The organism is Desulfitobacterium elongatum (assembly GCF_055378975.1).
On record NZ_AP038772.1, the window covers coordinates 4,555,245 to 4,612,915 of the forward strand.

At 41.3% G+C, this 57,671-nt stretch carries 46 protein-coding genes and 2 pseudogenes (2 of these 48 cut by a window edge); 22 read left to right on the plus strand and 26 right to left on the minus strand.

Annotated elements, in window-relative coordinates:
• Positions 1–370, minus strand: the 5' portion of a protein-coding gene (locus tag ACZ42W_RS21480) for a CarD family transcriptional regulator (protein WP_464167297.1). It extends 107 nt beyond the left edge of the window; only the first 370 of its 477 coding nucleotides appear in the window; its start codon is at positions 368–370; the stop codon falls past the left edge of the window.
• A 184-nt stretch (positions 371–554) separates the two neighbouring features.
• Between ACZ42W_RS21480 and ACZ42W_RS21485 the strand changes: the two genes are divergently transcribed.
• Entirely contained in the window at positions 555–947 is a 393-nt protein-coding gene (locus ACZ42W_RS21485; RefSeq protein WP_464167298.1) for a DUF1573 domain-containing protein, read from the plus strand.
• Positions 948–1,097: 150 nt separating this feature from the next.
• On the opposite strand, the gene radA is transcribed toward ACZ42W_RS21485, so the two are convergent.
• The 7 genes from radA to ACZ42W_RS21520 all read right to left on the minus strand — a co-directional run bounded on the left by radA (position 1,098) and on the right by ACZ42W_RS21520 (position 8,590).
• Positions 1,098–2,477, minus strand: coding sequence for a DNA repair protein RadA (gene radA, locus ACZ42W_RS21490; RefSeq protein ID WP_464171129.1), 1,380 nt, complete (start codon positions 2,475–2,477; stop codon positions 1,098–1,100).
• 339 nt (positions 2,478–2,816) lie between these two features.
• Complete coding sequence (locus ACZ42W_RS21495) at positions 2,817–5,261, minus strand: ATP-dependent Clp protease ATP-binding subunit (RefSeq protein WP_464171130.1); 2,445 nt, start codon at positions 5,259–5,261, stop codon at positions 2,817–2,819.
• 86 nt (positions 5,262–5,347) lie between these two features.
• Positions 5,348–6,400, minus strand: a complete 1,053-nt coding sequence (locus ACZ42W_RS21500) for a protein arginine kinase (RefSeq protein ID WP_464167299.1) — start codon at positions 6,398–6,400, stop codon at positions 5,348–5,350.
• Between the two features lie 4 nt (positions 6,401–6,404).
• Positions 6,405–6,902 (minus strand): UvrB/UvrC motif-containing protein, encoded by a 498-nt coding sequence (locus ACZ42W_RS21505; RefSeq protein WP_464167300.1) that lies wholly within the window; start codon positions 6,900–6,902, stop codon positions 6,405–6,407.
• A 21-nt stretch (positions 6,903–6,923) separates the two neighbouring features.
• Positions 6,924–7,394 (minus strand): CtsR family transcriptional regulator, encoded by a 471-nt coding sequence (locus ACZ42W_RS21510; RefSeq protein WP_464167301.1) that lies wholly within the window; start codon positions 7,392–7,394, stop codon positions 6,924–6,926.
• Between the two features lie 260 nt (positions 7,395–7,654).
• Positions 7,655–8,041, minus strand: a complete 387-nt coding sequence (locus ACZ42W_RS21515; protein ID WP_464167302.1) for a hypothetical protein — start codon at positions 8,039–8,041, stop codon at positions 7,655–7,657.
• Positions 8,042–8,161: 120 nt separating this feature from the next.
• On the minus strand, positions 8,162–8,590 hold the full coding sequence (locus ACZ42W_RS21520) for a universal stress protein (protein WP_464167303.1): 429 nt from the start codon (positions 8,588–8,590) through the stop codon (positions 8,162–8,164).
• Positions 8,591–8,683: 93 nt separating this feature from the next.
• Between ACZ42W_RS21520 and ACZ42W_RS21525 the strand changes: the two genes are divergently transcribed.
• Positions 8,684–9,925, plus strand: a complete 1,242-nt coding sequence (locus ACZ42W_RS21525) for an MFS transporter (protein WP_464167304.1) — start codon at positions 8,684–8,686, stop codon at positions 9,923–9,925.
• A gap of 107 nt (positions 9,926–10,032) precedes the next feature.
• Here ACZ42W_RS21525 and rbr read toward each other — a convergent pair whose 3' ends face one another.
• A complete protein-coding gene (gene rbr / locus ACZ42W_RS21530) occupies positions 10,033–10,620 on the minus strand; it encodes a rubrerythrin (RefSeq protein WP_464167305.1) in 588 nt (195 codons plus the stop codon).
• A gap of 202 nt (positions 10,621–10,822) precedes the next feature.
• On the opposite strand from rbr, the gene ACZ42W_RS21535 reads away from it, so the two are divergent.
• From ACZ42W_RS21535 to ACZ42W_RS21580, 10 genes and pseudogenes are all read left to right on the plus strand, one after another.
• Positions 10,823–12,052: an MDR family MFS transporter gene (locus ACZ42W_RS21535; RefSeq protein ID WP_464167306.1), complete on the plus strand. Its 1,230-nt coding sequence runs from the start codon at positions 10,823–10,825 to the stop codon at positions 12,050–12,052.
• Between the two features lie 73 nt (positions 12,053–12,125).
• Positions 12,126–12,707: an NUDIX hydrolase gene (locus ACZ42W_RS21540; RefSeq protein ID WP_464167307.1), complete on the plus strand. Its 582-nt coding sequence runs from the start codon at positions 12,126–12,128 to the stop codon at positions 12,705–12,707.
• A 127-nt stretch (positions 12,708–12,834) separates the two neighbouring features.
• Complete coding sequence (locus ACZ42W_RS21545) at positions 12,835–15,009, plus strand: transglycosylase domain-containing protein (protein ID WP_464167308.1); 2,175 nt, start codon at positions 12,835–12,837, stop codon at positions 15,007–15,009.
• A 621-nt stretch (positions 15,010–15,630) separates the two neighbouring features.
• Entirely contained in the window at positions 15,631–16,278 is a 648-nt protein-coding gene (locus tag ACZ42W_RS21550) for a hypothetical protein (protein ID WP_464167309.1), read from the plus strand.
• A 167-nt stretch (positions 16,279–16,445) separates the two neighbouring features.
• Entirely contained in the window at positions 16,446–18,026 is a 1,581-nt protein-coding gene (locus ACZ42W_RS21555; RefSeq protein WP_015261909.1) for an IS1634-like element ISDha15 family transposase, read from the plus strand.
• Positions 18,027–18,370: 344 nt separating this feature from the next.
• Complete coding sequence (locus ACZ42W_RS21560) at positions 18,371–20,035, plus strand: prenyltransferase/squalene oxidase repeat-containing protein (RefSeq protein ID WP_464167310.1); 1,665 nt, start codon at positions 18,371–18,373, stop codon at positions 20,033–20,035.
• Positions 20,036–20,178: 143 nt separating this feature from the next.
• Entirely contained in the window at positions 20,179–22,317 is a 2,139-nt protein-coding gene (locus tag ACZ42W_RS21565; protein WP_464167311.1) for a S8 family serine peptidase, read from the plus strand.
• Positions 22,318–22,450: 133 nt separating this feature from the next.
• Positions 22,451–23,029: a hypothetical protein gene (locus ACZ42W_RS21570; RefSeq protein WP_464167312.1), complete on the plus strand. Its 579-nt coding sequence runs from the start codon at positions 22,451–22,453 to the stop codon at positions 23,027–23,029.
• A gap of 270 nt (positions 23,030–23,299) precedes the next feature.
• Positions 23,300–24,493 carry an IS256-like element ISDha1 family transposase gene (locus ACZ42W_RS21575; RefSeq protein WP_011459365.1) on the plus strand — a complete coding sequence of 398 codons (1,194 nt, stop codon included), beginning with the start codon at positions 23,300–23,302 and terminating at the stop codon, positions 24,491–24,493.
• Between the two features lie 274 nt (positions 24,494–24,767).
• A pseudogene (locus ACZ42W_RS21580) lies at positions 24,768–26,347 on the plus strand (IS1182 family transposase).
• Positions 26,348–26,545: 198 nt separating this feature from the next.
• On the opposite strand, the pseudogene ACZ42W_RS21585 reads toward ACZ42W_RS21580, so the two are convergent.
• The 4 genes and pseudogenes from ACZ42W_RS21585 to ACZ42W_RS21600 form a co-directional block, all read right to left on the minus strand.
• Positions 26,546–26,661: pseudogene (locus ACZ42W_RS21585) on the minus strand (YdcF family protein); the annotation flags it as partial.
• Positions 26,643–27,494 carry an alpha/beta hydrolase gene (locus ACZ42W_RS21590; RefSeq protein ID WP_464167313.1) on the minus strand — a complete coding sequence of 284 codons (852 nt, stop codon included), beginning with the start codon at positions 27,492–27,494 and terminating at the stop codon, positions 26,643–26,645. The pseudogene ACZ42W_RS21585 and the gene ACZ42W_RS21590, both read right to left, overlap by 19 nt.
• 47 nt (positions 27,495–27,541) lie before the next feature.
• On the minus strand, positions 27,542–28,273 hold the full coding sequence (locus ACZ42W_RS21595) for a M48 family metallopeptidase (RefSeq protein WP_464167314.1): 732 nt from the start codon (positions 28,271–28,273) through the stop codon (positions 27,542–27,544).
• Positions 28,274–28,284: 11 nt separating this feature from the next.
• Complete coding sequence (locus ACZ42W_RS21600) at positions 28,285–28,818, minus strand: nitroreductase family protein (RefSeq protein WP_464167315.1); 534 nt, start codon at positions 28,816–28,818, stop codon at positions 28,285–28,287.
• A gap of 279 nt (positions 28,819–29,097) precedes the next feature.
• Here ACZ42W_RS21600 and tlp point away from each other — a divergent pair, with 279 nt between their 5' ends.
• Positions 29,098–29,313, plus strand: a complete 216-nt coding sequence (gene tlp, locus ACZ42W_RS21605) for a small acid-soluble spore protein Tlp (protein WP_464167316.1) — start codon at positions 29,098–29,100, stop codon at positions 29,311–29,313.
• Positions 29,314–29,489: 176 nt separating this feature from the next.
• Here tlp and ACZ42W_RS21610 read toward each other — a convergent pair whose 3' ends face one another.
• The 5 genes from ACZ42W_RS21610 to ACZ42W_RS21630 form a co-directional block, all read right to left on the minus strand.
• Positions 29,490–30,527, minus strand: coding sequence for an acetylxylan esterase (locus tag ACZ42W_RS21610; protein WP_464167317.1), 1,038 nt, complete (start codon positions 30,525–30,527; stop codon positions 29,490–29,492).
• 186 nt (positions 30,528–30,713) lie between these two features.
• Entirely contained in the window at positions 30,714–31,484 is a 771-nt protein-coding gene (locus ACZ42W_RS21615; protein ID WP_464167318.1) for a hypothetical protein, read from the minus strand.
• A complete protein-coding gene (locus ACZ42W_RS21620) occupies positions 31,481–32,230 on the minus strand; it encodes a hypothetical protein (RefSeq protein ID WP_464167319.1) in 750 nt (249 codons plus the stop codon). The genes ACZ42W_RS21615 and ACZ42W_RS21620 overlap by 4 nt, the downstream gene beginning before the upstream one ends.
• Positions 32,208–33,122: an ATP-binding cassette domain-containing protein gene (locus ACZ42W_RS21625; protein ID WP_464167320.1), complete on the minus strand. Its 915-nt coding sequence runs from the start codon at positions 33,120–33,122 to the stop codon at positions 32,208–32,210. The genes ACZ42W_RS21620 and ACZ42W_RS21625 overlap by 23 nt, the downstream gene beginning before the upstream one ends.
• Entirely contained in the window at positions 33,119–33,514 is a 396-nt protein-coding gene (locus ACZ42W_RS21630; RefSeq protein ID WP_464167321.1) for a GntR family transcriptional regulator, read from the minus strand. Before ACZ42W_RS21630 ends, ACZ42W_RS21625 begins: the two co-directional genes overlap by 4 nt.
• Positions 33,515–33,760: 246 nt before the next feature.
• Between ACZ42W_RS21630 and ACZ42W_RS21635 the strand changes: the two genes are divergently transcribed.
• Together ACZ42W_RS21635 and ACZ42W_RS21640 are read left to right on the plus strand one after the other, a co-directional pair.
• Positions 33,761–34,453 (plus strand): response regulator transcription factor, encoded by a 693-nt coding sequence (locus ACZ42W_RS21635; RefSeq protein ID WP_464167322.1) that lies wholly within the window; start codon positions 33,761–33,763, stop codon positions 34,451–34,453.
• Positions 34,431–36,662, plus strand: a complete 2,232-nt coding sequence (locus ACZ42W_RS21640) for a sensor histidine kinase (RefSeq protein WP_464167323.1) — start codon at positions 34,431–34,433, stop codon at positions 36,660–36,662. The genes ACZ42W_RS21635 and ACZ42W_RS21640 overlap by 23 nt, the downstream gene beginning before the upstream one ends.
• 85 nt (positions 36,663–36,747) lie before the next feature.
• Here the strand turns inward: ACZ42W_RS21640 and ACZ42W_RS21645 are convergent, their stop codons facing one another.
• Positions 36,748–37,593 carry a methyl-accepting chemotaxis protein gene (locus ACZ42W_RS21645; RefSeq protein ID WP_464167324.1) on the minus strand — a complete coding sequence of 282 codons (846 nt, stop codon included), beginning with the start codon at positions 37,591–37,593 and terminating at the stop codon, positions 36,748–36,750.
• 402 nt (positions 37,594–37,995) lie between these two features.
• Here ACZ42W_RS21645 and ACZ42W_RS21650 point away from each other — a divergent pair, with 402 nt between their 5' ends.
• Entirely contained in the window at positions 37,996–38,796 is an 801-nt protein-coding gene (locus tag ACZ42W_RS21650; RefSeq protein WP_464167325.1) for a methyltetrahydrofolate cobalamin methyltransferase, read from the plus strand.
• Positions 38,797–38,881: 85 nt separating this feature from the next.
• The gene (locus ACZ42W_RS21655; RefSeq protein ID WP_464167326.1) at positions 38,882–40,501 is read left to right on the plus strand and encodes an ASKHA domain-containing protein; all 1,620 of its coding nucleotides are present in this window, start codon (positions 38,882–38,884) and stop codon (positions 40,499–40,501) included.
• Between the two features lie 88 nt (positions 40,502–40,589).
• Here ACZ42W_RS21655 and ACZ42W_RS21660 read toward each other — a convergent pair whose 3' ends face one another.
• Entirely contained in the window at positions 40,590–41,510 is a 921-nt protein-coding gene (locus ACZ42W_RS21660) for a CobW family GTP-binding protein (protein WP_464167327.1), read from the minus strand.
• Positions 41,511–41,961: 451 nt separating this feature from the next.
• Between ACZ42W_RS21660 and ACZ42W_RS21665 the strand changes: the two genes are divergently transcribed.
• From ACZ42W_RS21665 to ACZ42W_RS21680, 4 genes are all read left to right on the plus strand, one after another.
• Positions 41,962–42,594 (plus strand): corrinoid protein, encoded by a 633-nt coding sequence (locus ACZ42W_RS21665; RefSeq protein WP_464167328.1) that lies wholly within the window; start codon positions 41,962–41,964, stop codon positions 42,592–42,594.
• Between the two features lie 58 nt (positions 42,595–42,652).
• Entirely contained in the window at positions 42,653–44,032 is a 1,380-nt protein-coding gene (locus ACZ42W_RS21670; protein WP_464167329.1) for a methyltransferase MtaB domain-containing protein, read from the plus strand.
• A gap of 232 nt (positions 44,033–44,264) precedes the next feature.
• Entirely contained in the window at positions 44,265–45,593 is a 1,329-nt protein-coding gene (locus tag ACZ42W_RS21675) for a PocR ligand-binding domain-containing protein (RefSeq protein WP_464167330.1), read from the plus strand.
• A gap of 29 nt (positions 45,594–45,622) precedes the next feature.
• Complete coding sequence (locus ACZ42W_RS21680) at positions 45,623–46,264, plus strand: cobalamin B12-binding domain-containing protein (protein ID WP_464171132.1); 642 nt, start codon at positions 45,623–45,625, stop codon at positions 46,262–46,264.
• Positions 46,265–46,338: 74 nt separating this feature from the next.
• On the opposite strand, the gene ACZ42W_RS21685 is transcribed toward ACZ42W_RS21680, so the two are convergent.
• Positions 46,339–46,995: a DUF1847 domain-containing protein gene (locus tag ACZ42W_RS21685; protein ID WP_464167331.1), complete on the minus strand. Its 657-nt coding sequence runs from the start codon at positions 46,993–46,995 to the stop codon at positions 46,339–46,341.
• Positions 46,996–47,778: 783 nt separating this feature from the next.
• On the opposite strand from ACZ42W_RS21685, the gene ACZ42W_RS21690 reads away from it, so the two are divergent.
• Positions 47,779–48,732, plus strand: coding sequence for a hypothetical protein (locus ACZ42W_RS21690; protein ID WP_464167332.1), 954 nt, complete (start codon positions 47,779–47,781; stop codon positions 48,730–48,732).
• A gap of 44 nt (positions 48,733–48,776) precedes the next feature.
• Here ACZ42W_RS21690 and ACZ42W_RS21695 read toward each other — a convergent pair whose 3' ends face one another.
• The 5 genes from ACZ42W_RS21695 to ACZ42W_RS21715 all read right to left on the minus strand — a co-directional run.
• A complete protein-coding gene (locus ACZ42W_RS21695) occupies positions 48,777–49,427 on the minus strand; it encodes a DUF4145 domain-containing protein (protein ID WP_464167333.1) in 651 nt (216 codons plus the stop codon).
• A 349-nt stretch (positions 49,428–49,776) separates the two neighbouring features.
• Positions 49,777–50,142: a hypothetical protein gene (locus tag ACZ42W_RS21700; protein WP_464167334.1), complete on the minus strand. Its 366-nt coding sequence runs from the start codon at positions 50,140–50,142 to the stop codon at positions 49,777–49,779.
• A gap of 102 nt (positions 50,143–50,244) precedes the next feature.
• The gene (locus ACZ42W_RS21705) at positions 50,245–56,613 is read right to left on the minus strand and encodes a hypothetical protein (RefSeq protein WP_464167335.1); all 6,369 of its coding nucleotides are present in this window, start codon (positions 56,611–56,613) and stop codon (positions 50,245–50,247) included.
• Between the two features lie 420 nt (positions 56,614–57,033).
• On the minus strand, positions 57,034–57,159 hold the full coding sequence (locus tag ACZ42W_RS21710) for a hypothetical protein (RefSeq protein WP_464167336.1): 126 nt from the start codon (positions 57,157–57,159) through the stop codon (positions 57,034–57,036).
• Positions 57,160–57,439: 280 nt separating this feature from the next.
• Positions 57,440–57,671: the 3' portion of an ATP-dependent nuclease gene (locus ACZ42W_RS21715; RefSeq protein WP_464167337.1), read on the minus strand. It continues 1,538 nt past the right edge of the window; 232 of the gene's 1,770 nt are visible here — the last part of the coding sequence; its start codon lies off the right edge, out of view; its stop codon occupies positions 57,440–57,442.

A 57,671-nucleotide genomic window follows, 5' to 3' on the forward strand; every position in this document is an offset into this window, starting at 1 on the left:
TCTCTCCGGTGGATAGCCCTTTTTCTCGCTCCCTCTGTGAAAGACTTCGAACAACTTCTGCGACAGAGAAAATACTACCGCTCTTTATCCGGTCCATATTCGCTCTGTATCTTCTGTTCCACGCCAGAACAGGGAGTTTGCTTTCATTTTCAAGGATCTTCATAACTTCTGGTACTTCAGAACGAGAGATGACTTGTCGTATTCCTAAATGATCGACATTATCTAGCGGTATAAAGACTTTCATGTTACCCACGGGAATATGCATGACATAGTATTGACGGACTTCCCCTAAAACTTCTCGTTCCTCAATAGCCTCAATTACACCTGCACCATGCATAGGATAAACCACCTTATCCCCGATTCCAAACATTGAGTCACCCCCCTGTGTGTATATTATAACAAGGTTTTCCTAGGGGGTCAAAAATTTTTAAATTATATCACAGACATGCTTTTGTGTCAATTTCTTGTTTTCCTTGTCAAGAATGTAGAAAATTGACAACTCTACTACCCTCTCGCTATAATAAAAGTGTCAGAAAGGAGTGAGGAAACAGCTTATGGAAGATCTCACTGTTCGCTACCAAAACATCGTTAAATCTCTCTTAATCCGTCATCAAAGTGTATTAGATATTCTAAGCAAAGGACAGGAGGCATCTGCCCGGGTTAATCGCGCTGTTGTCAAATCCGTGACTAATTGTGGCTGTTTGGCTATTGATGCCCACAAGAAAGCTTTGTCTGAGGATACAAGTCTAAGCGATCTGAAAGCGCTGTTAGATAGCCAACTTGAAGGCAATCTCTGTGACAATTGCAAAGATATCATCGAAACTGAGATTGGCAAGCAGCTCTTTTACATAGCCGCCTTGGCAAATACCTTAGATCTTTCCCTTAAAGAAGTGATTGAAAAGGAAGAAAAGAAGCTCTCAACACTGACTATTTTTAACCTGACCTAACGTTTTGTCTTTTTACCCTATCAATCGTTCTCAAATTTAGCTACTCATCCTATAAATGGACTTTCGAGCCGTACATTTTAAGTATGGCTTTTTTATTTGCCAGTTCCTCCTATGATAGATTGTTTAATTCTACCATAGAAGGCTATTCTTTCAAAATATATCCTGGATGACTTCATGCAAGCTATCTAATTCTACGATCTGGACATTCTTATAACTTCGCTTATCCTTGATAACGTTTTTAGCGACGTAAACTTTTTTGAAGCCCATCCTGTCAATTTCTTTAATCCTTATGTCAAGCGAAGGGACTTTCTTTAGCTCCCCCGTAAGTCCGACATCGGCTATAAAAACTGTTCCATTGGGAATCGCTTTATCTTTAACGGACGAGACTATGCTCATTATTATCGCTAAATTCACGGATTGCTCTTTGAGTTGGAGCCCTCCCGTGGTTTTTATCACTATATTTTTATCGTATAAATCAACCTTACCTCTTTGCTCCAGAATAGATATTAAGGTATTGAGCTGGTCCCTTTTTAGACATTCTCCTATTCTAGAAGGGTAGGGGGTAAAGGATTTTGAAACTAAACTTTCTACTTCCACGACAATGGGCCTAGAGCCCTCTTTTATGACCGTTATTGCACTGCCCGGAAAGTCTTGTCCCAAGGTTCTCTGTGTCATAAAAAATTCCGAAGGATTATCAATAGACCTCATCCCAGATTCAGTCATCGCAAAGAAGCCCATCTCCCCTGTACTCCCAAATCTATTTTTTGAACACCATGCCCCCCTTAATTCCTCTCCATTTTCTTCTTCGATAATGAGGACAGTATCCACGAGATGTTCCAAGGCCCTCAACCCAGCGATCTCTTCATTCTTATTCATCTGGCCAATCAACAAAATTGTCCTTGGCCTTGTGCTATCCTTAGCGATTCTAAGAAGCTCATTCGCACATTCCATCGTTTGAGTTGGCGAGCCTGCTCTCGAGGGGAGTTGCTCCTCCAAAGTAAAGGTTTGAATACTATCAACAATCACTAAATCCGCATCCACTTCTCGAATTGCCGACAATACGTTGTCCATACTTGTATCGGATAAGACCCATATATCGTGATGCAGGTTTCCTAGAATTCTTGCCGCCCTGCTCTTGATCTGACTTTCACTTTCTTCTCCTGAGGCATAAAGCACTTTAAGGCCCTTTTCGGCAACATCTTCAGCGACCTGTAACAATAAGGTTGATTTACCTGCACCTGGTTTTGCAGAAATAATGGTGATTGAATCTCTAACAATTCCACCACCCATTACTCGGTTAAACTCTCCGATGTCAGTTACAATTCTATCGCTCTTACTAGTTTCGACTTCACTCAATCTTTGCAGAGGCTTTTTATTTGCTTTAGAACTACGAGCGTTTAATCCTATTTTCTTGGCTTCTACAATAGTTTCTTCAAACGTATTCCATTCACTACAATTAGGACATTGCCCTGCCCATTTAGAGACTTCAAACCCACAGGTCTTACATTTATACACTACTTTACTCTTTATTCGTGAACGCCTCTCCTTCACTCTAATTCTTTAGAAGATAACCTTTAAGTTTGCTTCCTCAAAGGGGAATTCCTGCTTTAAGTATACTAGAAAAACGCTTTGCAACAAAACGTGAAAATATTCACTCATTATTTTAAAATGTCATTCGCGTATTTCTATTTACCATATTAGAATTCTTGTAGGAAAGGGAACGGTCTTGACCGTTCCCAATAAATCCAAAGAACTGTCTGACCTCGCTTTCCAGGCATGGTCAGACAGTTCTATCAAAACTTGATTGTGGATTTAGGGCTTAAACGTGAATCTAGGGCTTGAGTAAGAGTTTATCGGTTAAAATTCGACTTAAAGCTTGGAGAATTTCATCTTATCCTCTTCCACTTCCACCTTAATCTGATCTCCTGCTTTGAACTCCCCAAGGAGGATCTTCTCAGACAGACTATCTTCGATCAGACGCTGGATTGCGCGACGAAGCGGGCGGGCGCCAAAGGTCGGGTCATTTCCTTCTTTGGCGATAAGTTCTAGCGCGCTTTTTTCAACCTGAAGAGTAAACCCTTGATCCTTAAGACGCTTGTTCACTTGATTCATCAGGATTTCAGCAATTTGCGTTAGGGCTTCTGATTGGAGGGAATGGAAGACCACGAGTTCATCCACACGATTCAAAAACTCAGGGCGGAAGGTCTTCTTCAAATCTTCCATCACATTGGCCCGCATATTTTTGTATTCCGTTTCTTCATTACGACGAGCTGCAAAGCCAAGGGCTTCCTTGTGTAAGAAAGAGGCTCCAACATTGGAAGTCATAATGATCACCGCATTCCGGAAATCAACGGTCCGTCCCTTTGTATCCGTTAGTCGTCCATCTTCTAGGACTTGCAGGAGGATATTGAAGACCTCCGGATGAGCTTTTTCAATCTCATCGAGTAAAATGACACTATAGGGTTTACGGCGGACAGCTTCTGTCAGTTGACCCCCTTCATCATGCCCGATATATCCAGGAGGAGCTCCGACCAGTCTAGAAACAGCATGCTTCTCCATGTACTCAGACATATCAATCCGAACAAGAGCGTCTTCTTCGCCAAACAAGGCCTCAGCCAAGGCTCTCGCTAGCTCTGTTTTACCTACCCCTGTCGGTCCAAGGAAGATGAAGGAACCGATAGGCCGCTTAGGATCCTTAAGCCCCGCTCTGGCTCGACGGACTGCACGAGAGACTGCTTTCACGGCATCCTCTTGTCCGATGACACGTTGATGAAGAATCTCCTCCAGATGGAGTAGACGTTCGCTTTCTTCCTCGGCGAGCTTTTTCACTGGAATTCCCGTCCAACTTGCGACGATTTGAGCGATATCCTCGGCAGTAACCATCGTCTTATCGACATCGCGTTTGCTCTCCCAATCATTACGCTGCTGGGCAAGTTCTTCCCGTAATTTATGCTCTTCATCCCGTATTTGAGCTGCCTTTTCAAAGTCCTGACTTAAAACGGCGGCTTCCTTTTCTTTCTTCAAGGCATCAATCTTTTCTTCTAAAGACTTTAAATCTGGGGGAGCAGTAAACGACGTCAAGCGGACACGTGAGGCTGCTTCATCCATAAGGTCGATCGCTTTATCAGGAAGGAATCGGTCCGAAATGTAACGATCAGAGAGTCGAACCGCGGCCTCAATCGCCTCATCTGAGATCTTCGTCCGATGGTGTGCCTCATAACGATCGCGTAACCCGTAAAGGATCTTAATCGCCTGTTCGAGAGTAGGTTCACCCACTGTAATCGGTTGGAAGCGCCTTTCTAGGGCAGGATCCTTCTCGATATACTTACGGTATTCATCAAGAGTCGTTGCCCCTATGCATTGGAGTTCACCCCGGGCAAGCGCTGGCTTTAAGATATTGGCTGCATCGATTGCCCCTTCTGCTGCTCCAGCCCCAATTAAGGTGTGCAACTCATCGATGAAAACTATGATATTCCCATCGACACGAATTTCTTCCATGACCTTTTTCAAGCGTTCTTCAAATTCCCCGCGATACTTACTTCCTGCAACCACAGACGAGAGATCTAGAGTGACGACACGCTTACCTGCCAAGATTTCCGGGACCTTATTGTCGATGATCTGTTGGGCCAGGCCTTCGGCAATCGCCGTTTTCCCTACCCCTGGTTCCCCGATCAAAACTGGATTATTCTTTGTGCGACGACTCAATATCTGAATGACCCGCTCGATCTCTGACTCACGACCTACTACGGGGTCAAGCTTCCCTTCAGCAGCTTGTTGCGTAAGATCTCGTCCAAACTCGTTAAGTGCTGGAGTGTTAGAGGGACCTCCATTCTTCGAGGTTGCATTCGCCGAAGGATTCGCTGGCATCGGAACGTCTTCCGGTTCTCCTCCCAAAAGACGAATGACTTGCTTCCAGATCTTCTCTGGGTTTACCGACATGTTCATAAGAATGCGTGCAGCAACTCCTTCTCCTTCCATCAAGAGTCCGAGTAAGAGATGCTCTGTTCCGATATAGGTGACCCCTTGGCGACGAGCTTCTTCATTGGCAAGCTCCAATATACGTTTTACACGCGGAGTTAAGCCGACTTCTCCTTCATAAGGTTCCCCCGTACCAATGAGATTTTCGATTTGTTCACGGACTTTGTCCGGCTGAACTCCAACACCCAAAAGCGCTTTAGCTGCAATCCCATCCCCTTCCCCCACTAAACCAAGAAGCAGATGTTCAGTCCCTAGTACATTGGACCCCATGCTTCTAGCTTCTTCTTTAGCGAGCTGAAGGACCTTCACCGCTTTTTCTGTAAATCTTCCATTCATCATGATTTCACCTTCCCTACTTTGTATCATGTTATTTTTTCTTTAGACAGGTCTTGTCTCTATTACTCCTGCTCATTGTGGAGATATTATGAGCTTATACTTATAGCTTGCCTTACGTACTTCGCCCGTTGCTCATCTCGCTGTCCTGAATCGAGTTCTTGATCGAGAACATACTGGAGAGACGCTGGTGAGGTCTCGACAAGCAGTGTGCTAAAGCTTTGTTGGTGCTGTGGAAGTATCCCTAGGTCGACTCCCAAACGATCTAGGGAGAGACACTGCAAGGCATCTTCAGAGGTTAAGAGCCGAGCATTTTCCAAGGTACCTCTTGCCCTCCAGACCTTATCCTCTAGAGCGAGTCGTGCATCCCGCAATAAGCCTTCACGGGCCTGCACTTCCTGCTCGACAATCTGCTTAGTTACAGCTTCGAGATGGGTGATGGTATCTTCCTCGCTCTTTCCCAAGGTAATCTGATTTGACACTTGAAAAAGATGTCCGAAAGCTTGAGAGCCCTCGCCATACAGTCCTCTTACAGCTAAGCCAAGATGGGTCAAGGCTCCGAGAAGATTTTGGACTCGATGGGTCATAACCAAGGCAGGCATATGAACCATGACGGATGCCCGCATTCCGGTTCCCACATTGGTTGGGCAAGCCGTTAGATAACCCTGGGCTTCCCGAAAAGCAAAATCAAGCTGCTTCTCAAGCTCATCATCACAATCATTCGCAAGTTGAAACGCTTTCCTAAGTTGATCACCCGGGAGGAGGGCCTGAATTCTCAGGTGATCCTCTTCGTTCACCATGACGGAAATTTGATGGTTCTGGCTTAAGGCGACTCCACGAGCCCCCCGAGAGCTTGCAAGCGCCGGGCTGATTAAATGCTTTTCAATCAGAACGTACTGTTCAATCGACGTCAGATCCGTCAGAGAGTAATACTCGAGTTTTTCCCCTGCGACATCAACGGTTCGCAGGGTTTCAGAGACTTTCTTCTCGAGCTCCGTTGAGGCCTCTAAGGATAGGATCTGGGGAAATGGGGTGTTCTCCAAATTACGTGCTAGACGGATTCGGCTACTTAAGACGACGGGAGCCTGAGGATTTTCCTGCATCCAGTTACTTTGCCGAAGTAACAGTTCTTTTCGCTTCATCTTCTCACCCCTCCAGATTCTGTTCGAGTTGACGAATCTGATCTCGAACGGTTGCCGCCGCCTCGAACTCTTCCTTCTGAACGAGCTGCTGAAGCTTTTCTTTGAGTCTCTGAATCTCTACTTTCTCCCGGATTGCGGTTCCTTGGCGCATTGGAATTTTCCCGACATGCCGTCCGCCTCCATGAATCTTCCGCAGAAGTGGTTCAAGCTGAGACTCGAATTTTTGATAGCAAGCGCTACAACCTAGCTTACCAGCCTGTGTAATCTCAGAAAGCGTGCTCCCGCACTGGGGACAGGATTCTTCTTTTGGACTTTGTGGCGTCGATGTAAAGTCAAAGAGTGCTTGCAAAAATTCTGGTATGATTCCAGGATGAAAGACTAAGTTCACTTCTTGAGCCTTTTGAGCGCATTGGTCACAAAGGTAAAGCTTCGTCATATCTCCATTTACTGTTTTCGTAATCTGCACATTGGCTTCTCTCTGCTGGCAATTTTGACAAAGCATGTGATCCCCTCCTTTAACCCTCTATTGTAAATCCTCACGGCTTAATGTCGTTAAAATCCTTTTCATGATATGCGCCCGTAGCACCTCAACATTCAGACTTTCCTGACCTAAACTATCTCGATGTAAAACGATTCGAATAATAGCTGCTTCACGCGGAGTAATTACTTCTTCTTCGAGTAGTCGTTGAAGTAGTCCAAAGGCTCGATTCTGGGTCAATTGGGTTCCAATCAGTTGCCGCATGACATTCTGGAACTGCCCTTCTTGGTTTAAGCCGAGCCGAACAATTCGCAGGTAGCCTCCACCACCCCGGCGGCTTTCGACTAAGTATCCCCGCTCGACCGAGAACCGCGTCTCCAGAACATAATTGATTTGCGAAGGTGCACATGAGAATTCCTCAGCCAGAACACCCCGTTGCAGGATAATAAACCCCTCATCAGCCTGTTCCAATATCCGCTTCAAGTAAACCTCGATGCGGTCTGCAAGATTTCCCATCACACGACACTCCCTTTATGACATTCTTTGACTTTATGACCTTCTTTGACCTTCCTCTTTATTGTAACCAATATTTCCGAATTTGCAAATATATAAGGGCGAAAAATTTGAGGGAAATTAATGTCGAAGTTCTTATCGAGCTTGAAAATATTTAGAAATATAACTATTCTTAAAAGGAATCCCCTATTCTTAGGAGAAGTATACTTGTTGCTAACAAAAATAGAAAAATAGAGGCATAAAGCAAAAAACTTCGTTTCCACCTATCCGGCAAAAACGAAGTAAACCCATATTCCCAAGGTGAGGAAACTCACCCCTGATAATGCCCAATACACTATATTTCCCTCTAAAAAGGGTTTTATAGGACCCTCCTCTTGAGATAGTGACGAGTTGGCTAACTCAGCCCCTGAGTCTTTTGGCCTGTGATCTAGCATGGAATCTTCTGTAGAGGGTTCGTCAGCTCTTATTCTTTCCTGTGGCCTTTTTTCATATTTTGGTTCGATTGGTTTTCCTAATGGGACTTCAACTCGAGGTTCAATAGGTTTTCTCAGTGGGACCTCAACTCGAGGTTCGATATCGTCCCAATGAATCGAGCCCTTTAATAAATAATCAATCTCTTCTACACTTAAACGAACTTGTTTTTCTTTCATCGTGGGTCTTCTCTCCTGTTAAAGGTTTACACTTTTTGGTATTCGCGAAAAAACAAAAAAACCCTGCCTCTATGAGCAGGGCTAAAGACCTATTTTTAGTACTATCTTCTTAATCCCTAGCTACTTGACGAGAAGCACCGGACAAGTTGCCTTCTGGAGGACACGCTGACTGACACTCCCAAGGACTGATCCCGTAATCGGACCATACCCGTGGCTTCCTATGACAACGAGGTCAATATTGTCCTTCTTAATCTGTTCGAGAATTTTACTGACTGGGTGACCTATTTCAAGAACTGTGGTAATTTTTACTCCTTCGGTCGAAACCCCCATTAAGGCAGCCTCAAGGGCCATCTCTCCATTACGGGTTAGATCCTCCTGGGTTACGGAAATTCCGTAAGATATGGTATATCCCCAATAGGCCTGAGGCGTAAACGTCACATGCATAAGGATAATTTCAGCTTGAAAATGATGAGCTAACTCTATTGCTTTAATAAGCGCCCGTTTCGAGTACTCTGAGGCATCTGTGGGCACAAGAATTTTTTTGTACATTTAATATTCCTCCTTTTACTAAAAAGCATATCCTTATTACTAATTTCTCATGCACTTATAGTATTAGCATATTCGCAGAAAGAAGTGGAAGTTTTGCCTGAGCATTTAAAAAGGTTTCGATATGGCTGGAGTAGCTGGTCTATCCTAGTCATTGCTTTTATCACGGTCTTTTTCCACCGACTTTCCGTCGGTTCAGTCGCGGATCAAATCACCCGTGAAATCCCCATGAATGCATTAGCTCTTGGAAATCTGACGGCCATGAATTATTACGCCTATGCCCTTATGCAAATTCCTGTCGGAATTTTAGTGGATCGAGTAGGAGTTCGGAAAATCAACGTATTCGGGCTTCTGATAACCGCTTCAGGGAGTGTCCTCTTCGGACTTGCTCATAGCCTTGAGATCGCCTATTTATCCCGTTTCATGGTAGGAATCGGCACCTCAGTAATCATCGTCTCGATCTTTAAGGTCCAAGCGACCTGGTTTCCCTTATCAAGGTTTTCGGCACTTTCCAGTTTGACGTCCTTCTTCGGAAATTTTGGTTCGTTACTCGCGCTCTATCCTCTGACCTTCCTCTCCATGATTCTCGACTGGCGGTATGTCTTCAATATTATGGCTGGGGTTTCACTTCTTCTCGCTTTACTTGTGCTCTGGGGCGTACGAGATGCCGAAAGTGAGTCAGTGGATAGGCTAAACCTACAAGCCCCCTCTCAGGAAGAAACGTCTTCCTTTACAACCTTCTTAAAGGAAAGCTTATCTAGTGTCTTGAAGAATCCAAAGACCTGGCCCAATGTCCTCATCCTTTTCGCTTTCACAGGCTCTAGTACGACCTTGCTTGGTCTATGGGGAATCCCCCTCATCACTCAAATCTACGACTTGGATAAAGCAACGGCTGCCGGCTATCTGACGTTCGCGACCTTTGGGTTTATCTTAGGGGCGCCCCTGGTCTCACTCTGGGTTCGCTGGTTAAAGGGAATTCGCCGCCCCCTTTTGATGGGAACCGGGATCAACCTCGTGCTCTGGACCTACATTACAGTCTTCGCTAAGGGTCAACCACCTGCCTATCTCTGGCCGGCCTTCTTCTTTCTCTTTGGGATTCTCATCATGAATCACATTCTCGCTTTCTCCAATGTCACAGCCGTAAACTCTTTGCGCTACAGTGGGATTGCTAGTGCTGTAACGAATATGGGGGAATTCATCGGAAGCTCTCTTGCAAGTCTTACCATTGGATTTATGCTCGATCAGACCGGGAAGGCCACTGAGGCCTGGTGGGTTATCCTTATTATGGCGGCTTTAGGCTTCCTTGGGGCCTTGTTGATGAAAGAAGAAAAACTTTAGACGACAAATTGTAAACAAAAACCCTCTGTGCCCTTAACTGCTCCATTTACAAGGTTCAGCTCAAACTAACAGAGGGTTTCTTGAATTAATGACGAATCTTAAACGAATTAATACTCTTGCGGTAGCTCTTCAAAGTATCCTTTCGGATGCTGACAAGCAGGGCAAAGCTCTGGAGCCTCAGGCCCTTCGTGTACATAGCCACAGTTCGTGCACTTCCAAGTCGTCGGCTTGTCTTTCTTATATAATGTCCCGTTCTCTACTTGCTCAGCTAATGTCTGATAACGCGTCATATGATGCTTTTCCACTTCGGCAATCTTACGGAAGATCTCTGCGATATCTTTATAGCCTTCTTGATCTGCGATGTCTGCAAAACCAGAGTAAGCAACTTCCCATTCTTCGCGTTCCCCTTCTGCTGCTGCTTTCAGGTTTGCCAAAGTGTCCTTATAGACGAGAGGGTAGTCTGCATCTACATGAATGACCTCGGTGGCACCCTTAGAATGAGCCACTAATAATTTATAAAATACTTTAGCATGTTCCTTCTCATTATCTGCGGTAGATTGAAAAACTTGTTGAATGTATTGATGGCCTTCATTTTTTGCTACACTTGCAAAAAAGGTATACCGGTTCCGTGCTTGGGACTCACCTGCGAAAGCATTTGTTAGATTCTTAAAGGTCTGCGTGTCCTTGAATTCCATGATCGAAAACCTCCTTGCTTATTACATTGACTTAGTATACTTAATTTAGATTTTGTTATTCTAATTTACTTTCTTCTTTACTTTCTTCGTCAATATTTTAGAATCCTTCTCGTATATTCAACTTTTTTTAAAAAAATATTTCTTATATACAAAGAATATGTTAAGTTAGAACTTGGACTTAATAACTTTGAGGATGTTTTTTATGAACTTATCGCGTTTTAAATTAAGTAAACTAGATATTCCCCGTCCCATCCTTGTTATCATTCTGGGGGGATTCATTCAGTCGGTCGGAAACTCCTTAATGTGGCCTCTTAACAGTCTTTTTATGCATAACGTCCTTGGACGCTCTTTAACAGAGGCTGGGATGCTTATGGCCGCTCAAGCCTTAGTTACACTTATTGGTCAATTCATAAGTGGTTTTTTGGCCGATCGATTCGGGGCCCGTCGTATCATGCTCTTCGGGTTAATTTGTGCTGTCCTATCTGTTGGCATGATTGGAATTTTTCCAATCTGGGAAGTCTATGCCCCAGGACTTCTATTTTTTGGTCTAGCTATAGCCTTCGTCTTCGTTCCACTCAACGCCCTCATCAATACCCTATGGCCCGAAGGAGGGCGCAGAGGCTTTAACCTTCTTTATGTCTTTAATAACGCAGGCGTTGCGGTGGGGACAGCTTTGGGCGGGCTTGTTGCCACGTTGTCTTTTCGCTTAGTGTTCTTACTCAACTCCTTTTCCTTTTTAGTTTATCTTCTGATCGTTCTCTTTATGATCCCCGCCCAAAGCAACAGGGAAAAGTCCTCAACACCGAAGACCCTACCCCAGCCCCTTCTTCATGACCGTGGTTTCCCTGTCCTTCTAGCCCTCTGCGGAGGAATTTTCCTCGTCTGGGCAGCCTATATTCAACTTTCGACGGTTCTCCCTGTTACAATGACTCAACTGGGTTTTTCCCTACCGCAATATAGCATCCTTTGGACACTCAATGGGATTTTTATCGTTACTCTCCAACCCATGGTTAACTGGATCATCCGCCACTGGGCTCATACCCTCTCTCGCCAATTCTATCTTGCTTGTTTACTTATCGCGTCTGCCTTCCTCATTTTATTCTTCCGCCTTCCTTACTACTCCTATATCCTTATGATGCTGGTCCTAACTATAGGAGAAATGCTGATACTCCCAGCTGTACCAACTGCTGCAGCTCAGATTGCACCTGAAGGGAAAATTGGAACGTATCAAGGTATTACCGCTGGAGCCTCTTCAGGCGGCCGGGTTCTCGGTCCGCTTCTCGGAGGGATGGTCTTTGACTACTCAGGAGGACAGATGACTTATGCACTCGCCATAGGTTTTATGGGGATATCCTTTCTGGCGTTCTTTTTCTATCAACGTGCTGAGAAAACATTTGTATGCGCTAGGGAAAACCAGTGTCAAGACTTCTAATATCTCAAGATTTGACTTCAATGAATATTCTTCATAATAACCCATAAGAAATATGAAAGAGATGAAATTCGAAATGCCTATTATACTTACGCATTATAATTACTGCCCGCAATGTGGCAAGCCTCTCCAGCAAACGGAATTTTCAGGCCAACTTCGGCCCCATTGCCCTGATTGCTCCTTTGCTTATTGGGGAAATTTCTCCTTGGGTGTCGGTGGAGTAGTATGGCACGAAGGAAAAGTTCTTCTTGTCCAGCGGGCCAATAATCCTGGCAAAGGAAATTGGACAATTCCAGGTGGCTATGTCGATCAAAACGAAAAGATTTCCGAGGCAGTCGCGCGTGAAATCAAAGAGGAAACTGGACTTATCGCACGACCGGTTTCACTCCTTGCCCTACGCGACCGTCCTGGGGATAAACATGACACTTATATCGTCTTTCTGCTTGAATATCAAGGAGGGGTTCTTCAGGCCGATCCCACCGAAGTCAGCGACATTGGCTTTTTTACCCTCGAAGAGTGCCAAGAGCTCCCTATCGCAGAACTCAGTCTCAGCGTAATCAAGGCTTCTTGTTCTACAGCCCTCAAGGGGTTCGTCCCCAAGACAGGGATTAAAATCATTGGAGCGCAGTCCGTCTTGTATCAAAGCCCCGAAGACTAATTTTCACAGACCCCCACAAATCGTAAATTTTTCACGTATTATAATATATAGGTGCACTGTAAGATAAAGCCATCCGTCTCAGAGACTGGTGGTCTTTTTGCTTTCAACCCTAAGGAGGCCAAGAAAAATGAAGAAACTCCCCGAATTCAAGGGGCTATGGCAATCCCTACGCCAAAAAATATCTCTGCAGATTAAGTTCATAAAAGAATCTCGCTTCTGGAAAAAGCCGAAATTCTGGCGCGGCTTAGGCATTCTTTTTACTATGATTATCCTCATCACCCTAGGAGGTACCGCCTTTTGGATATCTTCTCTCGATGTTAGTAAACTCCAAAGCCCACTCGCCCAACCTACTTTCATCTATGACCGAACGGGAAGCAAAATTTCCGAACTATCCTCCTCGAGGATTGAGCCCATCACACTTGATAAGGTCCCGAAAGATATGCAAGAGGCCATCATCGCGATCGAGGATAAGCGCTTCTATGAGCACCAGGGGGTTGATGTTTGGGCGATTCTCCGAGCACTTGCCCGCGATCTCAAAACTCGTGACTTCTCCGAAGGGGGAAGCACCATTACACAACAGCTTGCTAAGAATCTTTTCTTACCTTCCGATAAGACCGTTAGCCGAAAATTAAAGGAAGCCGGCTATGCTCTTAAGATCGAACTTACCCTTAGCAAGGAACAAATCCTTGAGGCTTATCTCAACCAGATCTACTATGGTGAAGGGCGCTGGGGAGTTCAAGAAGCTGCTCGTTACTACTTTGGTAAGAGTGCAGACAAATTAAACCTCGAAGAATCTGCCATGCTTGCTGGAGTCATTAACGCCCCAAGTATCTATTCTCCTGTAAGTAAGAAAGAGAAGGCCTTAGAACGCCGCAACTTGGTCCTCTCTTTGATGAAGGAGCAAGCGTTCATCTCAGCTGCTGAATATGAACGCGCTCGTTCTGCTCCCATCGCATTACGAAAAGATGCACTTAACGACCTTTCAGGAAAGTATGCCCCTTATGTGGATTATGTCATTGAAGAGGCCATCGCCCGTTACGGCTTTACCCAAGACCAGATCCTTACAGGTGGGTTACAGATCTACACTCAGATGGATCTCAACGTACAGAAAGCAGCCGAAGAAGTTTATAAGGATGACCATTTCTTTCCTGCAGGAAAATCGGATCAGATCGTCCAAAGTGGAATTGCCATCATCGATCAGCATACCGGCGGAATTCGCGGACTGGTTGGGTATCGTGGGGAAAGTGCCTTTAGGCAGTTTAACCACGCTTCCCAACTCAAACGCCAACCCGGCTCAGTCTTTAAACCCCTTATCGTCTATGGCCCCGCTCTAGAAAAAGGCTATCGGCCCAATACCCTTCTTTATGATGGTCCCCTTAACTTGAACGGATATTCGCCAAAGGATTGGGATTACCAAAACCGAGGGTGGGTAACAATGCAAGAAGCCATCAATAACTCCTGGAACATCCCCGCGGTGTGGCTCTTCAATGAGATTGGTATTGATACCGGAAAAGCCTTTGCTCAAAAAGCGGGAATCCCGCTGAGTGATAAGGATAAAAATCTAAGCTTAGCTCTCGGCGGACTCTCAGAGGGAGTATCCCCCCTGGAAATGGCCCAGGCTTACAGTGCCTTTGCCAATCAAGGAGTAATGAATGAAGCTTATGCCATAACAAAGATTACCTCTTCAGACGGATATATATTCTCCCAAGCCAAACCTAAGTCTACCCAAGTGACGGATTCAAATAGCGCCTATACCATGACCCTCCTCCTCCAAAATGTCGTGACTAGCGGGACAGCCAAAAATGCAGCCTTCGGAAATCGGCCAGTCGCAGGTAAGACGGGTTCTGTAGAGCTTCCTCCGACTTCTGAGTTTTCAGGAATCTCCAAGGGACAGAAAGATGTTTGGTTTGTCGGCTACACCCCTGAACTTACAGCCGCAGTTTGGATGGGGTATGACAAAACAGACCGGACCCATTACCTAACTAGCTCTGGCGGCTCCAACCCAGCTATTGTCTTCCGTGAGGTTCTCTCCCGCTCCTTGAAGAATGCTCCAGTTAAAGCCTTCGACATGCCTGCAGGATATCGAATGGATTGGAAAGAGGATAAATTTTCATCCGACGATATGATCGATCAAAAAGACGACAATAAAGACAATAATAAAGATAATGGTAAAAAGAAAAATGGTTCTGCGGGTTTCTTCAATGACCTATTAGACCGCTTTGGGATCGGTTCCTCTTCAGGAGGCACCATAGAAGCCCCAGCCGAAAAACCTGGCAAAGGAAAAGATAAGAAGAACAATTAACCTTCTGCATGACGCTTATAAGGGGGTGTTGCAAAACGGACAGAATAGTTCGTGAGCAACGCCCCCATTTTATTTCATAAAAAATAAAGCTACAGGTCCACAATAACCAACACGGGGTAAAAACAGCGTAAAAACCGAATTCATTCTGCTGTGTTTTGGCTATAACGTGAATAAACTTCATGCGAAAATACAGAAAGAACGAATGGGGAAACCTCTTCATCCGTTAAAAACGGCCTAACAAGATTATAATAAGGAGCCTAAAACGAGAGGCTTATTTTGCTATACCCAAAATTAAGTAGAGCAGAAAAGTTAGAATTATTATCGGATATGATAGTCTAAATTCCTACGGTATATAGGAGAAGGGGGCATCGCTAACTACTTTAAAATGTAGTTTTGCGACGCCCCCTTTTAATTGACTAACAACTTTATATTAGTAAAACGATGATTTAGTCAAGTAAAACGAAAGTACAACCAGGTTAACTAGGAATGTTGCTCTGGCTATAGAACATTTTTGATATAGCCCGGATTTTATCGATAGGGGTGATCTAAATGAATTGGCCTTAGCTAAGAAAATTGTTCTTTGTAATGTAACCTCGGATTAAAAAATAGGGGGATAAGCAAATGAGAAAAAAACTTATGGCCATAGTTCTTTCAAGTTTTGTATTTGTTTTACCAAATTCAAGTTTTGTGATGGCTTCAACTTCAGATTCAATTAGTGTAAATCAAGTGAAAAGCTTTAAGGATACACAGAGATTTACAGATAAAGCGGGTAATGAATTTTTTACATTTACTGAACCCGGAACGGGACGTCAAACTACCATAAGTGGAGATATTAAAGATCGTGAGGCTTTAAAGGAAACTATAAAAAATAATTTTAAATCAGATAACGGAAAAATCAAGTTAAGTGCCTATGATCAATCTTCTTATGATGATGGGTACGATGGGGCAGCACATGGACATTCGTACCTTCACAGTATATCTTGGTCTGATTTAACTCAGGCTCATGCGACGTTAAATGGATCTCAATATGGTGAATGGACCGATCCCGGGGTTCCTAACTCTTTAAGGCTAACCGAAGATATTAGTGTTTCTGGATTAAATGTATCATTTGCTTTGCCAACATCAGGAGGGTTTTCGAAAACAAGTGATAGTTCAGCTCATTATGAGTCACCGACATATACTGGGACTGACTTTGTAAGCAGTAGCTATTCTAACTTAAAGGCTACAAGTTATTTTGGATTATTTGGAGCTACTCAAACTCGAGTTTGACAGCAACAACGAAAATTTTGTTGCTGTTAATTTTTAATTATGGCTTTTCATGCGGATTCAAAGCTAAAAATCCTTCCAAAAAACCGCTGAAACTTTAGAATGTAGTGCCGCACGTTGGCAAATAATTACTGTTATCACCTCGATTTAAGTGGTATAATGGTGTTGCTATGTTTGCACGTATTAAAACAGCCTACAATCGGGACGGCTCGGAACGCCGTTACCTTCAAATCTGTGAGAGCCGTCGTGAAGAGGGTAAGGTTCGTCAAAAAGTCCTTTGTAACTTGGGGAGAGTGGAGGATCTCCAAAATGGGAAACTTGACGACCTGATTCGCTCTCTTGCGAAGTTCTCCGATAAACTTGCTGTGGTGGATGCCGCTGAAGATCTCTTTGCAGACTGGAGTAAAGAGTATGGACCCTCTTTGGTCTTTCGTCGACTCTGGGAAAACCTTGGACTTCATGAAATACTGGCTCAACTCTTTTGCGAGAGAGAATTAAGTGTGGATGTACAAGAAGCCATCTTCTGTATGGTTTTAAATCGCTTAACGGAGCCCACCAGTAAACTGGGAGTCAGCGATTGGAAAGATTCCGTCCATCGCCCAGAGTTAGAGAGTTTGAAGCTTCATCATTTCTATCGAGCGATCGACTTCTTGGATGAAAACAAGGAAATGATTGAAGAGAAACTTTTCTACCATCATACCGACCTATTTACCCGTCAACTGGATCTCGTTTTCTTTGACACGACCTCCACGTATGTGGAAGGAGACGCAGGGGCTTTCGACCTTCTCGAATATGGCCATTCCAAGGACCATCGGCCGGATCGTCTCCAAGTTATGATTGGAATGCTGATGTCGAGGGATGGAATTCCCATTGCTCATCATGTCTTCCCTGGGAATACCCCGGATACAGATGCATTTATTGAAGCGGTCAGTGATTTGAAAAAACGATTTAATATCCAACGTGTTATTGTTGTTGGGGATCGGGGCATGATGGGCAAGCGGACCTTAGAGCTTCTCGAGAAATTGAACCTTCAATACATCCTGGGAGTTCGGATGCGAAATGTTAAAGTTGGCCCTGAAATCGTAGCTTCCCCTGAACCGTATACTCTTGTTAAGGATAACCTCAAGGTAAAAGAAGTTACCCTCGGAGGAGATCGATATATTGTTTGTTTAAACGAAGAAGAGGCTAAACGAGATCAAGCCGTTCGAGAAAAGATTGAGATTAAACTTCGTAGCAAGCTTGAACACGGGAATATTAAGGATTTAATCGGGAACAGCGAATACAAAAAGTACATCAACGTCACACAGGATGCGGCAACGATTAATAAGGAAAAACTAAAACAAGCAGCTCTTTTTGATGGTCTATACATATTGCAAACGAATACTCAGCTTCCTACAGAGGAAGTCGCGACCGCTTATCGAGACTTATGGCAAATTGAACGTGCGTTTCGAAATCTCAAGAGTACGCTCGATTTACGTCCGGTCTACCACTGGACGGAACGGCGGATCTGCGGACACATTATGCTTTGCTTTCTCGCACTCGTAATGCAGATCAAGTTTCAAAAGCTTCTTATGAATTGCGAAAGTGAATACGGCTATACCGAAGTAATTCGTGCGCTAAGGAAAGTCCATGCCGTTAAAATTAAAGTTAAAGATCAGGAACACTTAGTACGAACCGAGGTTCATGGCGCTGCAGCGATCGCATTTAAAGCAGTCGGGGCAAGGATTCCAGAAAGAGTTCAAAAGGTATAGATGAATTCCCACAAACAGGGAATTGTAGTGGTATGCGCAAATCTAAAGTTTGGAAGCCCTTGAAATTCAATAGTTACAGCTTTCGAGGTGTCAAACTCGAGTCAAACAGACCAAGCAATTGCTAATTATAACTATCATGATTATAGAGCATATTCAACTGGAGACATTCTATTTCCTATTTAAAGAATAATAATTAATCAAAAATATTCTGTCCTACCTCAAAACTAAAGCTATAGTTATGGTATCTAGGTTGTTTTCAACTAAATACCGTAACTATAGTATTTATATTTTAGCACAAATTGAGATATGATCTTCTTATATGATATCAGTTTGGAGGTATTTAATTGATAAAGAAATCTATGATTTTCATAATATTAATATCTATCTTTTTAAGTGGATTTATCATTAAAAATAGAAGCACTTATGACAATTTAACTAATACAGATTGGGAAATAAAAACGATTAAGTTAATTGATAATACAAGTATAGAGACAGGCGGTTTTAATAATATTCTAAATGAAGCATCAAGAAAACCTGATTTGTACAGTACTTATTGGTCTCTAATGGTATTAAAAGAATTATCTCCAACAACAATAAACAATTTTACTATAGGTGATTATATTGAAGAAATCTTAAATAGGATTCTTTCAGAAAGACCCAGAGAAGAATCAATAAGTGAAATATTTTATGGTTTAAATATCTTAGAAATGATTAATTATGATACTAATTTAAAAGAAGAGATTTCGAGCTATTTACAGGAATTAAATAGTGAGGATTTCTTAATTAAGTACTTTCGGATTTTATCTCTTGATAAAATTGGGATGATAACTCAAATGGAAAAAGAAAATACCATTAATTCAATTATCGAAGATCTAAGAAAACAAGATTTTAGTAATTTAAATTATAATCAATTAGGCAAAATCGAAAAGCAATTAACAATTGTTAATAAATTTGGATTTAATTTGGATTTTGTTAATAATGATTCTTTTAAGGTAGAATTCTCAAAATTAAAAAAGAATGTGCCGAATTTATTAAGTTATGAAAATATAGACAACTTGAATAAACTATTAAATCTACCAGAAGTTTCTTATGAAACCCTAATCATTTTGATTAATAATCAAAATATGGATGGCGGATTTTCGGCAGTAAATTCATCATCCACTGACATTCAGGGAACATATATCGCAACCAAAATCTTAAAAAAAATAGGTTATGAATCTAAAAAACGTGACCAAATTATTAATTTAGTTATGAAATCTTACATAGAAAACAAAGGTTTCCATCCTTTATATAAGAATTATCCTAGTGTTGCTCAAACTTATTATGCATTAAACATTATGAATTTCCTAAATCACCCAATGAATACAATTCACGAAAAATACTTATCAGAATTACTAGGAATTTGGATCAAGAGTAATGAAAATCCAGATATCCAAAGTGTTTATTATACAATCGAATCATTAGAATTATTAGGATATAAACTTACAGATAAAGAGAAAGGTTTTCTAGATAACTATTTAGAAAATGAATTGAATAATAGTTACGAATTGAAAAATAAAATGAATCTAGTAAAACTTAATATGTTACTCGATATCTCAAGCGAATTAGATAATAATACTCAAAAAATTAATAAGGAAGTTATTATTAAACAACTTGATTCAATTCCACAATTAGATATCGTTTCTACAGCGTATTTAATTGAATTAGCTCACAAGCTTAATATTACGTTACCCCAACAGGATAGCCTTGAAGATTGGCTAAAAAAACAACAAAATATAGATGGAGGTTTCGGTGAAGAAGGGAAATCATATATTTATACCACATACAAAGCAACACTAGCTTTAAGTTTACTAAATAGCGAGCCGGTTAATAAAAAGAACTTAAAAAACTGGTTAGATTCCTCAAAGGAAACTCAAAGAGGTGGCTTTAAAATGGGAGCAGAAAGCAGTGGTTCAGACTTAATATCTACTTATTCAGGATTGCAATTACAAGCATTACTCGAAGAGTAATAAACTTAATTATACTGAAATTCATTAAAACAGTTGGTAGTATACACTATTTGTACGTACCCTATATATTATTAATTAAAATAATAGTTCAATTTATGAAATCGGAATGACTTATAATTATCTTGGAGGGTGCTAATAAAAAAATGAAAAGGGAGTTGTTGAGCATAATTTCGAAGTATTATAGATATTTTCTTATAAGTTTGTTAATTGTTATATTTGTTTTTCCGTTAAACAATACCTTTGCATCACAATTGCCTATACCTAATGAAGAAATCACCTCCTTAGAGTGGGGGTTATATTCGATTGAAGCTCCAAAAGCATGGTCATTAGGTGTTAGTGGTAAAGGTATTACTGTAGCAGTTATTGATACAGGTGTGGATATGAATGTCGGTGATCTTAAGGAAAATTTAATACCTGGTTATAACGCCCTTACCGAAGGAACAAGCTTCGCTGAAACCATAGATAGCCATGGACATGGAACACAAATAGCAAGTCTTATTGCAGGAAATGGGAAGGGACTTGGGCTTATGGGTGTTGCACCGGAGGCAAAGATCTTACCAGTTAAAGTATTCGGAAATTCAGGCGGTGATGATTTTGTAAGTGTTGGAAAAGGAGTTAAATGGGCAGCAGATCATGGAGCACAAATTATTAATTTAAGTTTCGGTAGTTTTTCAATGGATGCTTCGCTGAAAGAAGCTATAAAATATGCCCAATCTAAAGGCAGTTTAATAGTTGCAGCGGTGGGCAATCATTCAAATGAAGAAGATACGAATATACTATTTCCAGCATCGATGCCTGAAGTTGTAGCAGTTGGCGCACTGACTAAAGATAATAGTGTAGCATCTTTTTCTAATACTGGAAATGGTTTAGACTTCGTAGCTCCAGGAACCAAAATATTAAGTGATAGTATAGGAATTTCAGGTGAAAACGAGCTTATTTTCACCTATGGTACATCTTTAGCCACGCCATTCGTATCTGGAGTGGCAGCCCTGCTCTGGAGTGCCCACCCAGAATTAACTTCTCGGCAAGTTATATCAATTATTAAACTGTCTGCTAAAAGGCTCGATGAATCTGTACGTTCTTCCATATCAGGCTATGGTCTTCCAAATGCTTATAGAGCTATAAAAATCGCAGATCAACAAACGCTAGTATCACCCGCAATAATCGATTATACGGGTGGTACTATAAAGGATATCTCGAACGAAGCATCGTTATCAATTTCACCTTTAACATGGAACAGTTCCGGTACAATAAACTTACAACCTATAGATGCACCCGCCCCTTTTCCATCTAGTATTATTCCTGGATCTAAAGCTATTCAAGTTTCTTGGAGTAATTCTGAAATGCCTAAAAAAATTCTCTATCTATCTATCCCTGTAGTAAAACAATCTAATCTTCTGAACTATCTCTTTCGTTGGGATGAATCCCGTTGGATACGTATAGCCGGTGGAGTAAATGAAAGAGTGCTTACAGTAGGAATTTATGAACCTGGAATTTACCGTATCGGACAGATGCCTTCGCCGAATAATTTACAATTATCCAATTCGGATAGTGTTGCATCGACAATACAAGTTGCAGAGGCTTCATATCCAACTGGATCGGATGCTGTAATCCTAACAAATATTGATGATTTTTCAAATGTACTGGCAGTAGTTCCTCTCGCTTATAAACTCTCTGCACCAATCTTATTAACCTATTCTGGTTATCTAGATCCGAGAGTTACGTCAGAGATCCAAAAACTTGCCCCAAAATCGATTTATTTAATTGGTGGATCAGAATATATTTCTAACGAGGTTGAAATGTATTTATCAAAAAGTTTTACAGTTAATCGATTATCTGGAGCAAACCGATATGCTACAGCTGCGCTAATAGCACAGAATTTAGGAACAACGGGTAACGCAGTTATAGTTAGTGGGGAAAATTTCCCAGATGCTTTTTCCATCGCCTCTATTGCAGCCACACGAGGCGAACCAATTTTGTTAGCAAATAAAAGTAACTCGCTTCCTGTAGAAACAATAAATGCATTAAATAAATTATGGGTTACTGATACACTTGTGGTTGGAGGATACGGAGTGATTTCAGATACAGCTATGGAAGAATTACCTGGGCCATCGCGAATAGGAGGAGAGGATCGCTTTTTAACAAACACCATGGTAAATAATGTCTTTTTCCCTTCGGTTCGAGCTTCAGATATTAGTGCTTCAGGTGATAATTTTTCAGTTCTCCTTATAAGTGCTTTTTTTTCGGCGGTAAATAATTTAAGGCTTACTTTGTTACCATAGAAAATTTTTTGAATTCCTAATTATTTTGATAACAATAGTGTCTTCAATAAAGGCAGTTCTTTTTTTCTATAGAAGATTATTGTCATGATAAATTCTATAAAGAGAGAAGTACACTTGAGGGAGGGGTTAGGAAATGAAGAAAAAATATATCAGGATTTCGCAAGGCTTTGCTATTTTTCTTGTAATATGCTCGGTTCTCTATTTAAGTGGGTATAGATTTACATCGTTAGATGCGGCCAGGGCACATTTAGATGTTGGGAAAAACTCAGTGCCTTTCGAAGATGTTGATTTCGGTTGGGGTAAAATATACCTTTTTAAGACACCAAAAGGACCTCAAACAACTATAGCAATTAAGAATAAGTTTCTATGGAAGGCATCTACTAGCGTATATGATGATCAACCATCACCGGATATGATTAATACAGTGGGTTGGATGAGTTATCACGATAAACGAGGTCAGGCTACTATCTTTGCAGTAGAAACTCTAGATCCAAATATTGCATACGTCGAAGTTGGACCATCCAATGAACGATTCAAGAAAGAGATAACTGTTAATATTCCGATAATTTATTCATGGAATAAGGCATTCCAATTAACTGAACTTAGGCCCTTAGCGTTTTCAAAAGATGGTACCCTATTATATGAATATAGATATCCAGAGAATATTAGAGGTGAGGGGCTTAAGTGGTACTCAGTAAGTGGGAATACATAATACGAGACTACGATGGGGGTGTTGCAAAACGAACAGAATAGTTCGTGAGCAACGCCCCCATTTTATTTCGAAAAAAAAAAGCTGCGGGTCCCTAAGAACCCGCAGTTAGCGTATAATTTAATTATGCAACAAACCAAATCATACAGGTAAGAATTATACCGAATTAAAGGCGATAGAGTACAATTAAGTTCGCAAAAGTAAAAAAGGAAAAGCCATCGGTAACTCCGAAAAGGTAAGTGCTGAAGCAAACCAAAAAGGAGTTGTTAACCGATGGCTTACCCAAATTCTACCGTACCTTTTGAAAAAATGCTAATGAAATTTGTAACCGAAGAAGATCCCATGCAGGCTATGTTAAAATGGCTCTGCGAAAGGCTGATGGAAGCAGAAGTGGATGCAAAGCTAGGTGCTGAAAAATCAGAACGGTCTACTGAACGTCAAGGGTATCGATCAGGCTATCGCGTTCGCCGTTTCGATACCCGGATGGGGACACTGTATTTAATGGTACCCAAACTGCGAAATGGCGGCTATATCCCTTTCTTTGTGGAAGGTAAGAAACGTTCTGAATTGGCCTTGATGAATGTGATTCAAGAAGCCTATGTTAATGGCGTATCCACCCGTAAAATAGAGAAACTCACTAAGTCCTTAGGCATTGACTCCATGTCACGAAGTCAGGTATCAAGCATCGCTAAAGAACTGAACGAACAGGTTGAAGCCTTTCGTAATCGAAGTCTCGATAAAGTCTATCCCGTACTCTGGGTGGATGCTCTCTATGAGAAAATCCGAGATGATCGAAGGGTCAAAAATATGGCAGTGCTGATTGTAACGGGTATTGATCTAGAAGGCAAACGAGATATTCTGGCCGTAGAGCCCATGCCAGAAGAGTCCACAGCAACCTACACCAGTCTCTTCGAAAAGTTAAAGTCACGAGGACTAGAGAAAGTCTGGCTGGTTGTCTCAGATGCCCATAAAGGGTTAGTTAAAGCTGTTCAAGAGTCCTTTATCGGGTGTTCCTGGCAACGCTGTAAAGTGCATTTTATGCGGAACATCCTCGCTCATATATCCGGTCGAGATAAGCAAGCGTTTGCTAATAAACTAAAGCAAATCTGGCTTCAACCAGACTATAGCAGTGCAAAGAAATACGCTAATTCTCTGATGGATGAGTTTGAGGCCAAATATCCTGAAGCCATTAAAACTCTGGAAGAAGGGTTGGAAGACTCACTACAGTTTTTCAGCTTTGCAGAGATTGATTCAAGAAAGATCGCGTCAACCAACCTGCTGGAAAGACTCAACCGAGAAGTACGTAGAAGAACCCGGGTGGTTGGGATATTCCCAAGTATGGATTCCTATATTCGGCTAGTAACCAGCTACCTTATTGAGTATAGCGAAGACTGGTGCAGTGGCCGATCCTATATCAATCCAAAAATCATCACTTCGATTGAGCAGGAACGTTCAAAAGCTGCGTAAGCCTTAATCATTAATTCAGAAAAGCATGACGCTCGGCGCTAGCCAAGCAAACTCTCTTTGATTTAGGGTTACTCTTTGGGGTGAAAGAGACTTTGCCGTCTTCAAGCGTTTTGGTAGGGTGCACGTGTCAATGGGATGATGCCGAGCATATCCTCGGCCTGACGGCCTCCGGTATCCCTCGCATCACCCTTGACACTCTTCCCAACTTACGCTTTTACATAAAACATTTAGCCTTAAGGGGTTCTGATGGTTTTTGCGAACATTTCTTGACACTATCTTAAAGGCTCGCTATCAATTAGTTCTGCCATTTAATTTGGAGGTGTTAATACCCGAGGATAACTCCGTTCGACTGCTAAGCCACATATTGGTGGGATTAAATTACGAGGCACTATACAGGGCATACTCTTCCACCGGAAGAAAACCTGCAGTTGAACCCAAAATCCTGTTCAAAGTATTAACCTATGCCTACATGAACAATATTTACTCAAGTCGAAAGATTGAAAGCGCATGTAAACGAGATATTAACTTCATGTGGCTTTTGGAAGGCAGCAAGATACCAGACCACAGTACCATTGCCAGATTCCGAAAGGACTATCTGGAAGCTGCCGTAGAAGACCTTTTCTATCAAATGGTGCATCATCTCCATCATATCGGAGAGGTGATGTTTAAAAATCTCTTTGTCGATGGAACAAAAATAGAAGCGAATGCGAACCGGTATACGTTTGTCTGGAAAAAGGTCGTCAATAAAAATGAAGCAAATATGCTTTTGAAAATTCAGTCCTCCATAGACGCAATCAACCAGACCTATGGGACTGACCTTAAAATCACCCAAGAAACCGTTTTGGCTGACCTAAGCGTCGCGATGACCTACCTCGAAGAAAAACGACAAGAAGAGCAGATCAAGTTCGTTAAGGGTATTGGAAAACGGAAGTCAAATCTGCAGAAGTTCACCGAATCCTTACAGGAGTTCTATACCCGCCAGGAAAAGTATGATGCCCATAACCAACTCTTTGACGGAAGAAACAGTTATTCCAAGACCGATTCTGATGCAACCTTCATGCATATGAAAGATGATCATATGCGCAATGCCCAATTGAAGCCTGCTTACAATGTACAGATTGGCGTGGAAAGTGAGTATGTAACAGGGGTGGGGATTTTTCAAGATCGAAACGACATTGCAAGCTTATTCCATTCTTAAATAATTTGGAGTCCAAGATTAAAGCCCGATATCAGAACATCATCGCTGACTCAGGGTACGAGAGTGAAGAAAACTATCTTTATCTAGAGGGACAAAAACAGAATTACTACATAAAGCCACAAACCTATGAACAATGGAAAAAGAAAAGTTTTAAAAAGGACATCAGTAAACGAGAAAATATGTTTTACAATGAGGAGACTGACGAATATACCTGCCATAATGAAAAGCAGCTCAAACCTGTAGGAATCACCCATCGAACATCGAAAACGGGTTATCGCTCTGAAATAACAGTCTATGAATGTGAAGACTGTGGTGACTGTCCCTATAAACCTAGTTGTACAAAAGCAAAAGGAAATCGGAGACTGCAAGTATCCAAAAGGTTCGTGGAAAAACGTCAAGTCTCCTATGATAACATCACAACAGAAGAAGGAATTTTACTAAGAGTTAATCGTTCAATCCAGGTAGAAGGAGCCTTTGGCGTTCTTAAAAACGACTACAACTTCAACCGATTTTTAACACGGGGTAAAAACAGCGTAATAACTGAATTCATTCTGCTGTATTTTGGCTATAACGTGAATAAACTTCATGCGAAAATACAGAAAGAACGAATGGGGAAAGCCTCTTCATCCGTTAAAAACGGCCTAACAAGATTATAAAAATGAGCCTAAAACGAGAGGCTTATTTTGCTATACTCAAAATTAAGTAGAGCAGAGAAGTTAGAATTATTATCGGGTATGATAGTCTAAATTCCTACTACATAAAGGAGAAGGGGGCATCGCTAACTACTCTAAAAAGCAGTTTTGCGACGCCCCCTTATTGTTAATCGTGATAATTATTTTTTTAATGTACACTTCTCGATCAAAGACCAAGGACTTTACTACAGCAAAATACTCCCGCAAGTAAGCATTCGGCCGCAAATACCAGGGTGTCGGAGAAGGAATTCCCACTGATTTAACCCATTGCGCCTGGCTGACCTACTCGCTGATCAAGCCAGGTCAAGATATCCTTCATAACTTCTTCTCGTTCCGGCTCCTGCACGAGCTCATGATATAATCCTCTATAGAGCTTAAGTTCCTTATCTTCTGAAGCAATCTTCTTGAATATTCCTGTTGAAGACCGATATGGAACAATTAGATCATCTGTCCCATGGAGAAATAAGCAGGGCACATGAAAGTCGGATGCATTCTTCTGGGCAAATTGAACCCCACGACCAATAAACTCGCAGAAAAAACCTGCGGTTGCATAGCTCAAAACCAAGGGATCCCCACCAGAATACTTTCTAATTTCCATATTCCGAGTCCCACGTCTACTCAATACTGGATAGATCTTATATCGATTTAAGAACGACTTGGCCAACTTTAGAATCCAGTTATGGATCCACCTTGTCCCTGCTGGACGCCCCACTGCAGCACCGCTGAAAACTTGACCCTGAAGTTTCTCTGGATGAAGAATCCCATAAGCAAACGAGATAAGTCCACCCATACTGTGTCCAAAGTGGTAGAGCGGAAGTCCCTCATGTTTATTCAGTATAAAGTCGACAAAAGCATCCATATCCTCGAGGAAAAACTCAAATCTCTCTATATGCCCCCGTTCCTCTTCAGAACGCCCATGTCCGCGATGGTCCAAAGCATAAACACCGTATCCGTTAGAGGCCAAAAACTCCATAAGCGAGATATAGAAGCCAGAATGCTCAGCGTATCCGTGACTAACAATAACAATTGCTTTCAGATCGGTCGGCATGTTCTGCCGATAAAAAACCTTAATCCCCTGAGCCGAGGTTATGAATTGATACTCTTCGCTCATGGTGTTTTCTCTCCTTTATGAAAGCCCTGCAACCATAGGCCGCAGGGCTATAAGACTAGTGTATGTCCATTTTCGCGCAACCATTTTCTGCAGCCCGTATGCTCTGGACAGTATTGGGCTACAAAATTCCAGAAATCTTGAGAATGATTCAAGTACCTAAGATGGGTAAGCTCATGAATCACTAAATAATCGATGATTGACTCGGTTGCCATGATGGCACGCCAGTTTAAGTTAATATTCCCTAGGCTAGAGCAGCTTCCCCAGCGAGTCTTCTGCTCCTTGAGTCGGAACTGATTATAAGTTACCCCCATAGCTTGGCTCCAAGTATCCAGCTTCTGCAGGAAAATGTTGCGTGCTTTCTGCTTAAACCACTTCTCCAGAATTTCGCGAACAGCTTCTTGCCTTTGCTCCTGTTCGATACCTAGAGGTACAGTAATATTTAGAATATCCGTTTTGCTTTCAAAGCGAGCACTGATCATTTTTTGCTCAACTTCTGAAATCCGAATTTCTATATTCCTCCCCAGATAAAGAACTTTAACCCCCGTCTCGTAAAGTCGCAACGAGGGCTTAATGATCGTCTCCTGGAGTTTCACCCAATTCTCTAAGATCCATTCACTGTTTTTCTCGATAAAGGCTTGGATTTCGCGTTTTGAAGATCGAGCTGGCGCAGATACCCTTACTTTATCTGGAGTGACACGAATCGAAATTCGTTTGATGCGTGCGCTTTTTCTTTCTTCGTAGGGAATGACCGTCTTCCCAAGCTTCAACGATGATGGCATTTCCCTTGCTCCTAAAAATTTTCTCCCCAAGTCCCCTTGAATACTATCTCCTGCAGTTCTTTCCTCGGACGAGGGCGTCTCGTCTCAGCTGGATACCCCAGAGGAGTCATTGCCAAGACTCGGACATTTTCCGGAATATTTAAAGTGTTTCGCACTTCCTCTTCAGAGAACAAACCTTGCCAACACGTCCCTAATCCTTGTTCCGTAGCTGCAAGGATCAAGTGTTCCATCGCTAACCCAGCATCTAGCATCATAAAGTCTTTGCCTTCCCAAACTTCAGACTCCGCTGGAAGGGCACATAGTACAATAATAAGCGGTGCCTGTGCGAGTGCCTTCCGACCAGGATTTGTTTCCGCAAAAGCATTCGTAAGGGCCAGTCTCTCTTCCGTATTCTCCACCACGATAAAGCGCCAGCACTGTAGGTTCTTCCATGAAGGAGCTAGCCTAGCACACTCCAAGATATACTCAAGTTTCTCCTGCTCGACGGGTGTGGGTAGATAGGTCCGCAAGCTTCGTCTTGTTTGGGCGATCTCAAGAAAGTTCATACTCATTCCTCCTATAATTTGAAACGTATTCTCCTCTTATATCCCTAGCATTCCCTCATGAACTCGTAAACATTAAAATATCCCGGAGATTTGAATTCTTGAATTATCTGATTCGAGCAAAGCACTACAAAGTCCTGCTTCTCGTGTTAACTTTATCAACCCTTATCCTTTCAGTTTGCGAGTATTCGCTAGTAGATGAAGGCTTTTTTCTCTTTTATCTGCATAGCATCCTGCGATTTTGGTCAACATAAAGTCATGATTAAATAGGAGGGGATTAATTTGGCTAAACCAGATAATCGGGCGGATAATGAAATTCATTTGCAAGAACATATCAACCATACTCTAGCTAATTTGCATGAAGCAGAGGATTACCTCAATAATCATGCAGATGAGATTACAGCTGACGAGAAGCAAGCCATTGAAGCTAAAAATGATCGACGCGAAGAGAGTATTAAAAGCTTCGTAGCTGAAAAAAAAGACGAATCTCAACAATAAAAGCATCACCCTAATATCTGCGTTTCAAGAACGCATGCTTTCCCTTCCAATTTAGGATGAAACTAATCTTACACCAGCCTTTTCAGTGAAAAGTGAAACGCTCAAGAAGAAGCCGCCTAGCCGATAAGAATCAGCTGAGCGGCTTCTTTCCATTGAGATAGCTGGACTGCCTAAAACTACCGACCATTCTCATGGGGCAATAATTCCTTCGCAAAAAATTCTATCAGCCTATCTACAAACTCATCGGGCGATTCATGCCCATACTCCGGATAGACGAGAAGCTTCTTTTCTCCGCTCAATGCTTTATAGAGTCTATAGATCGTTGGCGGCGGGCATGCAGTATCTTTTAATCCCATAGAAACTAAGCAGGCCGTCTTATTCCCAATCCATGGGGCAAAGTGAACAGCATCAAAATATTCCAGGACCTCGAATATCTCTTCCTCGCGTTGATGTTCAGTATCGTTAAGGCGGAAATACCAGGAAAGCTCAGCAAGAGGTCCATCACTATGTAGCCTAAACCCACTACGGAAATCCGCAAGAAAAGGAATGGCTGCACTCACTGCCTTAACTTGTGCTTGGAGTCCTACTTCTCTTCTTAGCGCATTTATCAGTCCTGCGGCAACGACCGCAAGCCCTCCTCCTTGGCTTTTCCCAAACACGCCAATTCGCTTCTCATCCACTTCGGGCTGATGACCTAGTGCTACTACTGCACGTACTGCATCAAGATATACTTGCCTATAGTAGTGATTATGAGGGGAATCCAACCCCAAGGTCATCCACCCTGAGAAGGCTCCTGAAGAATAGACCCGTTCATCTGGAGTCTCTCCACATTGGCCACGGACATCGAGTCCAAGGATCGCATACCCTTGTAAGGCCCAGAAAAGCAGCTCGGAGATTTGTCCTCGGTTGCCCGAGTATCCATGAAAACGTACGAGCCCGGGGATGGGCGGAGCCTCTCGAACTGGTCGAGGGCCTTTATCTAAGGCTGGCCGAAGATAATATCCTTTCAGATTAACCCCATCACCCGCACGAACAGAAGCACTAAATACTTCTACCTTAGGGATGGGATAGGGGATCGCCTGGAGCTGCAACCGTGCGATTGCTGGATGATCTTCACTAAGGCCTTTTTGCCAGAAGACCTCAAAATCCTCCGGGCAAGTCCCTACGGGATTATAGCTTTCTAATTCTCGTAATTTATCTTCAATTAGTGTCATTTTCTTATACACCTCATATCTCTTTGGTCTACTGAATCATTCTGGATTAGTATTCTCGATTCTTGTTCAAAGACCTCCTACTAGCCATGGAATCGATGCAAAAGTCCCCGAACTCACTCAACTTAACTGAGTTAGGGGACGATTTTTAGATTCTACTCTATTGTTTAAACTGATTCATACTCTCATTTAACTTTTCTGCGATCTTCCTATCATCTTAATTGGGTTATTTACCCAATTAATCTGTCCCTGAAATCCTTCATTCTGGATGACCTCCAAATTCTTGGGGATTCGAATATAGACTGCGTTCCCACCAAACATTGAGACATTCCCCTCTCGAGTGTTTTGATCCTTCTGCTTGAATTGATTCACGGTAAAACTATCACTCAAGTTCTTAAACGCTAAATTCTGTTGGCTTGGGGCTTCAATCGTTATGGTACCCTTCTCGAAGGAAATCCTCGGGGGCGAAACCATTCGAGTGAAATCGATGGAGTCGGCATAATGAGGTGCGACATAGCTACTGACTTCAATTTCTCCATCATTGCTCTCTTTTCTCTCCATGAAAATCAGATTATATCCTGTATTTTCAGAGCTTACTAGCGCTAATTGACTCGTATCCGCTTGAAATGTTTGACTGCTGTTCTTATATAATCCTGATTGTTCATCGAAATGTCCATCCAGTGGAATATGATACTTCTGTGAATCCACTGACCAGTCGCGAGGAGCTTGAGTGATTAAGAGTTCCTTGTCCCCGACTTTACTCGACCGAACGAAGTCATCCTTCGGAAGCAAGGCGGATAGAGGAACGAGGAGGAGGAGGAGTACGAAATAGATCCCTGCTGAAATCAAATTGTTCTTCCAGGTTAATCTTCGAGTTATCCTCGGCCACAGCCCCTTTGCCAGAAAGTAAAAGAGGGCGATCACGATAACGAGGAGAAAAAGTGACATTATTGAATTCATCGTTTAACCTCCATTCGATTGGAAGTAAAAATACTTAGCCCGAAAAGAACGAGGACCGTGAACAGTACCTTCAAGACAAAGATCCCTAGGGAACTTTCAGAAGCATAAAACCGAATGAACTTCTCAACATTTAATGCGAAAATTCTCACGGTTCCAATCACGAAGGCAACAAGTATTATCGTAAGGAGAATCCCAAAAGACTTATTGAGTTCGATAATCACTCGAATGAGGTAAGCGCCTGCCGCTAAAAGGAGCATATAAAGACTTGAGATGAAAATTCCAAGGAATAAATCGGCCGGGGCTATTCGAAGACCGTCAAAAATGAACTCCGAGGGCCTAAGAGTGAACACCATGATGATTCGCTGAAGCACACTCATGAGAGTTGCCGTCATTCCAGCGAAAACAGAGCATGTCACTAAGAGCAAGATGTTGGATAGATGGCTTGAGACTCGATTCGTAACGAGGGAAAATTCCATACTCCGATAGGCTTTAGAGCCAAGCAAGGAGGCTATCACGATCATCCAGACGAAGGAAAATATCTGAATGGTATCTGCAGAATACGTCCTGACAGAGACGCTTAAAAAGTCACTTCCTGAGGATGATCCGGCCCTTGGACCCATGGAGAGGAGCAAGCCAATCAGTTGGGTAAACATAAGTGAATAGACTAATCCAGAATGTCCTTTGAGCTTATACACATACTGTTTCAACACGATGGATGAAAGACTACTCTCTTTTAAAGACATCATCAATCCCCCCCTTTGTCTTTGCTGTGAGATGAATACACAGATCATCAATGGAAACGGGAAGGATTTCGACCCCGTTTTGTCTTATCCTCTCATACCCCTCTTGAAGTCGTTCCGTCTTAACCACGACGTAAACACTCCCTTTGGCAAACTCCTCTTGATAGAGGATATCTTCATCACAAAGGTCACGTAGAACACCATCCAGAACAGCTTGGGTATTCCCCCTAAAGCCTATTGCATACTCCTTCATTTCTAGGACTGGAAGATGCCTCCGCATTGTTCCTTGGTCTAGCAGCAGAATATCTTCGAGGATTTCTTCCAGTTCGCCTAACAAATGACTGGATAAGATCACGGTTCTGGGGTGCTCGATATAATCTTTGAGCAAGGCCCGATAAAAGTCCTTTCGCACGGCTGAATCCATTCCGGTCGTGGGTTCATCCATTAGGGTGAGGGGACACCGTGAGGCGATTCCAAGAATAGCATTAAAGATACTTTTACTTCCCTTGGACAAATTGCTATGACGCTGATTCGGATGAAGCCTAAAATAATCAAACAAGCCCTTGGCCAGCTGACTATCCCAATTCGGATAAAAAGGTGCCACTTCTCTGAGGATATCCTCGAGCGTAAACGAATCAGGAAAAGCCATACTATCGTCCACAAAAATCATTTTCCCAGAAACATCTAGATCATTGAAGGGATTTCGTGAATAAACCGTTATTTCACCCTGGGTTGGTCTTAAATGTCCAGCCATCATCCTGAGTAGCGTTGTCTTCCCGGCACCATTCCTACCGATAAGTCCTGTGATTTTGTTTTCTTCTATAACGAACGATACGTCATTGATGGCCTGGATTTTACCGTAGGACTTTTTAAGGTCACGGCCTTCGATCACACTCATCTTCCTTCCTCCCCTTCCCCATGAGATTCTTTCCTTGCCAGCTCGATCATCTGGAACAGTTCACGTTCCCCCACACGAAGACGCTCAGCCTCAGTGACGAGATCCTTGATCATCTGACCGAGGATCTGTTTTTTACGTTTTGTCAAAATGTATTGTTTCGCATGAGGGGATACAAACATCCCCAGCCCTCTCTTCTTATAGACAATTTCTTCGTCTGCCAGAAGATTAAGGCCTTTCGCTGCCGTAGCAGGGTTGATCGTAAACATATCGGCAAGCTGATACTGGGAATAGATTCGTTCATCTTCCGTGAGGTTTCCGCTCAATATCTCTGCCTCAAGCCACTCAGCGATTTGATGATAAATGGGCTTAATACTATCGGGGTTAAAGATCACAGGCTTCACCTCCTGAATCAATGCAGATTAGCGATTAGTTGCATCAGTACATTAGTCATGTAATGTACTATGGTTACATTCTATGGGAAAAAGCTCCTTTTGTAAACAGAGGAACCTGTCAAATTAATAATTTAAGATACTCTTAAGGATTATCCCAACCCCATCTTAAGATTTTCAGTGTATTCTATAGATAGTCCCATGGGAACAACGAGAAATTGACGTGTGTCGATATAGGGAGAGTGAAGCATGGAGAAGACCTTCGTCCTAGTCGTTGATGATGATAAAGACATTCGCGATGCCATTGAAATCTATCTAAAAAATGAAGGAATTACGGTGATTAAGGCACAAGATGGACTTGAAGCGATTGAAAAGCTGAATGAACAGACCGTTCATCTAATTGTTCTGGATGTAATGATGCCTCGTCTCGATGGAATCGCCACCACCTTTAAGATTCGTGAAAAGCTGAACATCCCCATAATCATTCTCAGTGCAAAAAGTGAGGATACAGATAAGATTCTTGGACTTCAAGTAGGTGCAGACGACTACGTGACGAAGCCTTTTAATCCCATGGAACTCGTAGCGCGAGTGAAATCTCAACTTCGCAGGTACGTCACGTTCGGTGCTTATGAAGATAAGCATCGAGTCATTGGTCTGAACGGCCTAACCTTAGATCCATCCACCAAAGAGGTCACCGTAAACGGAGAGCCCGTTAAGCTCACCGCAACAGAATATAAGATCGTCGAACTCCTCATGACCCATGCAGGACGAGTGTTTTCGATCGATGAGATCTATGAGCGGGTCTGGAAAGAACCTGGCTTTAATGCAGAGAATACCGTGGCAGTACACATTCGTAAAATCCGAGAAAAGATTGAGATTGACCCAAAGAATCCGAGATATTTGAAGGTGGTGTGGGGAATTGGATACAAGATGGAAAAATAGATTAACGTTTTTGGCCCTTATTTTATTGTTTGTTTTTGGTTCAAAAGGAGTATTATCTGGACTTACGAACGGGGGAGACCACCTCAAAAGGGACTACTTCCAGACCCAGCAATTTCAAAGTCAGTCGGACGAATTTATGAGTTACTTAAGTGCCTTCGAATTGAATTACCTATCCAGCGAAGAGATGAAAAAAGAAATCACCGTCTCTACCGATGAAATTAATGAACATCGCTATCGCTATGGCGACTTAGGTCAGCAAGTTCAAGACATCCAAAATCAATACGAACAGAAAATTAACGAAGCCGATTTACTTAAGAATAAGGAGCTTACAGAGGCTTACATAAAAGAAAGAGATACTAAAATCGAGGACATAAAGAACAATTTCTTAACGGATGATTACGTTCGGACTAAAGTCATAAAAGAAAAAGAACAGAACATCGACGATTTCCACAAGGATCTTGAACGTTCTCGTGCACAGTTTGGGAATCTTAAGACAGAGTTTAGCTATTACCTCAGAGATACAACATCAGGAAAAGTGTACACCAATCTCACTCTACCGAGCGATACCGATCTCAGCCAAGTCATGAATGATCAAACGATGCTTACTATAAAGACGAATCCTTTGATCAATAATGACCATAGACCCATGATGTATCGATCCCATAGCTTTCCCTATAACAATACCGTCGAACAAATTCTCTCAGCCAAGGAACATCGCTTTGAAGGCCATGTCGGAGTGCCCAAAGCATCTCCCTCAACAAGTACCGTCCTCATCAATTATCAAGGGTACCAAACAGAGAAGAACGCCTTCCTGCTGTATACTTTAGTAGCCATCCTAGCTTTGACACTCAGTATCACGCTCTTTCGTAGAACAACCCTGATGGATCACCTTCCCTGGGAAAAAATTCGCACCCTCTATCACCGTATTCCGCTTGATGTCCGTGGGTTGGGAATGGTTTTCTCGACGTTCCTCACCTTGATTCTTTTAACCCAGCAGCCTCACTTTTATCTCCTGAACGCTCCTTATCAATTTTTCGAAGAGACTCTCTTTGATGTAATGGTTGCCTCAGCCTTTGTCGTCTTAACGGCGATTCAGGGGAAATTCTGGTTTGAGAGAGTTCAAGCCAAAGATTGGGCAAGTCTCAAAGCGGAATGGCATCAAAGTCTCCTCCATAAAGCCTACGATTCGATTCAAACCGTCTTCCTGAATCGGGGTATGGGAACCCAAGCCCTGCTTCTCTTAGCTGTGGTCTTCGTCTTCGGCGCTGGAGCTGTGGCTGTAATTCTCGAGCCAGTAGTCCTCGTGGTTTATATTCCTGCGTTTATCCTCCTCGGAATCCCCACATTGATAATCATCCTAAAGCGCACGGGGTATTTTAATCGGATCGTGATACATACAACTGACCTCACGCAAGGGAATACCCAAGTACCTGACTTACCCATCAAGGGGAAATCTTCTCTAGCGACTCTCGCGGCGAACGTGAACCAGCTCAAAAGTGGCGTAAAAAGCTCACAAAAGGAACGAGCAAAAAGTGAACGCTTAAAAACTGAACTCATCACCAATGTGAGTCATGACCTAAGAACTCCATTAACCTCGATTATCACTTATACTGAATTGTTAAAAACTCCGGAGTTGACAGAGGAAGACCGTGAAGCGTATGTCCAGATTATTGATCGAAAGGCAAAGCGCTTAAAGGTTCTTATCGATGATTTATTCGAAGTATCAAAAATGGTAAGCGGTAGTGTTGAACTCGTTAAGGAAAAAGTCGATTTGGTTCAGCTCTTGCAGCAAGCCCTCGGCGAGCATAACGAAGCGATCCATGAATCCACCCTGACCTTTCGGGTGACGACTCCGGAAAAACCGCTCTATGCCACCGTCGACGGACAAAAATTGTGGCGTGTTTTTGACAACTTGATCGGTAATATTCTTAAGTACTCACTGGAGAACACGCGGGTCTATCTCTCCGTCAAACTCCTAGAAGAAAAAGTAGAAATTGTCTTTAAAAATGTTACCAAATACGAACTGGGTGAAAACGTCAATGAACTCTACGAGCGCTTCAAACGAGGGGATACCTCCCGTCATACTGACGGATCAGGACTAGGGCTTGCTATCGCTAAGTCCATCGTTGACCTACACGAGGGAGATTTAACGATTGAGATCGATGGTGATTTGTTCAAGGTAACCATCCTACTGGATTCAGCACGATGACACCCCTTGAAAGTGCCTGAAGCTATTTCTCCGCGCATAGCAAAAGAGCCCAACGGCTCTTTTGCTATGCTATCCTTCTATTCTATTAGCCTTCATTCTTACTTAACTCATTCGCAAGCGTATCTAATTCGATGGCAACAGCATTTGCCTGTTGAGCTGCTGCAGCAATCGTCCCGATGGCTTCTGACACCTGGCCGATGGCTGATTCGATCTGTACCATCTGGGTCGCTGTCTCATTACTCGAAAATTGGATCGCCTTTAAAATCGCATCAATCTTTTTAATAGAATCTGAGCTTTCGTTAGCTAGCTTGCGGATCTCATCTGCCACGACTCCAAATCCACGACCTTGCTCCCCGACACGGGCCGCCTCGATCGCTGCATTCAGCCCCAATAAGTTCGTCTGATTTGCTATCCTTCGGATCAGAGCTAAGACTTCGTCCGTTTCTCCTACACGGCCTACCGATTCCTTAACAAATTCCAAGGTCGAAGTACTGACAGCAGAAATTTCTTCACTCTGGGCCGAAATTTCTTGAACCGTTGCAGATAAGCTAGCCATACTATCCGCTAAAGCCGTGGCCATCTGTTTGAGGTTATCTTGTCGGTCTATAGTTTCATTAACTACAACCGCCCCGATGATCTCTCTTTGACTATTATAGATGGGGTTAGCAACCGCGATAAAAGGTACTCCCCATAACGACTTATCCATTTTAGCTACAATACGACGTTGTTCATGAATGGCCCGATACATTCCAGATCCGGGCTTAAGTGGCGCGTCTTTGGGGATTTTTAGATCAAGCGTCTTACTCGGAACATATACTATTTGCTTTTCGAGGTCAGACAAACCTACACTACAATCACTCGTTAGCATGCTATTAAGATACGGTAAGACATACGCAAAATGTCCTAAAATAATTTGATCCTCATCTTGCATTTTCATTTCCTCCTTATAGACATAATTTACTTTTACATGGGCTTAAATGAAAACCACTTTTTTCATCAGGTCCCTGTCATTTATTAAATACCTTTCTCAATCTTCAGATTCCGTTACATTAGTCTTGTAATTCGACAGTCGACTGTATAAACCCTTCTTTCGACTTCTTATTTTGTTCATTAATTCACACCAGTAAGCAGGCTTTAAAATGAATCACTTTTCTTTTAATTCTGAAAAACAGGTAAAGATTCGCCGAGAGATAACAAGATAATCCATGGGAAAAGAACGGCTTTAGAATTAAAATCAATACATCCATAGTACATAGAGAGAAAATGGAATCGGGGAAGTGGATCAGGGTAGAGGTTCAACTTTTAAAAAGGAGTTTATTTAGGGGGGAAAGAGATGTTAATTGTAGGAGAACTTATTAATGCGAGCCGGAAGGCAATTGGTGAAGCCATTAGGGTTCAAGATGCAGATGCCGTCAGAAAGGTTGCCATCGACCAACGCGAAGCGAGTGCAGACTTCATTGATGTCAACGCGGGTATCTTCGTAGGTAAAGAAGCAGATTATCTTCAATGGCTCGTGAAAACCGTTCAAGAGGCTACCAACGACGCGCCCTGTTGTATTGATAGCCCAGATCCAAAGGCAATTCATGCGGCACTGTCCGTACACAAAGGTATCGCAATGATTAACTCCATTTCCTTAGAGAAAAGTCGCTATGATACGCTAGTTCCTGTCGTGGCCGGAACCGATCTCAAAGTCATTGCACTTTGCATGAGCGACGACGGAATGCCTGAGACAACCGAGCAACGACTTAAAATCGCTGACCGTCTCATCAATGGATTAGTGCAAAATAATGTCCCCATCGATAACATTTATGTCGATCCCCTGGTTCAGCCTGTGGCTACTAACAAAGATTTCGGAATTGAATTCTTGAATGCGGTGGAGACTATTTCCAAAGAATTCAAAGGGGTTCACACCATGTGTGGGTTATCGAACATCTCCTATGGTTTACCCAACCGTAAATTCATCAATCAAGCCTTTGCCATCATGGCCGTTGCCAAAGGCTTAGATGGTCTAATCATCAATCCCCTCGATAAACGAATGATGGCAAGCCTAGTCACTGCCGAAACCTTGGCTGGACGAGATAATTACTGCAGCAACTATCTTAACGCCTATCGCTCACAGATGTTTGACTTCTAGAATCAGCTTGTAAAAGGACATCCTCCTTCCCCTTCTCTAAATGAGTGGGGGAATTTTTCTTAAGTGAGAAGAAAGGAGCTTCATTATGGAAAAGTCTCTTTGTACCATAACCTTCCTCCCGCAAGGGCTAGCCGTAAAGGTCCCTCAGAATACAACGATCCTCACTGCGGCAGTTCTCCATAACCTTCATGTAGAAAGTACCTGTAACGGGAAGGGAACTTGCGGTAAGTGTCTCGTCAAGGTATCTGGTAGAGTCAGTGAACCCTCTTCTCAGGAAACGAAACGACTCGGCGCCAAGCAAGATGAAGGTTGGAGGTTCGCCTGTCAGACTCGAATCTTAGGAGAAACCACGATAACCTTATCTGAAAAGGATACCTTTCATACCGTCCAAGGGGGTCAAGCCCGCGAATACCCCTTTGAGCCGATCATCCGAGAAATTCATCCCTCCTCTGACGAATTATATGGATTAGCAATCGATATAGGCACGACAAGCATCGTCGCCTCCCTAATGGATTTGAATACCGATGAACAGGAGCTTCTAACCACTTCCTGTTTAAATCCTCAGACCCAATTCGGTGGGGATGTCATTACTCGTATAACCTTTGCCCATCAAAGCGTAGAAGATACCCAAAAATTAAGAGAAGCCGTTTTAAGCGGAATCAATCAACTGATCAAAGAAATGTATACCCAGCTAAACATTCAACCCCAGCACATCTCCCATGCCACAATTGCGGCCAATACCACAATGCTTCACTTACTTGTAGGTCTCGATCCCATTTCTCTCGCTTTAGCGCCATACACCCCCATCTTTACCGATTATCAGGAGCATACCGCTGAAGAACTTGGATTCGATATTGCACCTAACGCTCTCGTAAGCTTGATACCCTCCCTTTCCGCCTTTATCGGTGCCGATATCTTAGCCGGATTGATCGCTATCGACTTTCAAAGGTTAATGGTTCCTTCTCTTTTTATTGATATCGGTACGAATGGAGAAATCGTGGCCAACGTAAACGGGCAGTTAGTGGCTACCTCTTCTGCGGCTGGACCCGCTCTGGAAGGCATGAATATTCACTGTGGCTGCCGGGCAGAGGACGGCGCAATCTCCAGTGTCCAACTTAGCGAAAGTGGCGTAATCACGTTGGAATCGATTGGCACTGCGAAGATTAAAGGATTATGCGGCAGTGGACTTGTGGAATTAGTGGCTGAGCTGGTAAACGCTCAGATCATCACCCCAAGTGGTAAATTTGCTGAGCCAGCTGAACTCCCCGAATTCTTCGCCCAACATCTCATCGAATATAATGAACAGTACGCCTTTGTCATTCACCCTGAATCCATGATCCTTCTTACTCAGAAAGACGTCCGTCAAGTCCAGCTTGCTAAAGCCGCAATAGCTGCAGCCATAGAAATTCTCTTTAAGCGTCTTGACGTTGAGCTCGCCTCTGTAGAACACATCTTTATCGCCGGTGCTTTTGGTTATCATCTCAAACCGGAAGCGTTAAAGACCATTGGGCTGTTACCGAAAGGGCTAGATGCCCCCATTCACTTCGTCGGAAATACCGCGAAAGAAGGCGCCCGACTTTGCCTCTGCAGTAAGCAAGCCTTAGAGGAAACAAAAGCTCTCCAAAAGGCGTTAATCCCCTTGGAGCTTTCCTATGCACCTGAATTCATGACTCACTATGTAGACCAAATGGGTTTCCCAGTATAGACAAAACCACCAAAGGAAGCGTCATAACGGTTCCTTTGGTGGTTTCTTTGTTTCCTCTCCATAATGGAGACTTACTTCAGGTGGAGTTTTAACCCCATCTGAAGTTTAGTCTTCGGGTAAAAATTCTCTTCAGCTCCTCTGTCTGAAGGGACGTACCGATAAAACTAACTGCTTCTATTGTACTCTCTCTTAATTTTTCAATCTCATAATGACCATCAACATAATTAAATTCAAGAAAGCCCTCGCCCTCGCTCGCGTGAACAATTCCCTTCCCTCGAATTACCTCACCATATTGTCCATTTTTGAGGGTATCAAGGAGTTGCTCTAAGTCCTTAACTTCGAACGTTCTTGAGGTCTGTAGCCCCAAGGATTCAAAGTCATGATCTGTTTGAAAGGGTTCCTTTTTCAAGCTTCGGTCTGGTTTTCTATCCAACAGGTGAGCCAAATCATTGGCTGATATGTCCTCCCAATCCATGTCAACAATCAACGCCGTCCCATTCATTCGCCTTAACTCTGCATTGATTCTCTTCAGCTCTTCTTTGTCGACGAACTGGGTCTTACTAACCACTAAAGAAGAGGCCAACTCAATCTGGTTTGCGAAAAATCCGGAGTAGCTATTGGCATGTTTGAAGAAATTCAGAGCATCAACCACTGTAATCACAGAGTTAAGAGTACACCTCGAGGAAATCTGCAAGTCTTTAAACAGCTCGAAAATCTCACTTAACACGAAGATCCCAGAGGGTTCGAAAATGATCCGATCCACTTCTTGATTCAGGATCTCTCGAAGAGTTAGCCTGAAATCTTCCTTCAGTGTGCAGCAAACACATCCATTGGTTAGTTCATAGATTTTAAATCCCGCTACGCTTAAAACTTCCTTATCAATCTGGGTTTCCCCATATTCATTTTCGATAATGACGACCTTTTCCTTGCCCGAGGACTTAAGAATCTGACGTATCAGAGTCGTTTTTCCCGCTCCCAGAAATCCAGAGACGATATCAAATTTGACCATTACCCTCCCCCTCGCTCTTACTCTCAATCTTCTCCTCTGTATTCTTTTTCTCATATTATCTGTTTTCCCGCTAGGACTTTGTCTCTCGTCGCTTCACCCTTTTCTCCATATCCTTGGTGTTAGCTTACTTTGTATCCGTATTGTTTGCTATGGATTATTCTGTACTTCTTAGGATTATAGTGTATTTTTGTCCTAGCATGAGCGTTTTTCTTCACATCCCTATCCGAAAATGAAGTAAAGATTAATCAAGATAAGACAAGAAAATCCATACGATGAAAGCTCCCCAAGGACTAGAATAAAGTAAGCGATAATTTTGACTTAATATTCACACAAGTTTGATAAATAAAGGAGTGAGGCCTCAACCGAACCGCCCTGGAAAATCCTTTGACTTTCTGTCTGTAAAAATGCAGGACAGAATGGATTAGAATCGAAGATATGAGGAGGTAAAAAAATGAGTAACTTTGAAGAGCTAAGTAAAGCCGTCATCGCAGGACAAGAATATAAAGTGACAGAACTAACAAAATTTGCAATCCAAGAAGGGGTAGAACCGCTTTCCATTATCAATGACGGTTTAATTGCTGGAATGAACGTCGTTGGGCAACGCTTTAAAGTCGGAGATATGTTTGTTCCTGAAGTACTAATGTCCGCTCGTGCGATGGGTGCCGGCGTTGAACTGGTTAAGCCCCTACTATTAGATGGTGAAGTTCCGAGTAAGGGGACGATTGTTCTTGGTACTGTAAAAGGTGATTTGCATGACATCGGAAAAAACCTCGTCGGTATGATGCTTGAAAGCTCTGGCTACAAAGTCATTGATATGGGAGTAGATACCTCACCTGAGGAATTCGTCGCTGCGATCAAAGAACATAAGGCTCAAATCCTTGGCCTTTCCGCTTTGCTGACGACCACAATGCTTTCGATGAAGGAAACGATCGAAGTTCTAAGAGAAGAGGGCATTCGAAACGACGTTAGAGTTCTCATCGGTGGAGCCCCGATCTCACAAACCTTTGCTGATGAAATCGGCGCCGATGGCTTTGCCTCTGATGCAGCTTCTGCTACTGAACTTGTCGGAAGACTTTTAGCTTAAATTTTTCCGAGCAAGTTTATCACTAAGGCCATAGTGAGATTTATTAGGAGGGGATAATGTGGATAATCTCGTATTTAAGAATCTATCTTACACGAGCTTAGACGATTTCGTCTACGGGTATGCTAAGAAACCTATCCAGAGTAGTAATGGTATGGTCATTGGTGGAGGCACGGTTTATCCTGAGCTTAACTTTACGCTTCCCCCGATGTTAATATCTGAAGCGACTATGCCAAAGGTTAAAGCGCAATACGAAGAGATGATTCACGGTGCATGCTCTAAAGCACATGAATTAAATGTACCGGGTATGTTAGTCGAAATCGAGCTCCTTCCGCCTTGCACTTTTAATCCCCAGTGGGGCGTTGAAGTAACAAAAGTCGTCAAAGACGTGATGCTAGAATACGAAGCAAAATTTGGGCTTAAAAGTCTTTTACGTCTAACCCCTGTTGACATCCGTGAAGGTAAAAAACTAAAGCATATGTACCATGGCGAACATTGGGATAATTTAATGGCGACCTTTAGTGGTTGTGGTGATGCAGGAGCAGACTTTTTAGCTATCGAATCTGTCGGTGGCAAACACCTTCATGATGAAGCTGTTATGAATTGTGATTTACCCAAAGCCCTCTTCGCACTCGGCGTTGTTGGTACACACGATATGACTATTTTGTGGGATAACATCGTAAAAATCTCAAAACAGACCAACTCTCTACCTTCCGGGGATACGGCCTGTGGATTTGCCAATACCTCCATGGTTATGGCTAATAAAAACTTCATTCCAAAAGTTTTCGCTGCCGTTGATCGTGTAATGAGTGCTGTAAGAACCTTAGTCGCTGTAGAGCGTGGTGCAGTTGGCCCAGATAAAGACTGCGGCTACGAAGGAGTCTATCTGAAAGCAATCTCCGGCACCCCAATTTCGATGGAAGGGAAATCCAGTGCTTGTGCCCACTCCAGTACCGTAGGTAACATTGCAGCCTGTCTGGCTGACTGCTGGAGTAATGAGTCCGTTGAAAATGTACGACTTTTAGGCGGAATGGCCCCGACCGTAACACTAGAAAATCTTATTTACGATTGCCGCTTAATGAACGTCGCTACATCACGTGGAAAAGCTAAGGACATGAGAGACCTGCTCGCAGAATCAGACCGTCAGTTTGACCCGCAAGCCTATATTTTAGACCCAAGTGTTGTTCTCAAAATAAGCGGAGAAATTGTTAAAGGCCAATCTCACCTTGAACGCACAAAAATCGCTGCCTCCGCCACCATTTCAGAATTACGGGATGCTCATAAGGCCGGAGCCTTATCGCTTGCTGAGCGCGAAGTTCGCTATCTGGATATCTTAGAGGAGCAATTGAACTCCGTTCCTGAGGACAAAACCGAATTTATGCAAGCTATGATCAAGAGTACGACGACGGATAAATTTGATCCTGCAAAATATGACCTATAGAATGTTCTAAGCATCGATAAAACGATCGAACCCTAAGAATGGACTTTTGGCGCTTTAGCCTCGTCAGGAATGGGATAATTTCTTACCTGAACGAGCTGAAGCGCTCTTTCCATTTTCTATTTTAACGCTTTCTAATAGCTTGTTTGTACAACTTAAACGCGGTTCTATGATATACTAGATTTGGAATAATTACACTTTTAAGGGTGCATCCACCTTATACCAGACTCCGGAGGTGATATATTTGAACCCAACAAATGTAATATCAACCCAGGAATCCCACTGGTTAGGCAAACTTGTTGAACGAAGCCTCTTAGAAAAAATGTTGTGTTCCTTTTCTAAGTCGACTGGCTTGAAAGCCATCCTTGTCGATACCAAAGGAAATACTCTCGTCTCCACGGATAACGAGATTATGGACTGTCGTTTTTGTAAAATGATACGGTCAGATGATTTAGGTACAAAAAAATGCCAGCGTTCCTACGCGCGTGCTTGTCTGGAAGCTGCCAAATATGGAGAGCCTTACATTTTCCGCTGTCATGCAGGGTTGATCATGTGGGCTGCACCCATTCTCTTGGAAGAACAAGTGGCTTCCATTATCTGTGGTCAGGTTCTCATGTGGGAACCTGAAGATTACTTCCTCGACGAAATCGAAGAAATGGTCAAAGGACTTGATATAGATATAGCGGCAGTAAAATGGGCTGCAGCCCAACTTGAGATTATGTCCAGTGATAAGGTTCAAGCGGCTGCTGACTTGTTATTCATCGTTGCCAATCAGATCATGAAAAGCGGGATGACCGTCCTAGAGCAAAGACGAAAAATAGCCGCCCAGCAAGCTCAGCTTGCCGTAGAAATTCAAGCTCGAAAACGAGCCGAAATTGCCATGCGTACGATTGAGACCAGAGCCTTTTCCGTCTATTCCTTAGACAAGGAATACGAACTACGAGCTAAGGTACGCAATGGCGAAACTAAGCCTGCTCATAAAATTCTCGATCAAATCTTAATCGATATCATGGAAAAACGCTATGGAAACATGGATACTGTTAAAACACGTATCGTCGAGTTGGTCGTCATGATTTCAAGAGCTGCCATCGATGGGGGTGCAGACTCAAACGATGTTCTTGAACTCAACTCACATTTTTACCGAGAAATTCTTGAATCAACCCATCCTGCTGAGCTTTGTCACTGGTCCAAAACGATGTTAGATAAATTTCTGAACTGCGTGTTAGGCACTAAAAACCAGAAAAACCTGCAAGCCGTTCAGAAGGCGGCTGATTATATTAACCAAAACTCTGAAAAAAAGATCACCATCGATGAAGTTGCACAGATCGTCTATCTTAGCCCTTGCTATCTCAGCCGAATTTTCAAGCAAAATCTCGGCTGTACCCTCATGGAATACCTTACTCAAATTAGAGTTGAAAAGGCCAAGATGATGCTCAGAAATCCCAAATATAATATTACCCAAGTCGCCGAAGAAAGTGGCTTTGAAGACCCGGGGTATTTCACACGAGTATTTAAGAAGATCGAAGGGATTACTCCCAGTCGATATAAGCAAAATGCACTTTAGCCATTCTAGGATTGAAGGAGTGGGTGAATCTGATAACTTCAGAATTAGAATTAATCACCGATGCGCTTATGAAAGGTCAGGCTAACCGTGTAAAGACTCTCTCTACCCTAGCTATTGAAAATGGCATCGATCCCCAGACACTCCTGGAAAAAGCCTTAATTCCTGGTATGCAAGTGATTGGTGAGCAATTTCGTAATAATGACATTTATATCTCCGATGTGTTGATTGCCTCACGTGCCATGCATGCTGGACTCTATGTTCTAAAACCCCATTTGTCTGCAGCTCAACAATCCTTACTGGGTAAAGTCGTTGTCGGTACTGTGGCGGGGGATCTTCATGATATAGGAAAGAACTTAATCGTTATGATGTTACGTGGTGCCGGCTTTGAGGTCATTGATCTGGGAGTTGATGTGCAACCCGAGGATTTCGTGGCGGCAATTCGTGATCATCATCCCGACGTCGTCGCCTTATCTGCGATGCTTACCACGACCTTGTTTATGATATCTGAAACGATCCGAGAACTTGAGAAGGAAGGCTTAAGAGATCAGGTCAAGGTTATTATCGGGGGAGGCCCTGCAACCAGCGATTTTGCGCGTGTGATCAAAGCCGATGGTTTTGCTGATGATGCCATAACTGCTGTTGACTTAGTTAAGAGAATACTCGATGTATAGTTCTATAGCTCCAAAAAAAGATCAGGATGTAAGCTTGATGAAGCTTACTCCTGATCTTTTTAACGACTCAATTGTTAAATATCGTTATCTTCAAGTAATCTTTTGTAGTAAAATCCGCTGGTGTAAAGCGCAGCTGCGGGGTTATGTCCAAGCACTCGATCCTTAGTAATAAGAGTTGTCACGGGTGCCTCAGAATACTTAATAAATAGAGAGTCATGACCAACACATAACCCGATGATCACATTCAAGTCTGTCTTTTCTTCATTAAGCAACTTTGCTTGCAAAACAGGGTTACATAAGGACTCATGACAGCCCTTTTGGATTTTTAACTTTTCGTCTACTCCGACTTCTGTTTTGTCAATTGAGCCAACTTTGCAAATCACACTATAGCTTTCCAGCCCTTTTTTATTAAGTATTTTTACAAACGTTTTGGCTTCACTTATTAACCCTACACAGGTTGCGATCCCAATCTTTTTTGCTCCAATCTTCTTTGCAAAAAGAATAATCTCTTCTACTCGTGTTATCTTTCCATAGTATGTCCCCTCAATTTCTGCTGCCGCATGGGATAACTTTGAAACGAACTCATCGTTTCGATAAAGTCTATTTACTTCCTCTATCGTCTGATTATCCGTATTCGTTGTAAGGCAGAACTGGGGAAAGGTTTTATCTTGCCGATAGCAGTTTAAAACTCCACAGTCTGTGCAACTCAGATTCTTTGTTTCATTACTCATTAACCAAACTCCTTTTTTATCAGATTAGCATAATCTGCCCCCTCAAGTACCCCATCCTAAACCGAACGCGGAGATATTGAAAAACTCACGGCGTTTCATAAAAATTCTTGTCACCTCTTCTTTTATAATTTGGTCATAACAAATCTTAAGAATAATTTACCAGCTTACGAATAGTTATTGCAATACTATGCCAATACCTCTCCGTAATTTTTAAGGCAAAATAAAAGGAAACCCCGGTTTTCCTCCAACCAGGGTTTCCCTTTTCGCTTTGATTACACTATGTCACTTTGGCGTAGCTTTGCCAAAGTGGCATATCACAAGCGATACTCATCTATCTTTCGGTACAGTGTGCGGAAAGCCCAATTCCTTTCGTTTATCGGGAGGTGATACCGGGAATACATATTCAAGCGGTTTTGTACTCACATGCATCCTACTTTATTAACTAATAACTCCGAACCACTTAATATAAAAAATTTTTCACAATTTACTTCCAAAAGTTGCTATAACAAAACCATAATATGACTTCCCATTATATGGATTTTGCGAAGTTCATTTTCTTAGAAATAACTATTACGAATAAAAATAATCGGAAGCTGGATTAATAAGGCTTATAATCTAAGACAGTTCTATGTTGGGCATCATTTTATAAGTTGAAGTTCAAAACTTGAGTCTGATAACTTAGCGTGCTACCAGTCACTAGTCGAGTTACTGTCCCTCTCGTATCAAAGAAATGTCTCCTGAAAATGTTACAATTGTTAAAACGAGAGGAAGGTGAATTGTAAAATGTCTTTGAGCAGTCTAATTAATGATAATCCAGATATTAAAAGAGAATTTCCTTTACTTAAACCTTATTTCAAAGATCAATACGGTGAACCAATATTGAAAGATGCTTGGAAATCGCTGATAAAAGTCAAAAGTATAGGTAAATACAGTGAACCAGGGCAGATTGGTACAGCTTTTGATTATGTAGCACGAGCTTTGTTGGCTCGGGAAGTAGGTTCAGTGGTCTTGGAACAAGAATTGATTGCGGTAAAGGGGTTACGGAATTTTCCTTATGCCATTTACTCACCCAATTTCCCGACTAGTGACTCAACAATTGATAATGAACGGCTTTTAGGTCGTGAGAAAATAACGATGAATTTACAAGGTATTATGGGTTATCTCCAAAACCGACTTAACGATGCTTTAAACAATAGGAAGATGTTTATAAACGGGATTTGCCATTTGAGTCAATTGATCAGTGATTCAATCTTTCTTTCGAAACTTGATGAAACATACAGGAATGGTTCCATTCATGTTGCCGATTATTATTTTCAGGAGACAGAGGGAAAAACGTACTTTTCCCAAAAACGATCTCTAACTGATCTTGACATAGCGGATAATGTAAGCCAGCTTTGTGATGTTTTTTGTGATTTTTTAAGAACGGTTTCATGGTCAAAAGTAACGTTAAATCCTTCTTTTGAAGAGTACAGCGAACAGTTAGGCGGAGCAGATGCCGACTTTATAGCAGATGATTGTGTTGTTGATCTGAAAACGACTAGTAGATTAGAGTATAAAGGCGATGATTTTGCCCAAATTCTTGGGTATGCTGCCATGGCTAGGAAAACTGGTTATGAGATTCAACGTATAGCGATCTATTATGCACGATATGATTTCTTTGTTTCATTGGATTTATCTGTCTTAGGTAATGACTTCTTAAACAGATATTGGAACGTATTGTCTAAAACCGATAAATAACCCCCATAGCTTGAACAATGGGGGTCGATGATTAGAGGTTGTTATTAAACGGTTTTCATTGTTGGTTTATTAGCTGCCTGTAGTTTTAAATTCAATGCTTCCCTTTTTCTTTTAGCTATTTCTGGCTGAACATAGTAAAAATCGAAGAGCATATCTAACACTTCAAGATTCCATTCCGCTTCTCCTGGTTCAACAGGTATAATTTCTCCTGATTGTTTATCTTTTATTGGATGAGCTGCAAAGTTACCGATATTTCTAATTGCATCGATTGATTCTGCAATATAACTAGGTAAATTAGGAATTACTGCATCAATCTGAGCCGATAAATCCTTTTGAGTAGTATTTCCTGCTTCCCTTAAAACAGTTTGAAGGCAACGTCTGGATAATGCAGCACTCGCTTTCGGACTAAAATTTAATACCATTGCCGCTTCATTATAATCTTCAGCAATATGTTCAGGGACTTCCTTTGGTATAGGATTTCTCGAATAACAGCGCGGCCAAAGAATATATTCATCCCGAGTTTTAGCGTCCATTGCACTAATAATCAGTCTCCTACAGTTTGGGCAAAATGAATAAGTTATAAAAAAATTTTCCTTTGATTGATTTACAAATCCTTGGGTACCTTTTTCCTCGAATAGAACTACAACTGAACAATGCGGACATTTTTCTCTATTTCCAGGATCGTATTTTCCCATTCTATCCACTCCTTTTTTAAATAAATTTTACCATAAGATCTTAAATTGAGTCCGATAATATGCACTATGACAAGTTACCATAAAACCAAAACCTCATTTTTTGCCATTTAAGCTACTGAGCCGTGATTCAGATGTCCACGCGATCACAAGAAAACGATGTTTCAAGTGAAATAGCTGAACTCTTGGTAGCTCCGTTTTACGCTCATTTTCTAAGCACCCCATGTATATCATTTCTGTCATTGTCTACTCCTTGTTGACATAAAGAATTTTCTCCGCACCCCGTTTCAAAAAAACAGGTCATGTCATATGCTGTAACCTTGGTGAACAATTCTTTCCTTCACGCATAATTTCAGCTTCCCATTATCCTACTTTTTGTACTTAAACTAGGTTTGTTTGTACTTCCAATTATTAGCCTAACGGGAATATGGATAATTTGAAGTTGAATAACACTTATATTTAAATTTACTGTTATGGTTCTCTTGTCATGAAGCTTTATTGGTCTTTCAAAAACTGATGAGTTGGGGATCATATCATATTGTGGCCCACCTCTCGTAGCAGCACAAATGTGCTCGGCAACTCCTATGTTCATTATTTCTTTAGGATCTTTATTTGCTCCACGGGTTGGTCTACAATCAGGATTACTGCACCGCAATCTGACTCGGTTTCCAAGAAGATTCTTTATTGTTTTGAGGAAAACATCTCTATTGTTTGTCATATGTTCATTCTTCTTTCAACTTTCTTAAGAAGTTAATGTTATATCTATAAATACTTCAAGATTATTTGGACACTTTAACCCAAATCATAGGTGCCAGAAATTTTACTCATAATCAACATCTGAATCTCGCTTTAATACATGCGATTCAGTATTGCCATTCGAATGTATGATAAAAACGCCTTTTTCTTTAGCTGCCTTACTTGGCGTTCCATAAAAGTGATAAGTTTCGTCTTCAAAAACTATGCTATATTCAAAAATAAGAGCCTTTTTAATACTATCAAGATATTTCAAAAGTAGTTCGGATTTTAATTCTGCAATACTACCATAAGTTCCTTGTTTTGTATATCCGCCCTCTTCGCTCGGCTCACTCCATTTAGCTATATGCAGAGAAAAATTTCTATTTTCAACAGGAAGCGAAAGCAACTCTACATTCAATTGTTCATATCCGCAATAAGCCAATACATCTTGTGAAAAAGAATAGATATTCGTAGATACATTTTTTGCAAATGGATCATGCTGGTCAAGCCGGTCATCTTTAAAAGCCTCAATATCGCCATGTATAGGCCAAATTGTTACAGCAGTCTTTTTGAGATATCTACGTTCTTCCGGATCTGGTTCAAAATAAAAATCCTCAAATATGTAATGTGGATTCTTTAGTTCCTTTATTAATCTAGGAATATCCTTCTCATTTATTAACGCGCTCTTTGTTTTTACCCTCTGGCAGCTTTGATCGAAAGAAGAATTACAACTCAAGTAAGTGATTATGTTATTACCATTTATAATTAGTGAATTAATTAAACCTGGTTGGATCATGTATTCACGGTCGTTTTCTGGATTCTTATACTTTTTAAATTCCCATAAAAATGGGACTAAGGGAATATGGGCACGATATTCACAGCTCCAATATTCTTGATAACCCGGGAGATATGAATCAAGCCATTCATGGTAGTTCTTATATGTATTTTCGGAATAGGGCAAGGTGCAACGATATTGGTCGGCAACATAAAACATTGCATGCCACTCGGCATATTTCTCCAACGTTTCAATTTCTGGCAAACAACCTTGACTATTGTGTGTATTACGGTTGTGGTATCTATTATAATGCAAATAATCATTTCGCCATATTTGTGCTTTGTTATTATCAATACCAAACTGTTGGATATAGTTATCGCAATCTCTGGCAACTTCCTCCTGAGTAAGGCAAAAGATATCTGCAACATCATTGTACCAATATGGGAGTGTATCCATGTAATCAAAATGAAAACGGAACTTTTGAATTGATGAGAAACTTGCTCTTGCATATCTTGGAGACTTTTTAACCTTTCCAAGTTTTAGTTCATCAGATATCAGTAACTGCTCAATGTCATCAGGATAACTCACTTCAGCAATTTTAAGACTAATATGTTTTGCAAACCTTCTTTGTAATGCATGAGTGATTTGTCCAGAGCAGGCAATTTCTTTAAAGAAGTTATAAAATGGAACTCCGTCTTTTGGTTCTTCGCCAAAAATTCGAAGGCATACAACTAAAAAATATACTTTAGCCGACTCAATAAAAAAGAAATTATTTTCATCCATGTATCGCAAATCAAAATGAGCGTTATATAAAGTGGTGAAATATCCTATAATGTTTGAGTATCCACATGAATATAAGTTCCGTATTACATGTGTAGCAATCCAACGATATTTTTTATCTGGATGTCCCAGCATTCTCCAAAGCAATTTGCAAATCGGCAGTAAATCCCCATCAATTTGAGAAAAGCTATCAGAAAACGGTCTATCCCCTGATAGTGGATGAATTGAAGGAATTTCTGTTGAGATACACCACTTTAAAGCTTCTTCAGCATACCCGGAGGAAAGACGTATAGATAATTTCTTTAATATCTCAATGATATATTCACTTGAAACATTATCTTTTAATATCAAGTATTCTATAAAAAATGCTCGAATATCAGCTTCTTGAACATTAAAGATCCTGGTCAACTTATCATAATAATCATGATAGGAAATTAAAATTTTTTCCATATGATCTACAAATATTTTTCTTTGGATGCATACATCATTTCTCCAAGCTTCCACTGATGGCCAAACACTCCATGTACTTATGTGTTTTATAAAAACGTTCATAATTTTTGAACATTCGATAGAATATATCCCATTTAAGCAAGCTTCTATCAATATGTTTGCATTAGAAACATAATCTTCCGGTAGAGTGTTGGCAAGCCATAAATCAACAAATTTAACTTGACTATCCCTCTCTAATACTTTTAAATAGTCCACTAATTGTGTTGAACTAGATATGGTGCAAGTTTGAACATAGGATTTCATATTTGAAACAGGTAATTTAGTTTTTTTATTTTCTATCTGCTCTTTTTTTGCTTTGTGACTATCAATAGAGCATAGAAAATCATGTAAAGCCTTTATCTCTTGGCTGTTTTTACAATCTATATGATATTCATTGATGTAAGAAATGAGCTCTTTTGTCAATGAATCTTTATAACTTAATGGTACATTGTATAAGGTATCATAAATTAGATTGTCTAAACTCTTTTGGCGAACTAAAGTCGGCACTTTTGCGAGCTGCTGCAAGATCTTTTCTGCTAGATCGCTATAATCAGACGGCTGTTCTGGCAGTAAAATAGTCGACAGTGATGATATAATATTTGGGTGATAAGCACCTCTTTCCAACAATACAGATAACACATAAAAAGCACTTTCAGTTAAGGAAAAATGATCAAAATCATTACGATCATCTAACCGGCACATTATTGAAAAAATATTCTCTGGACATAATATTGTCGCAGTTTCAAAAACCTCTCTATACGGAAAATTCTTTGAATCACCCATCTTTCGATAATAATCCCCTGCTAAACGTACAAATTCATGGGAAAGCTCAATATTTGAAAGATATTTTCCATCTGAAGAAACGTTAGACAAAACATTAAAAAGCTCAAGCTTTCGATATGATTCGTAATCCAATCCTTTTGCAGCTTGAAGTGCTTTTTCAAAATAAATCTGACCAACACTTAACTCAACTTTCTGACCAATCTGAGCACATTTGATATATGCCTCCGATGCTTCCATAGCTGATGTGGGATATTGAATGAGTTCATCAGATATGGATTTAAGAGTTTCTAAAGTAAATTGATAAGAACGGCGATCATATGAGCATAAGTCCGCTAAGGCAAATTTCGTATCACGATATATTTTGGTGGCTTTCGCTATTTTTATAAGGCTTTGATATATTGCTTGAGAATCCGTTGTACCCGTATTCAAAACAGCATCGGATAGTGCTAATAAACAGAGGCGAGTACTTCCAGATTTTTGACTATCAAGATCGCTCCAGAACAATCGATCTAATTTTGTCAAACAATCGTTATAAAGCGCCTCTGCCGCTTCTCTATTAACTCCCAATATTATTTGCATTCGATAGATATATGCAGGAAGGAGAAGGTCGTAGACTTTTCTTATATCTTTTACCCGTTCATCAATTTCTTTTCGTGTAAATCGTTTGTCCTTCAGTAGACTTTCCTTATCACAAAAATCTTCAGAATTAATTTTTTCATTCTTTAAAGTTTTTTCCAAAACATAGAATCTCACATTGCAATTTAATTCATGCTCATCATCCCCATGAATGTAAGGTAAATACGAAACACGATAGTTAACATGGTACTTTGATATAATATTAAGAAGCAAATTCCTATCTTTATCATCTTTGCAAAGATATTCAAGGAACAGAATAAAATGATCTTTATTAAGCTTAGCAAGATTTAATACTTGTATTTTATTAAACACATTTATAAGATATTCAACCAAATCAATTGGAGGTGTTTTTTTGCATTTTAAATAGGCTGCTACTGTAGCAAGCTTACAATGAAAGGACCAATGCAAACTTTCAATTTGGTTTGCTATTTTCATATCATTTCGGTTAATTAAACGAACAAAAACTACAAATAATAAGTTTGCCTGAAATTTTTTACTAACCCATGAGGTTATCCAGCGTTTCATTGAGGTCTCGTCTTGGAGCCTGAGCAGCGATTCTGCTATATTGACAATATCATCAAATTGCGGTCTTTGTACCGGATTTTGCTTTTCTTCAGGTTTACTGTAATAATAATTTGCAGCACCCACATAGCTATCCAAGTAGGAAAGGGCTTTTGTCTTTGTCGCAGATTTCATTGAGAAGATAAAAACAGCTTTCCCCAAGCTATCAAAATCATTTCTATCAGTGGTAAATACTTTTAAAAGGGTGTTCTGATCACAATACAAATATGCCTGTTCTGGGTTACTTTGTATTAGTTTATTGATTGCTTCATCACTTTTAGAAAAGTCAATGATTTTATATATCAACTGAAAAGATTCTTTCCAGTATTCCTGTGTTTTTATGACTGGAATACTTAAAGTTGCTTTAATTCGTGAAAGCATAATCCTACTAGCTTCTGTAATATCCACAAGTGATTCATCAATTGATTCATTTAAAGATATATTCAAAAGTTTAGATATGTCAGACTGTTTGGAAAGGAAACTATGTACATATTTTGCGCAGTAAGCATCTTGGTGACGGTGCTGGTACATATAATCGGTTATGGTACTAACAGCTTTTAAATTATCACAATATTTATCCCGTAAAAATGTTTCAAAATCCTCATCATGAAAGTAAATAAGATCATTTTCTATATACAGGCCAAAAGAACAGTCTACACTTAAACTCTGCAACATTTCCGGTGTGCAATCAAGTATTTTGACAGCAATTATTAGTGGTATCGGGCGAGGTAAATTTATAAGGACTCCGAAAATAAATAAGATTTCTTCATTTTTCTCTCCATATCTCTGGGAGATTTCTTCAAGTATATCTTGGAGTAAATCATCGGTAGTTTTACCATATGGGCGTAGCATATCTAACACTTCATGAAATGTCTCTCGTTTTAAATTCAATGAATATGCTTGAACTCGTGGTATACCTTTACTTAGACGATGAAATTCTAAACATTCTTCTTCTGTTGCGGTAGAATAAAAAGATTTGATATATGCTGTGCTTTCCTGCAGATTAAATGCAGGGACTTCATAAGTTTTAGTGCCTTCTGGAAAGGTAAAATAATCAACGTGCTCTGTTCGATATGTTAAAAGAAGTCGTACACCTTGTGGTAAAGGCTGTTTAAGTAATTTATCAATAAAACAAGGCCTTACATTTTGCCTTGCAGCAAATACTCCATTATCAGATGCATCGATAATTAGTAATATAATAGCACTTTCAGAAAATGATTTTACATATTTAACTGCATGTTCCAGCCGTACACACAACTCTTGGAAAAACTCAGAATCCTTCAATCTGCGTTCCAACAAAAATTCAGTTTTACATTCAAGTGCCAGACCATTGCAAATCTGAGGTATAGCGGTATCACATTCATATCTTGAATCGGAAGGCTGCAGATATGTTCCACCTCCATAGCAATCGTAGAAAACCACAGCAGAGCCATCAGGAAGATATTTTTCAATATTGCTTACAAGTGTAGTCTTTCCTACACCGGCTGTAGCGTAGACACATATAGGCACTTTTTCTTGTTGTAATACTATTTTCACTAAATCCTGAATGCATGCTCTTTCAATAAAACCTGTTTTCAACGCTGGAATATTGGTAGGCGCAGGGAAAAATCGAGTATAATTACAGCCAAATAGAGAGCATACAAAATCTTTAGTCATTGCTACATTGGCGTTTCTACCAGGCATCATTCGATCCCGAATCGTCATTATTATTTCGTTATATTTATTTTGTAAACTATCTATACCCCAATTCCCCAATTGTTGAATAATTTCTGCCTTTTTAATGCTTCTTGTAGCAGTACCACAATCCGCAAAATCAAGCATTTTAATAAAACTCAAAAACGCTGTTGAGCTAAGGTTGGATTCTTTATATATCCTTTCAATGTCAGTCGTAGATTCGGGAGGAAGATTCTTTATGATGCTGCTGGCTTGCTTATATCTTTTGGTTGCTAAAAGCTCTCTTGCTTTGACTAAGCCTTGTTTTAAATTGTCAGAGATGGGACGGTTGCTGACAAATTTTATAACAAGTTTATCCTCTGCATTCGCATTCTTTTCTATATACTCTTTATAAGCATCAGCAAGTCTACGAATAATTGAATTATCTTTCTTCTTATTGTCAGAATGGCATAAACTAGCAACGGTCCACACCGTGTCGCCCATATATGTGCTATATTTTAATTGAGAAAATACTATTTTTGATGCACTTTGGAAATCTGTACCTCCATAATATTCAGCTAAGTCGATCGCATATAACTTACTATCATCTATATCAGCTACAACTGAATCTTGCCAAGCAGGCCCCTCTACGGTTACTGCTGTAAGTGCTGTATTTGGTTTAAGCATTTCCAATATCTTTTGAGCTGCCCACAAAAAATGAAAATCATCACCAGCATTAGAAGGCAACGCTCCTGCATTAGTTTTAATATTCTCCATGTTATCACCTCGAGACCCAATCTTAAGAATCTATTAAAGATTTATACTGTGTATTTGATATTGCATTCAAATTTTCATTGTTGATTTTATGTAATCTATTTTCTCATGCTCAATTATCTCGTTGAGTATTTTTAAATTTTTTAGTCATTTCACTTACCTCTTTAAACAAATAGTCACTTCGCATTATAGACATTTGCGCCTCACGGCTCCTCCTGCCATTTGTCTCCATAATTCTTATAATGCGACACTAGAATACGAAGAGGCGCACTAAATTGATAAACGATTTTTAGCTTCTCTCGAAGTTTTATAGAAGTCCTAACCGAGTGTCTTTTTTTGATTATAACCCCCGAATATTGACTTCGTTTCGATATTCTTAAACTCAACGACATCATTGAGACTTTTTTCCTTCCAATTGTTTCCCTATTCGTCGACCTCATCTCGTTCACCATAACGAATAAAGTTATCGAGATAAACCGCTATTATTTTTGTTCTCATAACTGCATTAGCTCTACGACCAAACATAAACTCAAATATCGAATCAAACATTTACTGACCTTCTTCCACACTACTTGCTTAAGCTTCTTTAGGATGGCTGTTCCTTTTTCTTATTCCCTTTACTGACAGCGTAAAGAAGCCAAACCACACAGCCACCTGTTGCACCAACCATATATAGGTGAAAAGTTCGGTTGATGGCCAATTGGCTTTGGGATACTCAATAATTTGTTCTTTGTGAGTAGAACCGAGCGTTTCTCGATAGACAGCTCCATTCCAGCGATCGGTTTTATATTTCGTAATACTCTGAAGTTCTAGAGTATTTGCCACAGGTTTATCGCGCTGCAACAGCTTCAGGCGTGCGGAACGTCTTTAGCTTGTCAAAAAAGGTTATTAAATCAGAATCAATTTGGGATGCATCTGTGTAATTGCATATTTGACCAGGCGTTATGGAGATCCCCCATTTATCCTGTAAATATTCGTTAAGTGCAGACATTACAGCTTTACCTGGAACAATACATAACCTTTGTTTCAAGTCTTTCCATTTTGTCTCAAAGGTCATTAGG

Bases quoted from the DNA above. Each gene is read 5' to 3' on its own strand.
- ACZ42W_RS21485 (WP_464167298.1), top strand. From the start codon at position 555: ATGGAAGATCTCACTGTTCGCTACCAAAACATCGTTAAATCTCTCTTA.
- ACZ42W_RS21495 (WP_464171130.1), bottom strand. From the start codon at position 5,261: ATGAATGGAAGATTTACAGAAAAAGCGGTGAAGGTCCTTCAGCTCGCT.
- ACZ42W_RS21500 (WP_464167299.1), bottom strand. From the start codon at position 6,400: ATGAAGCGAAAAGAACTGTTACTTCGGCAAAGTAACTGGATGCAGGAA.
- ACZ42W_RS21505 (WP_464167300.1), bottom strand. From the start codon at position 6,902: ATGCTTTGTCAAAATTGCCAGCAGAGAGAAGCCAATGTGCAGATTACG.
- ACZ42W_RS21510 (WP_464167301.1), bottom strand. From the start codon at position 7,394: ATGGGAAATCTTGCAGACCGCATCGAGGTTTACTTGAAGCGGATATTG.
- ACZ42W_RS21515 (WP_464167302.1), bottom strand. From the start codon at position 8,041: ATGAAAGAAAAACAAGTTCGTTTAAGTGTAGAAGAGATTGATTATTTA.
- ACZ42W_RS21520 (WP_464167303.1), bottom strand. From the start codon at position 8,590: ATGTACAAAAAAATTCTTGTGCCCACAGATGCCTCAGAGTACTCGAAA.
- rbr (WP_464167305.1), bottom strand. From the start codon at position 10,620: ATGGAATTCAAGGACACGCAGACCTTTAAGAATCTAACAAATGCTTTC.
- ACZ42W_RS21535 (WP_464167306.1), top strand. From the start codon at position 10,823: ATGAACTTATCGCGTTTTAAATTAAGTAAACTAGATATTCCCCGTCCC.
- ACZ42W_RS21540 (WP_464167307.1), top strand. From the start codon at position 12,126: ATGCCTATTATACTTACGCATTATAATTACTGCCCGCAATGTGGCAAG.
- ACZ42W_RS21545 (WP_464167308.1), top strand. From the start codon at position 12,835: ATGAAGAAACTCCCCGAATTCAAGGGGCTATGGCAATCCCTACGCCAA.
- ACZ42W_RS21550 (WP_464167309.1), top strand. From the start codon at position 15,631: ATGAGAAAAAAACTTATGGCCATAGTTCTTTCAAGTTTTGTATTTGTT.
- ACZ42W_RS21555 (WP_015261909.1), top strand. From the start codon at position 16,446: ATGTTTGCACGTATTAAAACAGCCTACAATCGGGACGGCTCGGAACGC.
- ACZ42W_RS21565 (WP_464167311.1), top strand. From the start codon at position 20,179: ATGAAAAGGGAGTTGTTGAGCATAATTTCGAAGTATTATAGATATTTT.
- ACZ42W_RS21570 (WP_464167312.1), top strand. From the start codon at position 22,451: ATGAAGAAAAAATATATCAGGATTTCGCAAGGCTTTGCTATTTTTCTT.
- ACZ42W_RS21575 (WP_011459365.1), top strand. From the start codon at position 23,300: ATGGCTTACCCAAATTCTACCGTACCTTTTGAAAAAATGCTAATGAAA.
- ACZ42W_RS21590 (WP_464167313.1), bottom strand. From the start codon at position 27,494: ATGAGCGAAGAGTATCAATTCATAACCTCGGCTCAGGGGATTAAGGTT.
- ACZ42W_RS21595 (WP_464167314.1), bottom strand. From the start codon at position 28,273: ATGCCATCATCGTTGAAGCTTGGGAAGACGGTCATTCCCTACGAAGAA.
- ACZ42W_RS21600 (WP_464167315.1), bottom strand. From the start codon at position 28,818: ATGAACTTTCTTGAGATCGCCCAAACAAGACGAAGCTTGCGGACCTAT.
- ACZ42W_RS21610 (WP_464167317.1), bottom strand. From the start codon at position 30,527: ATGACACTAATTGAAGATAAATTACGAGAATTAGAAAGCTATAATCCC.
- ACZ42W_RS21615 (WP_464167318.1), bottom strand. From the start codon at position 31,484: ATGAATTCAATAATGTCACTTTTTCTCCTCGTTATCGTGATCGCCCTC.
- ACZ42W_RS21620 (WP_464167319.1), bottom strand. From the start codon at position 32,230: ATGATGTCTTTAAAAGAGAGTAGTCTTTCATCCATCGTGTTGAAACAG.
- ACZ42W_RS21625 (WP_464167320.1), bottom strand. From the start codon at position 33,122: ATGAGTGTGATCGAAGGCCGTGACCTTAAAAAGTCCTACGGTAAAATC.
- ACZ42W_RS21635 (WP_464167322.1), top strand. From the start codon at position 33,761: ATGGAGAAGACCTTCGTCCTAGTCGTTGATGATGATAAAGACATTCGC.
- ACZ42W_RS21645 (WP_464167324.1), bottom strand. From the start codon at position 37,593: ATGCAAGATGAGGATCAAATTATTTTAGGACATTTTGCGTATGTCTTA.
- ACZ42W_RS21650 (WP_464167325.1), top strand. From the start codon at position 37,996: ATGTTAATTGTAGGAGAACTTATTAATGCGAGCCGGAAGGCAATTGGT.
- ACZ42W_RS21655 (WP_464167326.1), top strand. From the start codon at position 38,882: ATGGAAAAGTCTCTTTGTACCATAACCTTCCTCCCGCAAGGGCTAGCC.
- ACZ42W_RS21660 (WP_464167327.1), bottom strand. From the start codon at position 41,510: ATGGTCAAATTTGATATCGTCTCTGGATTTCTGGGAGCGGGAAAAACG.
- ACZ42W_RS21665 (WP_464167328.1), top strand. From the start codon at position 41,962: ATGAGTAACTTTGAAGAGCTAAGTAAAGCCGTCATCGCAGGACAAGAA.
- ACZ42W_RS21685 (WP_464167331.1), bottom strand. From the start codon at position 46,995: ATGAGTAATGAAACAAAGAATCTGAGTTGCACAGACTGTGGAGTTTTA.
- ACZ42W_RS21690 (WP_464167332.1), top strand. From the start codon at position 47,779: ATGTCTTTGAGCAGTCTAATTAATGATAATCCAGATATTAAAAGAGAA.
- ACZ42W_RS21695 (WP_464167333.1), bottom strand. From the start codon at position 49,427: ATGGGAAAATACGATCCTGGAAATAGAGAAAAATGTCCGCATTGTTCA.
- ACZ42W_RS21700 (WP_464167334.1), bottom strand. From the start codon at position 50,142: ATGACAAACAATAGAGATGTTTTCCTCAAAACAATAAAGAATCTTCTT.
- ACZ42W_RS21705 (WP_464167335.1), bottom strand. From the start codon at position 56,613: ATGGAGAATATTAAAACTAATGCAGGAGCGTTGCCTTCTAATGCTGGT.
- ACZ42W_RS21710 (WP_464167336.1), bottom strand. From the start codon at position 57,159: ATGTTTGATTCGATATTTGAGTTTATGTTTGGTCGTAGAGCTAATGCA.